This window comes from Pseudoflavonifractor phocaeensis, assembly GCF_016901735.1.
GTDB lineage: Bacteria > Bacillota > Clostridia > Oscillospirales > Oscillospiraceae > Pseudoflavonifractor_A.
In genome coordinates this window covers 1-43,818 of sequence record NZ_JACLZC010000019.1, presented here as the reverse complement: position 1 = coordinate 43,818, position 43,818 = coordinate 1, and the positions used below count along the sequence as shown (strand labels likewise).

Below are 43,818 nucleotides of genomic sequence, written 5' to 3'. Positions count from 1 at the left end.
GGGCCGTTCCTATATGGAAAATCGAAAAACGATCCTGCGGCAATCTGCATTCTTCCCGCAGGATACTTTCATTTTGATAGGAGTCAACAGGCTTTTTCGACAAGCCGAGCCCCGGACCAGCGGTCCGGGGCCAGATGAAAGCTTTCTTTGCCTACTTTCTTTCTCGAAAGAAAGTAGGGCTTTCTGAGAAAGAAAGTAGGGCCCATTCGACGCGGCGCTCCCGGAGGAGCTCCACCCGGATGGTAAGACCGTAGATCTCCACCTCCGGATGGCTGCCGTCCTCGGGCAGAACGGAAAACTGCTCAAACACCAGTCCGCCCAGGGTCTCGGCCTCCTCCTCTTCGGGGAAGGTTACCCCCAGGGCCTCGGCCACCTCGTCCAGCGGCGCGCCGCCGGATACCCGCCAGCGCCCCTCCCCCAGCGGGATGATCTCCGGCCGCTCTTGGGGATCGAACTCGTCGTAAATATTGCCCACGATCTCCTCCAGCAGGTCCTCCAGGGTCAAAAGGCCGGCGGTACCGCCGTATTCGTCCACCACAATGGCCATGTGTACCTTTTTGGCCTGCAGGTCCCGGAAGAGCTTATGGGCCTCCACCGAGCCGGGCACAAAGTACGGCTTGCGCAGCAGGGCTTTCAAGGGCTTGGGGGCGGGGCTGCTCCGGTTGAGGAGATAGGTGCGGGTAGAAAGGATGCCCAGGATATCGTCCACATCCTCGCCGCACACCGGGAAGCGGGACAGGCCGCTGGTCTTGATGGTATCCAGGATGGTCTCGTCGCTGTCCTCCATGGACAGGGTCACCATATCGGTGCGGTGTACCATGACCTCCTCGGCGGTCAGGTCGTTGAAATCAAAGACATTTTCAATGATGGCCTTTTCGTCGCTCTGGATGGCGCCCTGCTCCTCGCCCAGGTCCATCATCATGCGGATGCCCTCCTCGGAGACCTCCTCCTCGTCGCCGTCGGGGTCCAGGCCCAGCAGGCGCAGCATTCCGTTGGTGGAGACAGTAAGCAGCCAGATCACCGGGCGCATCACCACCGACAAAACCCGGATGACCCCGGCGGTAAAGCGGGCCACCGCCTCGGCCTTCTGCATGGCCACCCGTTTGGGCACCAGCTCGCCGAACACCAGGGTAAAAAAGGACAAAATCACGGTGACCACCACCACCGAAAGGGTATTCACCACACCGGCGGCGGCATCGTTCAGGGCCCACAGGTCCACCGCGGCGGCGGTGAGCCGTCCGGCGAAGTTTTCCGCGGCAAAGGCGGAGCCCAGGAACCCGGCCAGGGTAATGCCGATCTGAATGGTGGAGAGGAAGCGGGTGGGGGCTTCCACAATGGCCAGCAGCCGTCCGGCGGTCTTGTCGCCCTCCTCGGCCTGAAGGCGGAGCATCCCCTCGTTGAGGGAGAGCAGCGCAATCTCCGAGGAGGCAAAAAACGCGTTGAGGGCAATCAGGATGGCCTGGAGCAGCAGCTGCGGCCATAACGGTTCGTCCAAGAGAAATTCCTCCTTCTGCAATACGGGAACCAAAGTCGCGTCTCTGAGGACGCCTACAACAGTATATCACACCCTATGTCTGTTTGCACGAAAAAAGCGACTGGTTTCTCTGTACAAAAGGGAGAAAAATGGATGCGGCCCCTGGCTTGGATGTGATATAATGATGTCCGCCAAAAACAGGCCGGCGGTATGAAGGGCCGGCGTAAGGGAGAGACTGAGATATGGATCAACTGCTTTCGCGTGGCAAACGAATGGCGGGACACGGCGTCGTCTTTGTGCGCTGGGTCCTCTTCTCCGCCGTCATCGGCGTGGTGGTGGGGCTGGTGAGCAGCGCCTTTTACCTTTGCTTTGCCTGGGCCACCGGGGTACAGACGAAATGGCCCTGGCTGCTCTATCTCCTGCCGGTGGGTGGCGCGGCCATCGCCCTGCTCTACCGGGTGTGCGGCATGGAAAAGGACCGGGGCACCAACTTTGTGCTGGTGGCCGTGCGGGAGGACGCCCCCCTCCGGCTGCGCACCGCGCCGCTGGTGTTTTTGTCTACCATCCTCACCCACCTGCTGGGCGGCTCCTCCGGTCGGGAAGGGGCCATTCTCCAGATCGGCGGCTCCATCTCCTCCAAAATCGGCCAGTGGACCCATCTGGACGAAAAGGACCGCCGGGTCATCACCATGTGCGGCATGTCCGCCGCCTTTGCCGCCCTCTTCGGCACCCCTCTTGCCGCCGCCATTTTCGCCATGGAGGTGGTGAGCGTGGGCGTGCTCTACTACGCCGCTCTGGTGCCCTGCACCCTCTCCGCCCTCATCGGAGTATGGGTGGCCGGATTGTGCGGCGTGGCGCCCACCGCCTTCCCCCTGTCCGGCGTCCCCGCTCTGGAGCCCCTGCCCATGCTCCAGGTGCTGGGCCTGGGTCTGCTGCTGGCGGTGGTGTCCATCCTCTTCTGCCGCATCATGCACGGGATCTCCCACCTCTACGACCGCTTTTTCACCAGCCACCTGCTGCGCGGTGTGGTGGGTGGTCTGCTGGTGGTGCTTCTCACCCTGCTGGTGGGCTGCCGGGACTACAACGGCGCGGGCAGCGCCGTCATCGCCGCCGCCATCGGCGGTCAGGCCCGGCCGGAGGCCTTTTTGCTGAAAATCATTTTCACCGCCCTCACCCTGGGCGCCGGCTTCAAGGGCGGCGAGATCGTCCCCGCCTTTTTTGCCGGGTCCACCTTCGGCTGCGTGGCCGCGCCGCTGCTGGGCCTGCCCGCCCCCTTCGGCGCGGCGCTGGGCATGGTGGCCGTCTTTTGCGGGGTCACCAACTGCCCCCTCACCTCCCTGCTGCTGGCCTTTGAGGTCTTTGGCGGGGGCGGACTGCCCTTCTTCGCCATCGTGTGCGCCGTGACCTATATGCTCTCCGGCTACGACAGCCTGTACAGCGAGCAGAAAATTCTCTATGGCAAGTACCGGGCGGAGTACATCAACCAAAAAGCCAATCCCCACGGAGAGGACGACAACGTATGACCATCTTTGACATTCTGGGTCCCGTCATGGTGGGGCCCTCCAGCTCCCACACCGCCGGGGCGGTACGCATCGGACTGCTGGCCCGGCGGCTGCTGGGCGGGGACCCCATCGGGGCGGAGCTCATCCTCCACGGCTCCTTCGCCGCCACCGGCCGGGGCCACGGCACCGACCGGGCCCTCATCGCCGGTCTGCTGGGCATGGCCCCCGACGACCCCCGCATCCCTCAAAGCTTCGCCCTGGCCAACGACGCCGGTCTCTCCTTCCACTTCCAGAACGGCGTCCTCAAGGATGCCCACCCCAACTCGGTGCGCATCAAGGCCATGCGGGCCGACGGGGGACGCATCGATCTGACGGCAGCCTCTCTGGGGGGCGGACGGGTGCGGGTCATGGCGCTGGACGGGATGCCCGCCGGGTTTTCGGGGGAAAAGCATACCCTCATCATCCGCCACCGGGATCAGGTGGGGCAGGTGGCCATTGCCACCCGTATTTTATCTGGCGACCGGGTGAACATCGCCTCCATGCAGCTCTACCGCAGCGCCCGGGGCGGAGAGGCCATTATGATCATCGAAAGCGACGAGGCCATCGCCTCCTCCACCCTCCGGGCCATCCGGGGGACGGAGGGGGTGCTCCAGGTGACCTATCTCAACGCCGGCGGGGAGGAGTGATTTTTTATGGGTTTCACATCAGTGGAAGGGCTGCTTCGCCGGGCGGAGGCGGAAGGGCTTCCCCTCTGGCAGGCGGTGCAGCGGGAGGACGTGGAGGACCGGGGGACCGACGCCGCCGACTCCTGGGCGCGGATGGAAAAGCTCTGGCGGGCCATGGGGGAGGCCGCCGCCGACTATGACCCCAACCGCCGCTCGGCCAGCGGACTGGTGGGCGGGGAGGGCGGAAAGCTCGCCGGCCCCGGCCCAGGGCTCTGTTCTCCCTTTTTGCGGGCGGTCATGGCCCAGGCGGTCCAAATGGCGGAGTGCAACGCCTGTATGCGCCGCATCGTGGCCGCCCCCACGGCGGGGGCCTGCGGGGTGCTGCCGGCGGTGCTGCTGCCTCTGGCCAAGCGGGACGGCCTGGCGGACGCCCAAATGATCCAGGCTCTCTACGTGGCCGCCGGTTTCGGACAGGTCATCGCCAGCCGGGCCTCCATCGCCGGGGCCGAGGGGGGCTGTCAGGCCGAGGTGGGCGCCGCCTCCGGCATGGCCGCCGCCGCCCTCGTTTCCCTGCTGGGCGGGACGGGGGAGCAGTGCGCCCACGCCTGCGCCATGGCCCTGGCCAACCTGATGGGCCTGGTCTGCGACCCGGTGGCCGGTCTGGTGGAGGTCCCCTGCGTCAAGCGCAACGTGGTGGGGGCGGTGAACGCCCTGACCTGCGCGGAAATGGCCCTGTCCGGCCTGGTCTCCCAGATCCCCTGCGACCAGGTCATCGACGCCATGGGGGCGGTGGGGGCCGCCCTTCCCCCCTCCCTCCGGGAGACCGGGCTGGGCGGTCTGGCCGCCACGCCCGCCGGGCGGCAGGTGGCCCAGGAAATGCGGAGCAAATGAGGTCCGCTACAACGACTTGCGAAATAGTCCCATTTATGATAGGATAACCTCGACTTTGATGGAAAGAGGTGTTTCCCATGCTGCAATTCAACCACTTTAATTTTAACGTGCTGGACCTTGCGCGCTCTCTGGACTTCTACGCCAAGGCGCTGGACTTGAAGGTGGTCCGGGAAAAGGAGGCCGCCGACGGCTCCTTCCGTCTGGTGTACCTGGGCGACGGGGAGACCGGCTTTCAGCTGGAGCTGACCTGGCTGCGGGACCGGACCGAGCCCTACAACCTGGGGGAGTGCGAATTCCACCTGGCCTTCGTTACCGACGACTACGAGGGCATCCACGCCAGACACGCCCGGATGGGCTGTATCTGCTACGAAAATCCGGCCATGGGTATTTATTTCATCTCCGATCCCGACGGTTACTGGATCGAGATCGTGCCCGCCAAGGATTGACGCATGGCAGCATCTGACAAGGGACGGCTGGTCTATGGGGATGGTCTGCGGGTAGCGGCCACAGCGGCAGTGGTGATCCTCCACCTCTCGGGAGGCTGGATCGAACAGACGGCGGTGGACGGCTGGGCCTGGATGGCCTGTAATATTTATGACGGCTTCGTGCGCTGGTGCGTACCGGTTTTCGTTATGCTCTCCGGTATGTTTCTGCTGGACCCTACACGCAGATTTGCGCCGTCCGATCTGCTTCGCCACGCCCTGCGGGTGGTCATCCCTCTCGCGGTATGGAGCGCCGTTTATGGGGTCTTTGCCCTGCTACTCTCCCATACCCTGTCGCTCCAGACTGTGGTGGACGCCCTGAAAAATGCCCTCTGGGGTCATCTCCACTATCATCTGTGGTTCCTGCCCATGATTCTGGGGCTCTATCTGGTCACCCCTATTCTCCGTGCCTTCGTGAAGGGAACTTCCCGGTCCGATTTTCACTACTTTTTTCTTCTGACCTTTCTGGTCACCTTTCTGCTGCCTACCCTCCTCAAGCTCCGGCCCAGTCAGACGGTATCCACTTGGCTGAATCAGCTGAATCTCTCTCTGGTGCTGGGCTATGTGGGCTACTATGTGGCAGGCTACTATCTGCGCGTCTTTTCCCTGTCCCGTCCGGTCCGTCTGACGCTCTATGTCCTGGGCGCGGCGGGAGGCGTGGTCACGGTATGGGGCACCGCTCTCCTCTCCCGGCAAAGCGGCGTCTCCGACTTTACCCTGTACAGCTACATGGCCCCCAACGTGTTGGTCATGGCGGTCGCTCTCTTTGTACTTTTTCGCACCTTGGTGGGGGAGCGCGTCTCCGCCGGCGGCGGCAGGATGTTGTCCGGCACCTCGGCCATTACCTTCGGCATCTACCTGTCCCACGACCTGTTCATCATGCTGCTGCGCCACTATGGTATTTCCACCCTCTCTCCTCTGCCTCCGGCGGTCTCCATTCCTCTGCTGGCAGCCGGCGTCTTTCTGTGCGCGGCGGCGGTGGCTTGGCTTCTCTCCAAGCTCCCCGTTGTGGGACGCTATCTGATCTAAAGGAGTTCCCCGGATGCTTTTTTCCAGTTCTGTCTTTCTATTTCTCTTTTTACCCCTGGTCCTGGCGGGCTATTACGGCCTGTGTCCCCTCTTCGGACGGCGGCGCAGGGGGGCGCAGAACCTCTTTCTGCTCTTTGCCTCCCTCTTCTTCTACGCCTGGGGAGAACCCTGGTTCGTCATTGCCATGCTGGGCTCCATCGCCGGAAACTACCTCTTCGGCCTGTGGGTGGGGGCGCGAAAAAAAGCCGGCCGGAGTTTGACCCTCCCCGTAGTCTGCGCGGTGGCCGCCAACCTGTCCCTCCTCTTTGTGTTCAAGTACCTCACCTTTGTGCTGACCCAGCTGGGCCATCTGGGCCTTGCCCTCACGGCGCCGGTCATCGAGCTGCCCATCGGCATCTCCTTTTTTACCTTCCAGTCCATGAGCTATGTGCTGGACGTGGCCAGGGGACACGCGGCGGTCCAGCCCTCCCCCTTCAAGGTGGGCCTGTACATCTCCTTCTTCCCCCAGCTCATCGCCGGTCCCATCGTGAAATATGAGACCATCGCCGGTGAGATCGACGGCCGGGTGGAGAACTGGGCGGACTTCTCCGCCGGTGTGAGCCGCTTCCTGGTGGGACTGGCCAAAAAAGTACTTTTGTCCAACCAGTTGGCGGTGGTGGCCGACGCCGCCTTTGATAAAGGCCCCGACTCGGTGCTTTTTGCCTGGGTAGGCTCGGTCTGCTACCTGCTCCAGCTCTACTTCGACTTCGGCGGCTATTCCGACATGGCCATCGGTCTGGGTCGGATGTTCGGCTTTCACTTCCTGGAAAACTTCCGCTATCCCTTCTGTGCCCACAGCGTGTCGGAATACTGGCGGCGGTGGCATATCTCCATGACCACCTGGTTCCGGGATTATGTCTACATTCCGCTGGGCGGCAACCGCCGCGGTGCAGCGGCCACGCTGCGCAATACCTTTGTGGTGTGGCTCCTTACCGGCATCTGGCACGGGGCCAACTGGACGTTCCTGGTATGGGGCCTGATGAACTTCGGCTTCATGCTCTGGGAAAAGCAGTGGGGCCATCCGGAGCAATGGAAGCCCTTCTGGAGCTGGCTCTATACCTTCACCGCCGCGGTGCTGGTCTTTACCGTCTTTCGGGCCGATTCGCTGACCGCCGCCGCGTCCTATTTCCAGGTCCTCTTCCACCTGGGGGATTTTCCCATTTGGTCGGACAATGTGGCCCTTTATCTGCGGGAGTACGGTTTCTTTCTCCTGATGGCCGCGGTGGCCTCCGCCCCCACCGCCACCGCGCTCCGCTCCTGGCTGGACGCCCGGGCGGTCCGTCCCCTGCGGTGGACGTGGAGCGCCGCCGGCGTGGCCGCGCTGCTGGCCTGCTTTGGGGTGGCGGTGTGCTTGATCGTCAAGGGCACCTATAATCCCTTTATCTACTTCAATTTCTGAGGAGGAGCCATGAAACACGCAACACCCCGGGAGACGGTTACCGCCGTGCTCTTTCTCCTCCTCTTGCTGGGAGGCTGCCTTTACGCTCTTTTTCCCTTTCTGACCGGGGAAAGCGACCTGCGGGCCGCTCTGGGACAGCTGCGCCGTGGTGAAACCACGGTGGACGCCTTCCTGGGGGAGGCGGAGGAGGACCTGAACGGCGATCTGGACCGCTCCCACAGCTTCATCCAGCTCTATGGCGGCGTGCAGCGGCTGCTGGGCCGGCGGGTGCTGGGAGACGTGGACCCGGCCAACACGGTGGTGCGGCTGTCCAATGACAGCCTGCAATTTGTGGACATGACCCAAACCGGCCCCAAGGACACCGTGGCGGACAACGCCCAGGCCGCCGTGGCGTTTCGGGACGCCCTGGCGGAGGAGGACATCCCCTTCCTCTATATCATGGCGCCCCAGAAGATCGGCCCGGGCATGGAGGAGACCCTCCTTCCGGAGGGCATCGCCGACTACGGCAACGGCTATGCCGACGACTTTTTGTCCATTCTGCGGGAGGCCGGCGTGGACACGGTGGATCTGCGGGACATTCTGGCCGCGGAAGGAAACTGGAGCGACTGGTTTTTCCGCACCGACCACCACTGGAAGCCGGAAGCCGCCTTTTACTGCTATCAGGCCCTGACCGATACGCTGGAGACCTATGGCATTTTCACCGACCCCATGTATACCGACGAGGCAAACTGGGAAAAAACCATCTATGAGGACTACTTCCTGGGCTCCCAGGGCAAACGGGTGGGCTCCCTCTATGTGGGCGTGGATGATTTTACCGCGTTTACTCCTAAATTTTTTACCGACATGTGCTATGACTGCGATTTTTATAACATCCACCGCAGCGGCGCCATGGAGGAATCGGTGCTCTTTCCCGAGCGCGTGGCCCAGATGGACTACTTCAACGGCAACCCCTACACCTATTACGCCGGGGGAGACTACCCCCTGGCCACGGTGGAAAACCGCCAAAATCCTGACGGAAGCTCCGTTCTCCTCCTCCGGGAATCCTTCTCCTGCGCCATCACACCTTTCCTGGCCCTCTCCTGCGCGACCCTTAACACCATTGATCTGCGCTATTTTACCGGTGATTTGATGGATACCATCGAAGAATTGCAGCCGGATCTGGTCATTATGCTCTACGCCACCACCTCAAGCGCCAACGAAACGCTGTTTCAGCTCTCGTAAGGAAGCAATTAAGCCGAAAACAGTCTCCTTTTGGCAGGTGTGTCTACATCCTGCATCACAGCCCCCGTTTCTTGTTGCTTTTGACGCTTCTCTTGCAAATCAGTTTGGGATATAATGAATGTTGCTGGTAAATGTTATTAAATGGAAACCCGCAACAGGGAGGAATTTTGTATGAACGTGAGAAAAACCAAAATCATCTGCACCCTCGGTCCCTCCGTGGACAACGATGAAATGATCGGCAAGCTGATCGACGGCGGTATGAACGCCGCCCGTTTCAACTTCTCCCACGGCACTCACGAGACCCATCTGGCTCAGCTCAACCGCCTCAAGCGCATCCGCGACGAGCGCAACGCCTGCGTGGCCGCCATCCTGGATACCAAGGGTCCCGAGATCCGCATCAAGACCTTTGAAAACGGCCCCATCATGCTGGAGAAGGGCGCTACCTTTACCCTGCACACTGACGAGGTGGAGGGCACTGCCGAGCAGATTTCCGTCACCTATCCCAACCTCCACAACGAGGTGAGCGTGGGCTGCCGCATCCTCATCGACGACGGTCTCATCGAGATCCTGGTCAAGGAGATCCAGGGCCAGTCCATCATCTGCGAGGTGGAGAACGGCGGCCCCCTGTCCAACAACAAATCCATCAACATCCCCAACGTGAGCATCCAGCTCCCCGCCCTCACCGAGAAGGACCGGAGCGACCTGCAGTTTGCCGCCGAGAACGACTTCGACTATATCGCCGCTTCCTTCATCCGTAAGGCCAGCGACGTGGAGGACATCCGCGCCTGCCTGCATGAGTTCGGCGGCGACCATATCGGCATCATTGCCAAGATCGAGAACCGGGAGGGCGTGGACAACCTGGACGAGATCATCGCCGCCGCCGACGGCATCATGGTGGCCCGCGGCGACCTGGGCGTGGAGATCCCCGCCCACGAGGTGCCCATCCTCCAGAAGCGCATGATCAAGGCCGCCACCGCCAAGGGTATCCCCGTCATCACCGCCACCCAGATGCTGGACTCCATGATCCGCAACCCCCGCGCCACCCGTGCCGAGATCTCCGACGTGGCCAACGCCGTGTTCGACGGCACCTCCTGCGTGATGCTCTCCGGCGAGACCGCCTCCGGCAAGTACCCCGTGGAGGCCCTCCAGACCATGGTCAACACCGTCACCGCCGCCGAGAACTCCATCCGCTACTGGAACCGCTTCCGCACCCGCAAGATCGTCTGCGAGCCCGGCATCACCTACGCCATCACCCACACCGCCTGCATGACCGCCATGGACCTGGAGGCCTCCGCCATCCTGGCCGCCACCAAGTCCGGCTACACCGCCGAGATGATCTCCCGTTTCCGTCCCGCCTGCCCCATCGTGGCCGTGTGCCAGAGCGAGCAGACCCGCCGCCGTCTGGCCATCTCCTGGGGCATTGAGAGCTGCCTGACCGGCCTGGTGGACTCCACCGACCGTCTGTTCTCCATGTCCGTCAACGTGGCCCTGAAGGAGGGCTTCGTCCAGAAGGGCGACACCGTGGTCATCACCGCCGGCGTGCCCATCGGCGAGAGCGGCAGCACCAACCTCATCAAGGCTCAGCAGGTGTAAGCCTGCCCCTTTGCTCCCCTTCGTCTGTGCAGAGGCGGAACGGGAGGACAACCCATACAAAACGCGCTTCGGCTTCGGTCGGAGCGCGTTTTTTTGCCGGTATAAATCTTTGAAAAACCGTCCAAACTACGGGGTAAGCATACATAGGACGGTGAAGTCATATGAAAAAATTCTGGCGTGAAAAAAACAGGCTCCGCCGGCTGGAGGCGGCGCTGCTGGCCGGTCTGGCGGCGGCGGTCCTCTCGGGGGCCGTCCTGAAGGAGGAGCAGACCGATCTGGCCGATAAGCTCATCCGCCTCCATGTGGTGGCCAACTCCGACTCGGAGGCCGACCAGACTCTGAAGCTGGCGGTGCGGGACCGGATTTTGGAGGAGGCGGAGGGGCTGATCCCGCCGGGCAGCAGCCGGGAGGAGGCAATGGCGCTGCTCTCCGGCCATCTGGAGGAGCTGGCCGCGGCGGGCGCGGCGGCGGTGGCGGAGGAGGGCTATGCCTATCCCGTTATCGCCTCCCTGGAGGAGGACGTGTGGTTCCCCACCAAAACCTATACGGATTTTGCCCTGCCGGCGGGAAACTATACGGCGCTGCGGCTGGTCATCGGGACGGGCGGCGGACAAAATTGGTGGTGCGTGGTCTTTCCGCCCCTGTGTCTGGGCTCGGTCACCGAGGCGGTGGCCCAGAGTGCCCCCGAGGAGGCCTTTTCCGCCCGGGAGGTGGCCCTCATCACCGGGGAGGACGAGGGATATATCGTCAAATTCAAGACCATGGAGCTGCTGGCCCAGGCGGAGGAATGGCTTTCCGGCTGGACGCGATAAATATTTTCCGTTTTTGCGCAAACATGGCCCCTTGCCGCCGCCGACCCGCCGCCGGACGGGGGCTGGGCCTCTTTGACAAGGCAGTGCTTCCGCCCTTTGGCAGCACGGATCGCCCCTTCTCCTGGAGATAGTAAGGATGTCCCCATCGGGACGGAAGGGAGAATCCGAACCATGCAGGAGGAAGGAAGAACGAGACCATGGGTGCTGACCGCCCTGCGGATGCTGCTGCTGGCGGCGGTGCTGGGCGTGGTCCTCCAGGGGCCGTGGGCGTCGGCGGCGTCGGCGGTGAAAACGGTGGTGCCGCTGGGAAGAGCGGTGGGCATCAAGCTCTTTTCCGACGGCGTCATGGTGGTGGGACTTTCCGAGGTCTCCACCGCCGCCGGCAGTCAGGCCCCCGCCCGGGACTGCGGCCTTCAGGAGGGCGACATCATCACCCACATCAACAGCACCGAGGTGGACACGGTGGAGGAGGTGCAGAGCATCCTCCAGGACCTGGAGGGGGAGACCATGAGCATCCGGGCGGTCCGGGGGGAGGACCAGGTGCAGATGACCGCCCAGGCGGTGCAGTGCTCCGCCGACGGGGCCTATAAGCTGGGGGCCTGGATTCGGGACTCCATGGCGGGCATCGGCACCCTGACCTTTTATGACCCGGACACCGGCGCTTTCGGGGCGCTGGGCCACGGGGTGAGCGACGTGGACACCGCTCAGCTCATGCCCCTCCAGTCCGGCTCCATCATGTATGCCACCGTCAGCACGGTGCAGAAGGGCGCCGTGGGCGCGCCCGGCCAGCTCCAGGGCGATTTCCAGGTGAACCGGGACCTGGGCGAGCTGTGGTCCAACACCAGCCAGGGCATCTTCGGCAGCCTTACCGACGAGACGCTGACCCAGGGCACGCCGGTGGAGGTGGCCCGGCGGGATCAGGTCCAGGTGGGCAAGGCCCAGATTCTGTCCAACATCGCCGGCGACCGGGTGGAGACTTATGAGGTGGAGATCACCCACGTCTACCCGGAAAAGGAGGGGGATGACCGGGAGATGATGCTTAAGGTCACCGATCCCCGGCTGCTGGAAACCACCGGCGGTATCGTCCAGGGGATGAGCGGCAGCCCCATTCTGCAAAACGGCCGCATCGTGGGGGCCGTTACCCACGTTTTGGTCAATGACCCCACCCAGGGCTACGGCATTCTCATGGAAACCATGCTGGACGCGGCAGAGGGTACGGCAACGTAACCTCTGACCGGCCGGGGAAACGGGCGAAGATATCGGCGGGATATCCTCGCCCGTTGCCTGCCCCCTGCCCCCCGTCCATGGCAGGCGGCCTGTTAAATATTTCTTAAAGGAAAGAAAAAACGGCGCTTATCGCCGCGAATCCTGTTGTTCTCCCCAAAAAAGTCGAATTTGAGGTCGAGTGGTGTCGAACGGAAAATATCCAAAAACTGGTAAAAACTGCTTGCGTTCGCTGTCCCATTATGATACATTATAGTTGACCGGTACACAGCCCTGGCCAGGCGGGAACAAGCGGCGGAATACCGCCGGAAGAAGGAGTCTACATGGAGAACAAACGGATATTGATTGCCGACGCCGGGGAAGAATTTCGCCGGCTGTTGGCCGACGCCATCTCACGGGAACCTGATCTGGAGCTGGTGGGCGAGACGGGCAACGGCGGCGAAGCCGTCTCTCTGGCCCGTGCCCTCCGACCGGACGTGGTGGTGATGGATCTGGTCCTGGCCGATCTGGACGGGGTAACGGTGCTCAAGGAACTGCGGGGACTGGAGACGCGGCCCCGCATTCTGGTACTGTCCAGCTTTGCCCAGGGGAATCTGGCAGTCCTGGCCGCCGGGGCGGGCGCGGACTACTATCTCCTCAAGCCTTGTAAGCCGGAAACGGTGCTGGAGCGGCTGCGGCAGCTCACCGCCGGCAGCGCCCCGGAGGAAACGGCCGTCCAGCCGCCCCGGGTGCAGAGCCTGGAGAGCGTGGTCACCTCCATCATCCATGAGATCGGCGTACCCGCTCACATCAAGGGCTATCAGTATCTCCGGGAAGCCATTCTCATCGCGGTGGCCGACATGGACGTCATCAACGCCGTGACCAAGGTGCTCTATCCCGAGGTGGCCAAGCACTTCGGCACCACCGCCTCTCGGGTGGAGCGGGCCATCCGCCACGCCATCGAGGTGGCCTGGGACCGGGGCGATCTGGAGACGCTGCAAAAATACTTCGGCTACACCGTCTCCAACGCCAAGGGAAAACCCACCAACAGCGAATTTATCGCCATGATCGCCGACCGGCTGCAATTGGAGCAGAAGGAGCGGTGAACCCTTCCTTTGACGGGACGCAGGTTGGGACTGCGCCCCGTCTTTTTTTCTGATTTTCCGGTTACGTTTTGCCTCCGGCCGGTGTTATATAGGTGAACGCGTTCCAAAGAGGAGACAAAGGAGGAATGGCTATGGAGCTTTCCGCACGGGAACAGGAGGCCAAGCGTCTGGTTGACGCCTGGTCGGACCACATCCTGCGCCTGGCCTGGACCTGGCTGCCTACCCCCGCCGACGCCCCAGACGTGGTGCAGAACGTGCTGCTCAAGCGGCTGGAACACGGGGGACGCTTCCCCACGCCGGAGGCGGAACGGGCCTGGATGGTCCGGGTGACCATCAACGAGTGTAAAAATCTGCGCCGCAGCCTGTGGCGGCGGCGGGAGGTGCCCCTGGAAGAAGCCGCCCGGCAGTCCGCGCCGGCCCGGCAGGACACCGACCTTTTGGAAGAGATACGCAAACTGCCCCAAAAGGACCGTGAGGTCCTGGTCCTCTATTATTATGAGGGCTATTCCACCGATGAACTGGCCGCCTTTTGGAAGATGCGCCCCGACGCGGTACGGATGCGTCTCTCCCGGGCCAGAGCAAAATTAAAAGTGCGATTGGAGGGAACGGAATATGAATCCCATTCGTGATGATTTGGAGCGTCTGTCTTTTTCCCAATCTGAAAAGGAGGCCCTGACCGCCGCCCTCACCGCCGCGGGGGCGGAGCGTGTCCGTCCCATGCCCATGGCCTACCGGCGGATCATCGCCCTGGTGGCGGTGGTATCCCTGCTCATCGGCGCGGTGGGGGCGGTGTCGGTGGCGGGGATCTCTCCCGGGTTCCGCGCCTTTTTCGGCATTGAGACGGCGGAACAGGAGGAACGCCTTCAGCCCAAGACCATCCATCAGGTCTATGAGGACCCCAACGGCACCGGCACGGTGCTGACGGTGGAACAGGTGCTCATGGACAGCCGCAATCTCTATGTGACCATGGATCTGGCCGCGCCGGAGGGGACCGTGCTCCCCCAGGTGCCGGAGGCGCTGGAACTGGGGGAAAGCAGCTACTGGGTGTCTACCAGGAGCGAGTCCGCCGGTTCCATGTCCGCCTGGCTCACCCAGGACGCGGAAGGGGCGCAGAACTGGGACGGCGCCGGCAGCATGAGCTACGGCTTTACCGCTCTGCCCGATGAAAACGGCGCGGGCAACCACATCTCTCTGGTCTTTCAGCTGACCCTGTACGGCAGCACCTTTGACGAGACCTGCCAATATCTGCACATCGGCCCCATCTCCCAGCTCAACCGCTACAATCCCGCCGCCGGCTGCTACGACCAGATCGCCCTGGAGGGCTTCCACTTCTCGGTGGTCATCCCGCTGGAGGGCAGCAGAGTGGAGCAGTATGATTTTCAGGGCCGGTCTCTGGTCCAACTGGGGGGCGATACCCTGGCGCTCATGGACAATCTCTCCCTCTCCCCCATCTGCCTGAGCTTTGACCTTCTGTGCGGCAGTGAGGACCAGTATAACGCCCTTTCGGAGGGCCTCTCCAACGGCGGCTGGCCGGTCTATGTGCTGCTGCGGGACGGCACCCGGGTCGATGCGTCCTTCCCCGGCAACTTCAGCTTCTCCCACTACGCCGCGGGGGAGGACACCGGCATCTTTTTTGCCGCCGCCTCCCTCTCCCTTCAGCTGGAGCACCCCATCGACCCGGCGGAGGTGGATGACATCATCTTTGTAGGCGACAACGGCGACGAAACCGGACGATATACCGACACGCCTAAGCGCATCTACTTCTCTTTTGACCCCAACTGGCGCAACGACCACTACTGGAACGAGGTCAACGCCCTCCAGATGGAGCGCAACGCCAACCGGGACGACACCTCCGATCTTCTCATTCAGATGGGATAAGCGCCCCAGCTCAACCCCGGCAAAAGGCCCCGGACCAGAAAATGCTGGTCCGGGGCCCTGCTCTTCGGAAGCAGCACCCACATCTCCCCGCCGTTCCACCTCGTAGGGGCGACCCTGGCGGCCGCCCGCTTCCATGCGGGCACGTTGACATTTCCTGCACCGCATTCCACTTCTTCGACAGTCTGCGGGCGCCATATATGGCGCCCCTACGTCGCTTATTTTATATCCGCCGGGAAAAAGGAAGCCCCCAGACCGCAGTCTGGGGGCAGATTTAAGCTTTCTTTGCCTGCTTTTTTTCTCGAAATTTAAGCTTTCTTTGCCTACTTTCTTTCTCGAAAGAAAGTAGGTCAGTTTTTGAGGCTCTGCATGGGGGCGGGGATGCGGCCGCCGCGGGCGATGAAGTTCGCGCTGGAGAAGGGGTGGACGGGCTGCACCGGCGCGGAGCCCAGCAGTCCGCCGAACTCCACCGTGTCGCCCACCTTGCAGCCGGGGGCGGGGATGATGCGCACGGCGGTGGTCTTGGAGTTGACCATGCCGATGGCGGCCTCGTCGGCGATGATGGCCGAAATGGTTTCCGCCGGGGTATCGCCGGGGACGGCGATCATGTCCAGGCCCACCGAGCAGACGCAGGTCATGGCCTCCAGCTTGTCCAGGGTCAGCGCGCCGGACCGGGCGGCGGCGATCATCCCCTCGTCCTCGCTGACGGGGATGAAGGCGCCGGACAGACCGCCCACATGGGAGGAGGCCATCACGCCGCCCTTTTTCACCGCGTCGTTGAGAAGCGCCAGGGCGGCGGTGGTGCCGTGGGTGCCGCACACCTCCAGGCCCATCTCTTCCAGGATGCGGGCCACGCTGTCACCGATGGCGGGGGTGGGGGCCAGAGACAGGTCCACGATGCCGAAGGGGGTGTCCAGCCGCCGGGAGGCCTCCTGCGCCACCAGCTGTCCCATACGGGTGATGCGGAAGGCGGTCTTTTTGATGGTCTCGGCCACCACGTCGAAGGGCTGACCCTTCACGTCCTTGAGGGCGTGATACACCACGCCGGGGCCGGAGACGCCCACATTGATGACCTTCTCCGGCTCCCCCACGCCGTGGAACGCGCCGGCCATGAAGGGGTTATCCTCCACGGCGTTGGCAAAGACCACCAGCTTGGCGCAGCCAAAGCCCCCCTGGTCTGCGGTGCGCCGGGCCAGGTCCTTAATGGTCCGGCCCATCAGAGCCACCGCGTCCATGTCGATACCCGCCTTGGTGGAGCCCACATTCACCGAAGCACAGACAATATCGGTGGTGGACAGGGCCTCCGGAATGGATTTGATGAGGGTACGGTCGGCCTCGGTCATGCCCTTTTGGACCAAGGCGGAAAAGCCGCCGATGAAGTTGACACCGGTGGCCTTGGCGGCCTTGTCCAGCGCCACGGCGAAGGGGGTATAGTTGTCCGTCCGGGACGCCGCCGCCACCAGGGCGATGGGGGTCACCGAGATCCGCTTATTCACAATGGGGATGCCGAACTCCCGCTCGATGGCCTCGCCGGTGACCACCAGGCGCTCGGCATAGCGGGTAATCTTCTCATAAATGGCGTCGCAGGCCTCCTTGGGGTCGCTGCGGGCGCAGGAGAGCAGGGAAATACCCATGGTGATGGTGCGCACGTCCAGATGCTGCTGGTCGATCATCTGGATGGTCTGCATGATTTCCTGTTGGTTGAGCATGGGGGACCCTCCTTAAATGCGGTGCATGGCGTTGAAAATATCCTCCCGCTGGATGCGGATGGAGAGGGAGCGGTCGTAGCCGGCCTTCTCCAGCAGGACGCCCATCTCGGCAATGGAGGTATCGCAGGCGGACACGTCCACCAGCATAACCATGGTAAAATACTCCTGGAGCACCGTCTGGCTGATATCCAGGACGTTGATCTGATGCTGGGCCAGCAGGGTGCACACGGCTGCGGTAATGCCCACCTGGTCCTTGCCAATCACGGTAACAATGGCTTTCATAAACGGCTACATTCCTTTCTCTTCTCAGAAGCCTCCCCTTTCCGGGTACAAATCTCTGAGATATCCCTTTTTCGGCCGGTTCAGCAGGCATTATTTTACCACACCCCCCACCCATTGTAAATCCACATTCTGACGGCTTTACATTTGCTTTTGCGGTGGATATAATGGAATGATATCAATTTTTATAAATGAGGGAGCACCCAATGAACATCGCCATCTGTACCCTGGGCTGCAAGGTCAACCAGTACGAGACCCAGGCCATGGAGACCGAGCTGGTCCGCCGGGGCCATACCCTGGTCCCCTTCGACGGCCCGGCCGACGCCTATCTCATCAACACCTGCACCGTCACCGCCGTCAGCGACAAAAAGTCCCGGCAACTCATCCGCCGGGCGCAAAAACAGGCCCCCCACGCCCTGGTGGGGGTGTGCGGCTGCTACGCCCAGACCGCGCCGGAGGCCGTGGCCGCGCTGGGTGTGGACCTGGTGGCGGGCACCGGCGGGCGGATGGCCTTTCTGGACGATCTGGAGCGTCTGGCCGAGGACCGGCAGGCCGCCCGATTTGCCGGGGAGCCGGTGGTCCATGTGGACAACGCCCTGCGCCGCCGCGCCTTTGAGCAGCTGCCCGCCGGCGGGCTGGAGGGCCGTACCCGCGCCATGCTGAAGGTGGAGGACGGCTGCGTCAACTTCTGCACCTATTGCATCATCCCCTACGCCCGGGGTCCCATCCGCTCCCTGCCCCTGGAAGAGGCCAAGGTACAGGCCGCCCGTCTGGCGGCGGAGGGGTACAAAGAGATTGTCCTCACCGGCATTGAGATCTCCTCCTGGGGGATGGACTTTCGGGACGGCTCCGGGCTTGCCGACCTGGTGGAGGGGGTCTGTCAGGCCGCGCCGGGCCTGCGGGTCCGGCTGGGCTCTCTGGAGCCCCGCACCGTTACCGAGGATTTCTGCCGCCGCCTGGCCCGGCTCCCCAACCTCTGTCCCCATTTCCACCTGTCCATGCAGTCGGGCTGTGACGCGGTTTTGAAGCGTATGAACCGGAAATATGATACGCAGCGTTATTATGAGTCAGTTCGACTCCTGCGGGTATCCTTCGACCGGCCCGGTATCACCACCGACCTGATCGTGGGCTTTCCCGGCGAGACCGAGGCAGAGTTCACCGAAACCCTGGCCTTTGTGGAAAAGTGCGCCTTTACCGCCATGCACATCTTCCCCTACTCCCGCCGGACCGGCACCCCCGCCGCCGCCATGGACGGCCAGACGCCCAACGCCGTCAAGGAGGACCGGGCCCACCGGGCCGGCGCTCTGGCCAAAAAGCTGGAGGAGGCCTATCTGGACGGCTGGGTGGGGCACACCCTCCCCGTGCTCTTTGAGGAGGAGAAGGACGGCCTGTGGCGGGGCCACGCCCCCAACTATGTGGAGGTGTACGCCCCGGGCGAGGCATTACACAACGTAGAAAAAACGGTGAAAATCACGGAACGGCAGGGAAGCCGTCTCATTGCCGCTCCGGCCAGCCCATCCGGCGACAGATCCAATTGATCCACCCCACCAGCCGCTCTCTGGGAAAGAGGGCGTTGATGGCCAGCGACATCACCACCCCCACGCCGGTATCCAGCATCCGGTTGAGGGAATAGCTGATGTAGTTGTCCGGCCCGATGCTGAAAAGGAGGAGGCAGAGCACCACCCCGCCGGGCTGGACCGCTCCCACCCAGAAAATCTGGGCCAGGACAATGAGGATTACAATGCCCACAAAGAGGAGGGGCACCAGCAGGATCCGGTTTTCTCCCGTGGGGTAAAAAATAAGGTAGAAGCGGTAGAGGACCATCCCCAAAAAGCCGCCGATGACGGTGCCGAAAAGCCGGTTGCCGCCGTGGAGCTTGGAGTGCTCCAGGTTGGCTCCCATGCCGAAGATGGCGCCGATGCAGGCAAAGGCGGGGTTGCGGTTAAAAAAATAGTAGATGAGGGCGCAGAGAGACGCGGAAAGAGCCGTTTTCAGATTACGCAGACCGATATGGGGCAGTTTCATGACCAGCCGCCTCCTGTTTTGTTGATACCTTCCATGATACACAAAATTTGTTCCGGTGCAAAGGGGTTTTTCTCTTTTTCCCGGTGAAAGGAACCGAATGTTATGAGCTATGCAGACACCCTTTTCCTGGCCAACTGCCGGGAGATCCTGTCCCGGGGGGTGTGGGACACCGACTATCCCGTCCGTCCCCGCTGGGAGGACGGAACCCCCGCCCACACCGTCAAGGTGTTCGGCCTGGTGAACCGCTACGATCTGTCCCAAGAATTTCCTATTCTCACGGTGCGCCGGCAGTATCTGAAAACCGCCGTGGACGAGCTTTTGTGGATCTGGCAGAAAAAGTCCAACAACGTCCGCGACCTCCGCTCCCACATCTGGGATTCCTGGGCCGATGAGCGCGGCTCCATCGGCAAGGCCTACGGCTATCAGCTGGGCGTAAAACACACCTATCCCGAGGGCGAGATGGACCAGGTGGACCGGGTGCTCTACGATTTGAAGCACAACCCCACCTCCCGGCGCATCCTCACCAGCCTCTACAACCACCACGACCTCCACGAGATGGGGCTCTATCCCTGCGCCTGGTCGGTGACCTTCAACGTCTCGGGCAAAAAGCTCAACGCCGTTTTGAATCAGCGCTCCCAGGACATGCTCACCGCCAACGGCTGGAACGTGATGCAGTACGCCGTTCTGGCCCATATGCTGGCCCAGGTCTCCGGCCTGGAACCGGGCGAGCTGGTCCACGTCATCGCCGACGCCCACATCTATGACCGCCACGTCCCCATTGTGGAGGAGCTCCTCTCCCGCGCCCCTTACGACGCCCCCGCCTTTAAGCTGGACCCGTCGGTCACGGATTTTTATGCCTTTACCCCCGACTCGGTCTCCCTGGAGGGCTATCAGGCCCACAGCCTGGACGTAAAAATTCCGGTGGCGGTGTAAGCGCAAGGAGGGATTGGGATGAACGCCATTGTAGCGGCGGACCAAAACTGGGCCATCGGAAGGGGCGGCGACCAGCTGGTCTACCTGAAAGAGGACCTCAAGCGCTTCCGCGCCCTGACCACCGGCCATGCCGTCATTCTGGGCCGCAAGACCCTGGCCACCTTTCCCGGCGGGCGGCCGCTGAAGCACCGGGAAAACCTCATTCTCTCCCGGGACCCGGACTTTCACCCCGAGGGCTGCCGGGTGTTCGGGGACATCCCCAGTCTGCTGGCCGCCGCGCCGGCGGACGCCTTTGTCATCGGCGGCGGCAGCGTGTACAAAGCCCTGCTGGATGCCTGCGACACCGTCTATGTCACCCGCATCGACGCGGCCTTCCCGGCGGACACCTGGTTCCCCGACCTGGACCGGGACCCGGACTGGGCAATCACGGACATCTCCCAGCCCCTGGAGCAGGACGGCCTCGTCTATCGCTATGTGACCTACCGCAGAAAGGAGAGCGACCATGTACCCGGATGACATCGCCGCCTACGCGCCCCAAAACGCCCAGGAAACGGCGGACCAGCGCATGATGCTGGACTATATTCGCCTCTTTCCCCACAATATTCTGACCCGGGACAACGAAATCGCCCACTTTACCGCCTCCGGGTTCATCGTCAACGCCGACGGCTCCAAGGTGCTCATGGCCCGCCACAACCTCTACCGCGTCTGGGCCTGGACCGGCGGCCATGCCGACGGCGAGTCCGATTTTCTCTCGGTTGCCCTGCGGGAGGCCCGGGAGGAGACCGGCATCGTCCACATCCGCCCCCTCTCCCCCGCCATCGCCTCCCTGGACATTCTCCCGGTGTGGGGCCATGTGAAGCACGGCAGATATGTGCCCGCCCACCAGCATCTCAATGTGACCTATCTCCTCCAGGCCGACGAGACCGACCCGCTCTCCATCCGCCCGGCGGAAAACAGCGGCGTGGGCTGGCTTCCCGTGGAGGGGCTCACCCGGTATACCAACGAGTGGCAGATGGACGGGGTGTATGAAAAGCTGCTGGCCCGGGCGAGGGCCATTCTGGACCGCTGATTTTTTTCGCTTGCACTAGGAAAATCCGCCAGCTTGGTGTATACTATAAGTACACTCTGTATAAGGAGGCATTTTTTACTATGATACAGCTCGATCTCAACAACGCCGCCAGCTTCCTGTCCCAGGACTGGCTCACCTCCCGTCAGGACCGCCTGGAAAAGGCCCGCGTCATGCTCGAAGAGGGCAACGGCCCCGGCGGCGACTTCACCGGCTGGGTCCACCTGCCCCGTGACTACGATAAGGTGGAGTTTGCCCGCATCCAGAAGGCCGCCGACAAGATCTGCACCGACTCTCAGGCCCTGGTGGTCGTGGGCATCGGCGGCTCTTATCTGGGCGCCCGCGCTGTTGTGGAGCTGCTCCGCTCTCCCAACTACAATTTGAAGAAGAAGGATACCCCCGACATCTACTTCGTGGGCAACGGCCTCTCCACCGACGCCCTCATCGAGACCATCGAGCTGGTGAAGGACCGGGATTTCTCCGTCAACGTCATCTCCAAGTCCGGCACCACCACCGAGCCCGCCGTGGCCTTCCGCATCTTCAAGAGCCTGCTGGAGGAGAAGTACGGCAAGGAGGAAGCCCGCCGCCGCATCTACGCCACCACCGACGCCCACAAGGGCGCCCTGAAGGGCCTGGCCGACAAGGAGGGCTATGAGGAATTCGTGGTGCCCGACGCCATCGGCGGCCGGTTCTCCGTCCTCACCGCCGTGGGCCTGCTGCCCATCGCCGTGGCCGGCATTGACCTCAACGCCCTGATGGGGGGCGCCGCCGAGGCCATGGAGGCCCTGGCTGTCCCCGGCCTGGACAACCCCGCCTGGCAGTATGCCGCCGCCCGTCACGCCCTCTATGAGTCCGGCAAGTCCACCGAGCTGCTGGTGGGCTATGAGCCCTCCTTCCGCTTCTTTGCCGAGTGGTGGAAGCAGCTCTACGGCGAGAGCGAGGGCAAGGAGGGCAAGGGCCTCTTCCCCGCCAGCGTGGAGTTTACCGCCGACCTGCACTCCATGGGTCAGTACATCCAGCAGGGCCAGCGCATCATGTTTGAGAGCGTGGTCAGCTTCCAGAACTCCCTGGGCTCCTACACCATCCCCAATGACCCCGAGAACGTGGACGGCCTGAACTTCCTGTCCGGCAAGCCCCTGTCCTTCGTGGCCGAGCAGGCCATGCGCGGCACCATCCTGGCCCACATGGACGGCGGCGTGCCCAACATCATCATCAAGGCCGACCGCCGGGACGAGCGCACCGTGGGTCAGCTCATCTACTTCTTCGAGTACGCCTGCGGCCTGTCCGGCTACCTGCTGGAGGTCAATCCCTTCGATCAGCCCGGCGTGGAGGCTTACAAGAAGAACATGTACGCCCTGCTGGGCAAGCCCGGCTTTGAGGAGCAGAAGGCCGCTCTGGAGGCCCGCCTCAACGGTTAATTCCATTGATTTGTGAATTTTCCGTGGTTATGCACAAATTCATTGCAATCCGTTTTCATCTATGCTAACATAATACAAAGGCCGGGGCACAAGCCCCCCAGCCACATGGTAAGGAGTGATAATTATGGTGAGAGTGATCATGGGTGTCAAGGGCACCGGCAAGACCAAGCAGATGATCGAGCTCATTAACTCCGCTGTGCACAGCGAGAACGGAAATGTTGTCTGCATCGAGCGCGGCGGCAAGCTGACTTATGACATTCATTCGAAGATTCGCCTCATCGAGGCCAGCCAGTACGATATGACCGATCTGACCTTTATGAAGGGCTTCATCAGCGGTCTGTATGCCGGTAACTACGACATCACCCACGTCTTTATCGACAGTCTGCCCAAGATCGTCGGCGTGGATGCCAATGACCACTCTGTGGAAGAATTCCTGGATTGGCTCAACAACTTCTCCGAGAAGAACAGCATCAAGTTTACCGTCACCATCAGCGCCGACAAGGAGCTGGCCGGCGAGGGTGTGCGCAAGTATTTCTAAGCCGTTCCGGCAGCGCGCAACATACGGCACAAACGCAAGCGGTGGATCTCCCCCACGGGAGATCCACCGCTTTGTCATGAACGCCGGAACGCGAACCAAACAAAAGGAGCCCATCCCATCGGATGAGCTCCCTCTGGTTTTGCTGGTCGGACTGGATCAAGGCAGGCGTTACTCGTCCCAGTCGGCGTAGTCGTCGAACTCGGAGCGGCAGATGCAGGGGGCCTTCTCCCCCAGGCGGTCCTTGGCATTGCTGAGGAACTCCGTGATCTTATCCCAAAACGCGATGACGCAGCAGACGCCGGCAGCCACCGTCAGAGACAGGGCCACGACCTTCAGCACGAAGCGGGCAATTTTCATACCGTGTCGCCTCCTCACTCATTATGATAGGTCTAGTTTACACGTTTTGGCGGCAAATTACAATTACAAAATTACAAACTTTTTTCAGTGGCTGTTTCACCCCCCGCTTTCCAGACTGTACCTTCTGTTTTTCCCTTGTAATTTGGGTAAAAATAGAATACAATATAGGAATCAATGCAAATTCTTTTTTCCGGGGCTTGCCGCGGCATTCAGTCCCCGGCGTGAAAGGAAGTGTCTCATGATATGAAACTGCAAAGCGACAAGGGTGAGATCCGCATCAGCAGCGAGGTCTTTACCAATATTACCGGCGCAGCCGCCATCAACTGCTACGGCGTCAAGGGCATGGCCATCCGCTCCAAAACCGACGGTCTGGTCCATCTGCTCCGCCGCGAATCCATGTCCAAGGGCGTGAAGGTGACCTATAACGAGGACTCCACCGTCTCCATCGAACTCCACATCATCGTGGACAACGGGGTCAACCTGATGGCGGTGAGCCGCTCCATTATGAACGAAGTGCGCTATAACGTCAGCCGCATTACCGGCGTGGAGGTCAAAAACGTGGACGTCTACGTGGACTCCATGGTCATTGGCTGAGAGCCCATCCCACCGAAAAGAAAGGAACATGGATATGCTTGACACCATCGATGGAGCGCTGCTGGCCAGAATGCTCATCCACGCCTCAGCCTCAATAAACGCCCAAAAACAGCAGATCAACGAGCTCAACGTATTCCCCGTACCGGACGGAGACACCGGCACCAATATGGGCCTGACCATCTCCACCGCCGCCGCCGAGCTGCGCAAAAAGTCCTGGTCCAGCGTCAGCGACGTGGCCGCCGCCAACGCCTCCGCCCTGCTGCGTGGGGCCCGGGGCAACTCCGGCGTCATTCTCTCCCTTCTCTTCCGGGGCTTTTCCAAGGCCGTGAAGGAAAAGGACGCCATCGACGGCCGGGATCTGGCCATCGCCCTGGACTACGGCGTGGCCGCCGCCTACAAGGCCGTTATGCGCCCCGCCGAGGGCACCATTCTGACCGTCTCCCGCCTGGCCGCCGCCCAGGCCGCCGCCGCTGCCCGGGAGGATAACCACCCCCAGGCCGTGCTGGAGGCCGCCATCAAGGAGGGACACATCGCCCTGGCCAACACCGTGGAGCAAAACCCGGTGCTGAAGAAGGCCGGCGTGGTGGATGCCGGGGGCAAGGGCTTTTTGGTCATTTTGCAGGGAATGCTGGACGAGCTGACCGGCGTACCCATGCCCGACGCCGAGGGCGAGGGCGAGGAGGATCACGGCGCCGATTTCGCCACCCTCACCGACGAGGACATCACCTTTACCTTTGACACGGTGTTCATCGTCCGCAAGACGGTGGATAAGCCGCTGGACGGTCTGCGCACCTACCTCAACAGCATCGGCGACAGCCTGGTCATCGGCGAGGACGACGACGCCTTTAAGGTCCACGTCCATACCGACATTCCCGGCGCCGCCCTTACCGAGGCTCAGAAATACGGCACCCTGGAGCTGGCCAAGATTGAGAACATGCGCACCCAGTATGAGGACATGGCCGCCGGCCGCAAGCCCCAGAGCACCGACGACCTGGACATGAAGGACGCCGCCATGGAGGCCCCGCAGGCCCCCGCCGTGGCCGAGCCGGAGAAGAAATACGGCGTGGTGGCCGTGTGCGCCGGCGAGGGCCTGGCCAGTGTGTTCCGCGATTTGGGCGCCGACGGCGTCATCTCCGGCGGCCAGACCATGAACCCCTCCACCGATGATATTTTGAAGGAAATCAACCGCACTCCCGCTGAGATCGTCTTTGTGCTGCCCAACAACGGCAACATTATTATGGCCGCGCAGCAGTGCGTACCCCTGGCCGAGGGCAAGCAGGTGGTGGTGCTGCCCACCAAGACGGTGCCCCAGGGCATCGCCGCCCTGCTGGTGCTGGAGCCGGAAGGCGAGCTGGAGGACAACCAGCAGGCCATGACCGAGGCCCTGGGCCGGGTGTCCACCAGCGAGATCACCTACGCCGCCCGGGACTCCGACTTTGACGGCTTCGCCATCTCCCAGGGGGACTATCTGGCCCTGGCCGAGCACAAGCTCTTTGGCACCGACCAGAATCTGGACGCCCTGCTGGACCGTCTGGCCCACGCCGAGCCCCAGCAAAACGCCGAGTTTATCAGCATCTTCTACGGCGAGGACGTCTCCGAGGAGGATGCCGGCAAGGCCCTGGAGATCTTCCAGGCCGCCTGTCCCAATGCGGAGATCAACCTGCTCAGCGGCGGACAACCGGTCTATTACTACCTCATTTCCGCGGAATAAGGTTTTTTAACGGGAGACCGGTGGGATTTTTTCCACCGGCCTCCCCCTTTTTCCCCACAATTTTTGCTTGCATTGGCGGTTTGGATGTGCTATACTAGCAAAGTCAACCAGATGCAGATGTAGTTCAATGGTAGAATGTCAGCTTCCCAAGCTGAACACGCGGGTTCGATTCCCGTCATCTGCTCCAAAGAGAGAGACACGCCGACGGCGTGTCTCTTTTTGCTTTTGATGCTTCCGCTCAGGGCCGTATCCATGGGGTACGGTCCTTTTTTGTTCCGCCGGCATAGAATGGCCCGTAACCCCTTGTGCGGAAAGGAGCGCTTTTTGTGGTTCTCTCCCTGCTGCGGCAGGCGGCCGGCGCGGTCAGACGCCGGTTTTGCCTGCCCTGGTCCGCCGTCCATCCGGTGGACAGAAGTCTTATCCTCTTTATGGTCCTCCTGCTGGGCCAGTCGGCCTATACCCTCTTCCATCCCGGCGCGGGAGGGCAGATCGCGCGGGACATCGACATCATCATCCGCACCTCCTCCGCCGCCATTTTCGGCTACTTCCTCAGCGCCAGCTTTGTCACCGGCCGGACCGGCGGCGTCTCACCCGCCGGCGGGGCGGCGCATAAGATAACCACGGCGGACAGCGGAGCCGCTCCCTCCCTCAGGGGTCAGATCGGCTTTCTTCCCCCGTCCGATCTGGCGTCCGGCCAGGCCGCCCCTTCCGGCGGACAGACAGAGCGCGCCTTCTGCCTCCAGGTGGCCGCCGCCACCGTCATCGGGCTTTTTTGCCTCATAACCCTGATGGTGCTGCGCAACACCGCCGGACCGGACGCCCCCGACTCCGCCGCCGCGGTCCAGTTCCGCGACTTTGTCTCGGGCTGCGTGGGGTTTTTAATCGGCTCGCCCACCCACCAGCTCCAAACCGATCCATGATTGTTTAGGAGGTCTTTTCCATGGCAGACGTCAAGCAGGATCTGCTCAGCCTGCAATACAGCCAGAATTTTGAAATCCAGGGGATGCAGGAGGCCAACATCGACCTTCAGCTCCCCCCCTGCTTCGGCCACCTCCGCCACCCTCTACGGCGTGGTGACCGACGGCGCCCTTCCCGTGGCCGACGCCACCGTCAAGCTCTTTGACAGCACCGGCCTGCCCTACCAGCACACCATGACCGACGCCGCCGGCGCCTACACCCTCTCCGGCATCCCGGCGGGCACCTACAGCCTGGCCGCCGTCAAGGACGGCTATCTGCTCAGCGACGCCGCCGGCGTCACCCTGTCCCAAGGGGCCTCCACCGAGCTCAACCTGACGCTGTCCGCCGACCCCACTCTGGCTCTGGGCGCCATTGCCGGCGGCTCCATCGCCAACGTATCCATGTCCATGGTGGTGGACGGCCGGACCTACAACGGCACGGTCAGCGGCATCATTCAGAATAACGCCGGTCAGGCGGTGGCGGGCTGCTTTGTGGGTCTGTACGCGGTCACCACCGATCTGGGGGTCACCACTGAAACGTTGGTGTCTGTCACCAAGACCAATACGGAGGGAAAGTATCTCTTCGGCGGCGTCACCGCCGGCGCGTATGTGGTCAAGGCCAAGCTGGAGCAGTAAGCGGAGGCTGGCTGCTGCGCAGCCGGTCCTTTTGTCTGGCGGAAAACGGCGAGGCTCACATCGTTCTTTGTGATTTCTCCCGGTATGCCCTGTGCACCGTCCGGCTGCTGGTGGAGGACGGACAGCCCGGAGACCGGCTGTGCCTCCGGTCCTGCGGAAGCGGCTCTTGCTCCTCCCATACCCTGTGGACGGAGCCAAGCGCGGTTTTTGGCTTTTTGCCGCCGGGGGGCTATGTGCTCACCCTGAACCGGATCGCCCGCCGGCTGTGCCTGGTGCTGGAGCTGCCGCCGGGGGGCAACGTGATCCTCCGCTGCCATCTGGCGGAGGGATGGTGCCGCTGGCGGCGGGACCCCTGCCGCTCTTTTTTGAACGCCACATGAAAAACGCCCGCCCGTTCCGGTTTTCTTCGGAGCGGGCGGGCAAATGGTTTTATTTTTCCTCATACGTATCCAACAAGGCGTAGAGCCGGACCAGGCTCTCCTCCTCGCTGCACACGGCGGGGTGCTCAAAGAGGGAGGCGAAATAGTCGTAGACGGCCCCGGAAATGATGGGCTCCTGGATGTCGATGGAGGACACCGAGGTCTCCGACCGGGGGGTGACGAAGAGGGTGTGGGTGCTGTTTTGCTGGACGGTACACTCCAGCGTGGGGGAAAAGGGCAGCTGATCCGGGTCGTAAAGGGCCATGTGATACTGCGGGATGGTGCGCACCGCGTCCAGGAAGGCGTGGAGCAGGTAGCACCGCTCCTCCCGGGTCAGCGGCTCATAGAGGCCCGGCGGCAGGTCCATCAGACGGCCGGTGTCCAGAAAGCGGCGCACGCCGGCCATGGTGGTCAGATGACGGGTGGTGGCCTTGCTGCACAGGGACCGGGAAAGGGAGACCTGCTCCATGATCCGGCGGAGGAACATCTCCCGCTGGGGCAGGGAGTGAATCAGCGCCCGGCGGCAGATATCCTCGGTGAGGAAGGGGACGTAGCAGATATCGGGGGTAAGGATGACGCTGTCTTCCTCCTCGTGCATATTGTCATTGAAAAGGGTCTGGATCTCGTCCAGATAGGCGGGCAGTCCGTTGACCGAGTGCATCAGAGGCGGACAGCCCTCCAGACAGGCGGCAAAGCGGCGCTCCAGGGCGGCATAGGAGGGGCTGTCCGCCGGGAAGCACAAGGCGCTTCCGCAATCGGCGGTGAGAAGCACGCCATAGGCCGAGGTGAGGAAGAGCACCGGGAACAGGGCCATCTTGCCGGCGATGGACCGGGCCGCGCCGTAGTAATAATGGGCCGAATAGTTGGGCAGGCTGAGAAGCAGCGGCAGCAGCGCCCCAAACAGGGTGATATTATGGCTCTCATCCTCCGGCCGGTTGGGGAAACAGACCAGCTGTGTGACCTGCATCTCGGGATTGTGGGCCGCCTGCACCTGGAGCAGCTCCAGCAAAAAGGAGTCGGTGGGCTGGGCCACGATGCGCAGCCGTCCGCCGCTCCGGGAGCACTCCTGATCCAGGAGGGCCTTGATGAGCGTATGGACCTGTGCGCGCCCGGTGCACACCTCCGGCACGTGCTCCATGCACACGCTGCTGTGGAGGGTCAGCGTGGGGGCCGGCTGCTGGCCGGCGGAGACCAGCATCTGACATACCGCCATCCGCCGCCGGTACGTCCCCTCTCCCACCCGGGCGATCTCGTAGGCCTCCCGCAGGGCGTCCGCCTCATGCTTGGAGAGGGCCAGGGTCCGGATGAGCAGATTGACCATGTGCATGGAAGAGGGATTGCGCTTGCCGGCGGTGATACGGTATAAAAAGGAGTACTCGATTTCAGTCTGAATGGAGAGCTGACGGATGGTCATGCCTCGCCGCATAATATACTGCATGAGCTGTTCCGAAAATACTGACATAATTCCCTCCCTGGCCGTATGACCTCCATGGACGGAGCGTCCTGGGACGGCCCGTCCTTGATTTGAGTATACCAAAGAGAACGGTATCTGAAAAGGATTATCACGTGTTTTCCCAAAGGCTCAGGGAATAAAAAAGAGACGGTCTCCTTCTCAAGAGCCGTCTCATGAAGCAGCGGGTGAAGGATTCGAACCCTCACATACAGAGTCAGAGTCTGCTGTGCTACCCTTACACAAACCCGCTATTTCTTGTTGCACTCGCAAGTGCAGGATTTATTATAGCACGCTTTCGAAAAATGTCAAGGCTTTTCTTTCCCATTTTTCAAAAAAACTTTTCCTCCCTTTCCACCGGCAAAAAATCCATCGAATTCCGTCCCACGAATAAAAATATCGCCGCTTCCGCCGCCGTATGTTTGACCGCCGCCCGGAGATACTGAATCCAGACCGTTTTCTTTTGGGAGGCGCTTTCCATGCTGGGTAAAGTGGAGATCTGCGGGGTAAATACGTCCAAGCTCAAGGTGCTGAAAAACGAGGAGACCATGGAACTGCTCAAAAAGGCCAAGCAAGGCGACATGGCCGCCCGGGAAGCCCTGATCGCCGGGAATCTGCGTCTGGTGCTGTCGGTGCTCCAGCGGTTTTCCGGCCGGGGAGAGCATGTGGACGACCTCTTTCAGGTGGGCTGCATCGGCCTCATTAAGGCCATCGACCACTTTAATACCGACCTGGACGTACGGTTTTCCACCTACGGCGTGCCCATGATCGTGGGAGAGATCCGCCGCTATCTGCGGGACAACAGCGCTGTACGGGTGTCCCGCTCCATGCGGGATACGGCCTATAAAGTCCTCCAGGCCAAGGAGCGTTACCTGTCCCAGCACCAGAAGGAGCCCACCATCGAGGAACTGGCCCGGCTGGTGGACATCCGCCGGGAGGAGGTGGTCCTGGCCCTGGACGCCATCGTGGACCCGGTGTCCCTCTATGAACCGGTGTACTCCGACGGCGGCGACCCCATCTGCGTCATGGATCAGGTGAAGGACAACAAAAACACCGACGAGCAGTGGCTGGAGCATATCGCCCTCAAGGAGGCCATCTCCCACCTGACCGAGCGGGAACGGCGCATCCTGCGCTTACGCTTTTTTGAAGGACGCACCCAGATGGAGGTCTCCTCCGAGGTGGGGCTCTCCCAGGCTCAGGTCTCCCGCCTGGAGAAAAACGCCATCCGTCAAATCCGCAAGGACATTGGCGCCCCCTCCTGACGCCGTCCGCCGCCCGCCGACAACGGGCGGCTTTTTTGCCTTTCCCTGCCAATACGGGCATTTTGCCCCCTGTTTTTCCGTCCCGCCGTCGGAAAACTGTCGCTTTTTTGCCCGTTCCGCCCTTGCCCTTCCGGAAGCGGTGTGGTAGGATATTTCGGTACGAAAGGGAAACCGGCTCGTTCAGTTCCGGCTCTCCCACTGATTTCAGCGCAAAACGGGAGGTTTTTATGATTCCATTCCACGAACCCCGACTTTCTGACAAGGCCTGGGCCGATCCCATCCTCACCCACGCCGGCCAGCGGGGCAGCGAGTATAATTTTACCAGTCTTTTTGTGTGGCGGCGGGCCTTCCGCCACTGCATCGCCCAAAAGGGCGACATGATCTTCAACCACGTGTGTACCGGCGAGGGCTGCGCCTACCTGTGCCCCGCGGGGGAGGGGGACCTGCGGGAGGCGGTGGAGTTCCTGCGGAGAGACGCGGTGGAGCGGGGCGAGCTGCCCCTCCGCCTGCTGTGCGTCTCCCCCAGCCAGATTGCCCGGCTGGAGCGGGCCTTTCCCGGCAAATTCCAGTTTACCCCCCAGCGGGACGGCTGGGACTATATCTACGACATCCACAAGCTGGCCGATCTGCCGGGCAAAAAGCTCCACGCCAAGCGCAACCATATCCGCCGCTTTGAGGACGCCCACCCGGACTGGACCTTCGAGCCTCTGAGCCGAGCCAATCTGGACGAGTGCCTGGCGGTGGACCGGGACTGGTACCTCCAGAGCCGGGAACGGGAGGGGATTCAGGAGGACTGGGACCTGCGGGCCGAGACTCTGGCTCTCCGGGACGCCGTGGACCACTTCGAGGCCCTGGGGCTGGAGGGCGGCCTCATCCGCACCGAGGGCCAGGTGGTGGCCTTCACCATGGGCGACCGGCTGAGCATCGACGGCTTCGACGTCCACTTTGAAAAGGCCTATGCCCAGATCCAGGGCTCCTACGCCATCATCAACCGGGAATTCGCCCGCTATATCCGGGGCCGTCATCCCGATGTCCGCTGGTTCAACCGGGAGGAGGACATGGGCATCGAGGGGCTGCGCAAGGCCAAACTCTCCTATTACCCCGACGCCATGATGGAAAAGCACGTGGCGCTGTGGGTGGGCTGAAGTTTAGTAAAAGAAATCATTCAGAAAAGGGAAGAGACATTTTCAGCCTCTTTTTTCAGATGTGCAAAACGAAAAATTTGCTTTTCTCAAAAATGGCCCCAAACCGGCGCAAACCAAAATGGAACCCCAAAAAGTGACCAAAATTCTGGGATTAAGCGGAAAGCCAGACATCGGAAAGGCAGGAAATCCATCGGAGCTTGTCAATTGTCCCTTGACTGCGGACACGATTTACGCTAAAATAATTGGTATTATGTTTGGCGCGTTGTGGGCGTGCAAAAAGAGTTTTAGGAAGTGAAGAAATGGCAAAGTACGTAATCAAACGGGTCATTATGGCCCTCATTACCATCTTGGTCGTGGCTTGCGTTACGTTCCTGCTGATGATGTCGGTGCCGGGCAGTCCGTTTAACGACGAAAAGATCACCGCGCAGCAGATGGCGCAGATGGACGCAAAATACGGCCTGGACAAGCCTCTCCTTGTCCAGATGGCCAACTACATGAAGGGCGCCCTCCACGGCGACCTGGGCGTCTCCCTGAAAATGCAGAAGGACCGCCCGGTGCTGGAGATCATTGCGGAAAAATTCCCCCTGTCGGCCAAGATCGGCGTGATCGCCCTCATCTGGGCCGTGGTGGTAGGCGTGCCCCTGGGCTGTCTGGCCGCCTATAACCGCGGGAAATGGATTGACAGCCTCCTGCGGATCATCTCCACCCTGGGCATCTCCATGCCTGGCTTCGTGGTGGCCACTTTCCTGCTGATTTTGTTCTGTAACGAGGATGCCCCCTTCAGTTTCCTGGGCATCAAGACCATCTTTGACGAGAGCCAGGGCGTCCGCGCCTATTTTATGCCCTGCTTCGCTCTGGGCCTCTACCCCATGTGCTATATCGCCCGCCTGTCCCGCTCCTCCATGCTGGACGCCCTGGGCCAGGATTACATCAAGACCGCCCGGGCCAAGGGTCTGGCCACTCCCAAGATCATCTTCAAGCACGCCCTGCGCAACGGCGTGATCCCCGTCATCACCTATCTGGGCCCCCTCACCGCCTTTACCCTGTGCGGCGGCTTCGTGGTAGAGACCGTCTTTACCATCCCCGGCCTGGGCCGCTACTTTGTCCAGTCGGTCCAAAACCGCGACTACTTCCTCATCATGGGTACCACCATCTTCCTGGCCACCCTGGTCATCGTGATGAACCTGGTGGTGGATATTCTTTATAAGGTGGTAGACCCCCGCATCGATTTGGCGAAAGGAGATTAAAACATGGCGAAAAAGACCAAAAAGCCCGTGTTCGGTTCCCTTCAGCCCGATGTGGACGGAATGCTGGATTGGAACAGCCTGACTCCGGCGGACTTTGCCCCTGCCGGCCAGGAGGAAAAGGACGACTTTATTCAGGAGCGCAAGAGCGTCTCCTACTGGGCCGACGCCTGGCGGCGGCTGCGCAAGAACACCGTGGCCATGGTGGCCCTGGGCGTCATCATCCTGCTGGTGCTCTACGCCTTTGTGGGCCCCATGCTGGTGCCCTACGGCTACGACGAGTTCAACGCCGGCGCGGAAAACCTCTATCCCTGGCACTACTCCCTGGAGGATCAGGCCACCTACGCCGAGGCCACCGCGGCCGTGGACCCGGAGGAGGCCATCGCCCAGGCCAAGGCGGAGGCGGAGGCCAACGGCGAGGCGTTTACCGCCGTGGACGAGGCCATCCTCCGCGCTCAGATCAAGACCGGCTCCGGCGCCGCCCAGTATGAGGGCATGAAGGAGTCGGAGATCTATGAGGCCTTGGGCCTCAAGGCCAAGCCTTTTGGCTACTCCACCGCCGAGCTCCAGCGCATCGAAAACGGCGAGAGCGTGTTCCCCCACATCTTCGGTACCGACCGCTACGGCCGTGACATCATGGTCCGCACCATGTACGCCACCCGGGTGTCCATGGTCATCGGCCTGGCAGCCGCCCTCATCGTGCTGCTCATCGGCGCCATCTACGGCTCCATCTCCGGCTACTGCGGCGGCATGGTGGACACCGTCATGCAGCGCATCGTGGATGTGATCTACTCCCTGCCGGACGTGCTCATCATCCTGCTCATCGCCACCGCCATGAGTCCCCATATCACCCAATTCATCACCGACAACCCCAATAACGGCTTTGCCTCCTTCCTGCGCACCGTGGGCCCCAACCTGATCGGTATGTTTATCGCCTTCGCCATGCTCTACTGGGTCAGCATGAGCCGCATCATCCGCGGCCAGATCCTCACCCTCAAGAAGCAGGAGTACGTCACCGCCGCCCGGGCCCTGGGCGCTTCCAGCGGCCGCATCATCAAGCGGCACCTGCTGCCCAACTGCATCGGCCAGATCGTGGTTACCACCTGCCTCCAGATCCCCTCCGCCATCTTTACCGAGTCCTTCATGTCCTTCCTGGGCGTGGGCGTGCTGGCCCCCCTGACCAGCCTGGGCTCCATGTGCGCCGATGCCCTCAACGGCATCAGCTCCTATCCCTACCGGCTCATCATCCCCGCCATTATCATCAGCGTGATGATTCTGGCTTTTAACCTGTTCGGCGACGGCCTGCGGGATGCCCTTGACCCCCGCCTGAAGAAATAAGAGAGGAGGATGACGTATGAACGAGAATAAAACCGAAGCCCAGAGCGGTAAGCTCCTGGAAGTCAAGGACCTGCGCGTCTCCTTCTTCACCCCTGCCGGTGAGGTAAAGGCGGTCAGCGGCATCAGCTATGACCTGAACTACGACGAGGTCATGGGCATTGTGGGCGAGTCCGGCTCGGGCAAGAGCCAGGAGGCCTACTCCATCATGGGACTTTTGCAGTCCCCCGGCAAGGTCATCGGCGGCTCCATCACCTTTGAGGGCCGGGACGTGCTGGCCTTTGACAAAAAGGAGATGACCGCCTTCCGGGGCAGCGAGGTGGCCATGATCTTCCAAAACCCCATGACCTGCCTCAACCCGGTGTACACCGTGGGCAATCAGCTCATTGAGGCCCTCCGCGCCCACGACAAGAAGATTACCAAGCAGGAGGCCGCCAAGCGGGCCATGGAAATGCTGGAGCTGGTGGGTATCAACAACGTGCAGAAGCGCATGAAGCAGTACCCCCACGAGTTCTCCGGCGGTATGCGTCAGCGCGTGATGATCGCCATGGGCCTCATCTGCCACCCCAAGCTGCTCATCGCCGACGAGCCCACCACCGCTCTGGACGTGACCATCCAGGCCCAGATTCTGGAACTGATGAAGGACCTGCAAAAAAAGACCCACATGGGTATCATCTTCATCACCCACAACCTGGGCGTTGTGGCGGAGATCTGCGACAAGGTGTCGGTCATGTACGCCGGCAAGATCGTGGAGCAGGGCCCGGTGGACGACATCTTCTACCGCCCCGGCCACCCCTACACCATGGGCCTGCTGCGCTCCATGCCCCGGGTGGACGCCGAGAGCTACGAGCGGCTCATTCCCATCGAGGGCACCCCGGTGGATATGCTCAACCCGCCGGAGGGCTGCCCCTTCGCGCCCCGGTGCGAGCACTGCATGAAGATCTGCCTCCAGAAAATGCCCCCCTATGTGGAGCTGGGCGACAACCACCGGGCCGCCTGCTGGCTGCGGGTGCAGGAACGGCTGAACGAAAAGCAGGGAGAGGAGGCCGTCCAGAATGGCTGAAGATAAGATCCTGTTGGAAGTCAAAAACCTAAAAAAATACTTCCCCGTCAAGGGAGTCAAGGGCCCCGGCGTCCAGGCGGTGGAGAACGTCTCCCTCTTCATCCGCAAGGGCGAGACCCTGGGCCTGGTGGGCGAGTCGGGCTGCGGCAAGACCACCCTGGGCCGTACCATTCTCCAGCTCCATGAACCTACCTCCGGCGAGATCATCTACGACGGCAAGCCCATCTTCCAGGGGCAGGACCCCTGGACCCGGGACGGGGAGGGCAAGCTGGTCCACCGCAAGGTGCCCAAGGCCAAGAGCGCCAACATGCTCCCCTACCGCCGCAAGATGCAGATCATCTTCCAGGACCCCTCCGCCTCTCTGGACCCCCGCATGACGGTGGGCGAAATCATCGGCGAGGCGCTGGACATCCACAAGCTCTATTCCTCCAAGGCCGAGCGCTCCGACCGGATCAAGGAACTGCTGCGCATGGTGGGGCTCAACACCGAGCACGCCAACCGCTACCCCCACGAGTTCTCCGGCGGCCAGCAGCAGCGGGTGGGCATCGCCCGCGCCCTGGCGGTGAAGCCGGAATTCATTGTCTGTGACGAGCCCATCTCCGCTTTGGACGTGTCCATCCAGTCCCAGGTGGTCAATATGCTGGAGGACATGCAGGAGGAGCTGGGTCTCACCTACCTGTTCATCGCCCATGACCTCTCGGTGGTGCGCCACATCTCCAACCGCATCGGCGTGATGTATCTGGGCTCCCTGGTGGAGCTGGCTGAGAGCTATGAGCTCAACAAGCACCCCCTCCATCCCTACACCCAGACCCTCCTGTCCGCCGTGCCGGTGCCCGACCCCGAGGTCAGCCGTTCCCGGCAGCGCATCGTGCTGGAGGGCGACATTCCCTCCCCCATGAATCCCCCCTCCGGCTGCCGCTTCCACACCCGTTGCCCCTACGCCACCAAGGCGTGCAGCGAGTCCGTGCCGGAATTCCGGGAGGTAGAGCCCGGCCATTACGCCGCCTGCCACCTGCTGAACAAGTAAATTCCCTGTTTCTGGATTTTTATGCGATATTATTTCATATTCTGTTCATTGTTTTGAAACATTTTCTTTACAATATCAGGGTGAAGTGTTATAATGCTAAAATACAGGGGAATTTGTTTTCCACTGTGGTATTTGTGTGTCATCGCGGTTTCTCTCCGCGTTTTTGATGCAAAGATTGAAATTGGAGGTACTAGCAATGAAGAAGAGCAGACTGCTTGCTCTGGGTCTCTCCGCTGCCCTGGCCGTTTCCCTCCTGGCCGGCTGCAGCAACACCACCGAGCAGAGTTCCGGCTTCAACCTGAACCTGTGCTTCGCGTCCGAGCCCGAGACCATGGACCCCACCCTCAACCGCACCGTTGACGGCAACGTCATGATGAACCACCTCTTCGAGGGCCTGTACAAGTATGTGGACAGCGATCCCTCCGGCGACGGCCGCAACGGCGCCACCGCCGTCCTGGTCCCCGGCCAGGCCGCTGAGGAGCCCGCCGTCACCGAAAACGCCGACGGTACTTACACCTACACCTTCACGCTGCGCGACGACATCTATTGGTCCGACGGCGAGCCTGTCACCGCCAATGACTTCGTCTACTCCTGGCAGCGTCTGGTGGACCCCGAGACCGCCTCTCCCTACAACACCATCATTGCCATGGTGGTGAACGCCAACGAGATCATCAACGGCGAGAAGGACAAGTCCGAGCTGGGCGTCAAGGCCGTGGACGACAAGACCTTCGAGGTGCAGCTGACCTATAACTGCTCCTACTTCCTGGATATCTGCGCCTTCCCCAACACCATGCCCCTCCGTGAGGACGTGGTGGAGGGCAACTCCACCTGGTCTCAGGACCCCTCTACCTATGTGTGCAACGGCCCCTACAAGATGGCCAGCTGGACCCATGACGCTGAGATCGTCATGGCCCAGAACGAAAAGTACTACAACGTGGAAGAGCTGGGTCCCGACACCCTGACCTTCAAGCTGATGGACGACGCCAACGCCCAGCTGACCGCTTTCAACAACGGCGACCTGGACTACATGCAGAATCCTCCCCCCGATGAGACCGCCTCTCTGCTGGTGGCGGGCACCCTCCTCCCCGGCGACTATCTGGGCACCTACTATGTGTGCTTCAACAACCAGAAGGCCCCCTTCGACGATGTGAACGTCCGCAGAGCCTTCTCCCTGGCCATCGACCGCAACTACATCGTGCAGCAGGTGACCCAGTCCGGCGAGGTTCCCGCCGGCGGTTGGGTGCCCTCCAACGTGGTGGACGCGCAGGGCACCGACGGCGACGATTTCCGCACCGTGGGCGGCGATTACATCGACGTGAACGACTACGAGGCCAACTGCGAGCTGGCCCGTCAGCTGCTGGCCGAGGCCGGCTACCCCAACGGCGAGGGCTTCCCCGAGGTCACCTACCTCTACAACACCGATGAGCGCCACGGCGCCATCGCCGAGGCCCTCCAGTCCATGTGGAAGGAAGTGCTGGGCGTTCAGGTGCGTCTGGACAACCAGGACTGGAACGTGTTCCTGGAGACCCGTTCCAAGGGCGAGTACTCCATGTGCCGCAACGGCTGGATTGCCGACTACAACGATCCCGTGTCCTTCCTGGATATGTTTATGACCGACAACGGCAACAACGACGCCCACTACTCCAACAGCGAGTATGACGCCATCATGACCGAGGTCCTGTCCGACTCCGACGCCGAGGGCCGCATGGCGCTCATGCATCAGGCCGAGGACCTGCTGATGGAGCAGGACTGCGCCATCGCGCCTCTCTACTACTACTCCAATCCCTACATGATCTCGGACAACGTCCATGGCATGTACTACTCTCCTCTGGGCGCGTTCATCTTCTCCTACTGCACCCAGCCGTAAGCCAGACTGAATATGGATGAAAGAGGAGGCAGGGCACCCGCTCTGCCTCCTCTTTTTTCCACCTGTGATAGGATGTATTTACAGTTTTCCGTCCTTTCTCCCCCAAGTTTTTTCGCAATTTGATATTTATAAATATTCAGGAAAGCCTTGCATTTATCTGAATAACGTGTATAATAAGATTCACCCGGCGGCGACGGCTTTTTCGCCGCCCGGACTTCGATTTGATCTGAGGAGAGATTGCAATGAAAAAGCTCTTTGCCCTGGGCATGGCTGCGGCCCTGTCCCTGTCCCTGCTGGCCGGCTGCTCTACCGGCACCGCTACCGTTCCCTCCGACACCCCCTCTGACACCAACGAGGAGACCGACGTGATCACCAGCACCGCCCCCAACGGCGGCGACGAGACCGACGGCGCCCTCCAGCTGGTGGAGGACGGCAAGCTCATCATGGCCACCAACGCCCAGTTCCCCCCCTATGAAATGGTGGCCGACGGCGAAGGCGCCTATGACGGCTTCGAGGGCATCGACGTGGAGATCGCCAAGGCCATCGCCGACAAGCTGGGCCTGGAGCTGGTCATCGACGACATGGAGTTTGACTCCGCTCTGATGGCCGTGCAGAACAACGCCGCCGACGTGGTGCTGGCCGGCCTGAGCTACAGCGAGGACCGGGACGAGGTGATGGACTTCACCGAGAAGTACGCCACCGGCGTGCAGGTGGTCATCGTCAAGGAGGGCTCCGAGGTCAACATGGACAACCTGGGCGACTACCTGATCGGCACCCAGCGCGGCACCACCGGCTACATCTACGCCTCCGACACCCCCGAGAACGGCGGCTACGGTGAGGACCACGTCATCGCCTACGACAACGGCGCCACCGCCGTGCAGGCCCTGATGAACGGCCAGGTGGACGCGGTCATCATTGACCAGGCCCCCGCCGAGGAGTTCGTCGCCGCCAACACCGGCCTGACCATCCTGCCCGGCAACTGGGTGGAAGAGGACTACTGCATCGCCGTGGACGAGGGCAATACCTCCCTGCTGAACGCCGTGCAGGGCGCGCTGAGCGAGCTGCAGGCCGACGGCACCGTGGACACCATCATCGCCAAGTACATCAAGGCTGAGTAATCCACCAGCCTGCTTTCCGCAAAAGGGGCGGCGTCTGCCGTCCCTTTTGTGGTATTTCATCCCCAAACAGAAAGGAGCGCCCATATGGATCCGACAGCGCTGTATGAGTCCTTCAAGGCCCTGGAAAATCCCAACGTCTGGCAGGATACCTACATCAAGTTCTACAACGCCTGGTTTTATGAGGACCGGTGGATCACCTACTTCCAGGGTCTCGGCACCACCATCCAGGTCACCATTATGGCCCTTATTCTGGGCGTGGTGCTGGGCGTGCTGGTGGCCGTCATCCGCACCGCCCACGACCAGCAGCGCCCCGGCAAACGCAATCCCCTGCTGGGTCTCATCAACGCGGTCTGCAAGATCTACGTCACCGTCATCCGCGGCACCCCCATGATGGTCCAGCTGATGATTATGGGCTTTGTGGTCTTTGCCAGCAGCCGCAATAAGACCCTGGTGGGCGCCCTGTCCCTGGGCATCAACTCGGGGGCTTACGTGGCCGAGATCATCCGCGGCGGCCTCATGTCCCTGGACCCCGGCCAGATGGAGGCCGGCCGGTCCCTGGGCCTCAACTATCTGGACACCATGCGCTTTATCGTGGTGCCCCAGGCGTTCAAGGCCATTCTCCCCTCTCTGGGCAACGAATTCATCGTGCTGCTGAAGGATACCTCCCTCATCTCGGTGGTGGGCGGCAAGGAAATCGTCTATTTCGCCCAGGCCATCATTACCAAGACCTATGAACCCATGTATCCTTACATCATTACCGCCATTATGTACCTCATTATGGTGCTCATCTTCAGCTGGCTCCAGGGCAAGCTGGAAAGGAGGCTGCGTCAAAGTGATCGACGTTAAACAGTTGTCCAAGTCCTTCGGGGACCATCTGGTACTGGACAAGATCGACCAGCACATCTATCCCGGCGAAAAGGTCGTGGTGATCGGCCCCTCCGGCTCGGGTAAGTCCACCTTCCTGCGCTGCCTCAACCTGCTGGAGACCCCCACCGGCGGCTCCATCACCTTCGACGGGGTGGAGCTCACCGACCCCAAGGTGGACATCGACGCCGTCCGCCGTCAGATGGGCATGGTGTTCCAGCACTTCAACCTCTTCCCCAACATGACCATCCGGAAAAACATCACCCTCGCCCCGGTGCGCACCAAGCTCATGAGCCAGGCCGAGGCGGATGATACCGCCACCGCCCTTTTGAAGCGGGTGGGTCTGGAGGAGAAGGCCGACGCCTACCCCAACCAGCTCTCCGGCGGCCAGAAACAGCGCATCGCCATTGTGCGGGCCCTGGCCATGCGGCCCAAGGTGATGCTCTTTGACGAGCCCACCTCCGCCCTGGACCCGGAAATGGTGGGCGAGGTGCTGGACGTGATGAAGGAGCTGGCCGAGGAGGGCATGACCATGGTGGTGGTGACCCACGAGATGGGCTTTGCCCGGGAGGTGGGCACCCGGGTGCTCTTCATGGACGGCGGCCACATTCTGGAGGAGAACGAGCCCAAGGAGTTCTTCGCCCATCCCAGAGAACAGCGTACCATTGATTTTCTGTCCAAAGTGCTGTAAAGAAAGGAGTTTTCCCCATGAAAGACGCCAATTGTGGATACTGTATGGGCGGCGACCTGCTGGATGCCTTCGGCATTCCGGTGTGTCATCTGTCGGTGAGCGACCTGATCCTCTTTAAGGAGCAGAGCCACCCTGGCCGGTGCATCGTGGCCTACAAGGACCATGTGAGCGAGCTGGTGGACCTGAGCGATGCCGACCGGGACGCCTTCTTTGCCGACGTGGCCAAGGCCGCCAAGGCCATCCACGCCGTGTTCCACCCCAATAAGGTGAACTACGGCGCGTACGGCGACACCGGCTGTCACCTCCATGTGCATCTGGTGCCCAAGTACAAGGACGAGTTTGAGTGGGGCGGCGTATTTGCCATGAACCCCGGTCAGACCTACCTGAGCGACGAGGCGTATCAGGACATGATCGCCAAGCTGAAGGCGGCGCTTTAAGAAACGCAGCAGGAAAACGCCCTCTGTTCCGTTGGGAGCAGAGGGCGTTTTCTTTATGCTTTGAGGAGCTGTTCCATCTCGTCCAGCAGGACGCCAAACTGGTCCAGGGCCTCCTGGACGGGGGCGGGGGTGGTCATGTCCACCCCGGCGTCCTTCAAAAGGTCGATGGGGTCCTTGCTGCAACCGCCGGACAGGAAGGACAGATAGGCGTCCACCGCCTCCTTGCCGCCGGTGCGGATGCGTTTGGCCAGGGCCATGGCGGCGGCGTAGCCGGTGGCGTACTGGAACACATAGTAATCATAATAGAAATGGGGAATGCGGGACCACTCCAGGGCGATCTCCGGGTCGGACACCATTTCGGGGCCGAAATAGGTCTGATTCAGGGCCAGATAGTCCCGGCTCAAAAGGTCGGCGGTGAGGGTCTCGCCGGCGGCGCACCGCCGTCCCATGGACCGCTCAAACTCGGCGAACATGGTCTGGCGGTAGATGGTGCCTCTAAACTGCTCCAAAAAGTGGTTGATGAGCCAGGCCCGCTCCCTGGGGTCGTCTGTGCGCTCCAGCAGGTAGTCCATCAGCAGGGCCTCGTTGCAGGTGGAGGCCACCTCCGCCACGAAGATCACATACTCCCGATAGACCGGCGGCTGATCCTGATTGGAGCGGTAGGAGTGGACGGCGTGGCCCAGCTCGTGGGCCAGGGTGAACATGCTGTCCAGGTCGTCCTTGTAGTTGAGCAAAATATAGGGGTGGACCAAAGCCCCGGCCATATAGCCGCCGGAGCGCTTGCCCACGTTTTCATAGACGTCGATCCAGCGGCCCTCCATGGCCTCCCGGAGGACCGCCCGGTAGTCCTCTCCCAGAGGGGCCAGGGCGGCATAAACCGTCTCTTTGGCCTCCTCGTAGGGGATCTCTTTATGGAATCCTTCCACCATGGGGGTGTAGACGTCGTACATATGCAGTTCATCCACCCCCAGAATGTTCTTGCGGAGGGAGACGTAACGGTACATCTTGTCCAGGTTGGCGTGGACGGTGTCGATGAGGTTATGGTAGACCGATTCTGGCACATGGGTGGCGTCCAGGGAGGCGGCCAGGGCGCTGGGATAGCGCCGGGCGTTGGCGAAGAACTGGAGGCTCTTGACCTGGGCGGAGAGGGTGGCGGCCAGGGTGTTTTTCATGCCGCCGTAAGCGGCATACATGGACTGGAAGGCGGACTTGCGCAGGGTCCGGTCCTCCGACTCCATGAGGCGGGTATAGGAGCCGTTGGACATGGGGTGATGTTCGCCACGGCTGTCCACCGCGTCGGGGAAGGTGAGGTCGGCGTCGGCCAGCTTGCCGAAAATATCGTCCGGGGCCTGGGCCAGCTCGCCGGCGGCGGCCAGAAGGGCCTCCTCGGCGTCGGAGAGGGTGTGGGGACGGCGGCGCTGGACGTTGTCAAAGTAGCGCTGATAGAGGCGCAGCTCCGGTTTTTGGGCGCAGAAGTCCGCCCAGGTCTCGGGGGAGAGCTTCAAGAGTTCCGGCGTCTCAAAGGCCAGGGCGGCGGACAGCTCCACATAGAGGGACATGATCTTGCCCACCCGGTCCTGAAAATCCGGGTCCCGGGTGTCCTGATCGCTGCCCCGCTGGGCATAGTTGAGCAAATTGGAAAAGCGGGTCCCCGCCGCCTGCTCCTCCTCCAAAAAGGCGTAGAGGGTATCCGCGCACTCCCCCAGCCGGCCGGCATAGGCGGCCAGCTGGGGGATCTGGGCTTTCAAGTCGTCAAAATCCCGCTGCCAGGCGTCGGGGGTCTCGTAGAGGTCGGAGAGCTTCCAGGTGTACTGCTGGGGCACCTGGTCTCTCTGGGGAATGGGTCTGGATGGCATGGTCGGTTCCTCCTGTTGGTTTTTTGGTTAGTATAGCACAGATCAGGGGTTTCATCCACCGTCCAGCTCCATCACGTCCATGCTGTGGCGCATATGGATGGCCATGGCGTATTCCGCCCCCTTGGCGTCCCGCTTGCGGAAAAAGTCCAGTAAAAGGGCGTGGTCCCGGCTGGTATCCTGGGCCAGCTCCTCCCGGTGGCCGCCGGAGGTGATGGCCGCCTCCACCGCCTGGTCGATGAGGGGCAGAAGCCGGACCAAAAATTCGTTGTGGGTGGCCCGGACGATGGCGGCATGAAAGGCCCGGTCGGCGGCGGTGCGGTCCTGTCCCGCCCGGATGCAGGCCTCCACCTGGGCGCCCTGCTGCAAAATGAGCGTTAATTCCTCCTCGGTGGCCCGGCGGCAGGCCAGGGCGGCGGCGTGGGGCTCAAACATGGCCCGCAGCTCGAAGAGGTCCCGCAGCTGCCCCTTGACCCGCTCCAGGGCGGAAAAGCCAAAATCCCCCCCCGCCCCCACGGCCACAAAGGTGC

44 protein-coding genes and 2 tRNA genes are annotated in these 43,818 nt (G+C 61.8%); 37 read left to right on the top strand and 9 right to left on the bottom strand.

What is annotated here, in order from left to right:
- Positions 1-151 precede the first annotated feature (151 nt).
- The gene (locus H7U37_RS06080; RefSeq protein WP_243413556.1) at positions 152-1,495 is read right to left on the bottom strand and encodes a hemolysin family protein; all 1,344 of its coding nucleotides are present in this window, start codon (positions 1,493-1,495) and stop codon (positions 152-154) included.
- Positions 1,496-1,716: 221 nt separating this feature from the next.
- Between H7U37_RS06080 and H7U37_RS06075 the strand changes: the two genes are divergently transcribed.
- From H7U37_RS06075 to H7U37_RS06015, 13 genes are all read left to right on the top strand, one after another.
- Entirely contained in the window at positions 1,717-2,997 is a 1,281-nt protein-coding gene (locus tag H7U37_RS06075; RefSeq protein WP_204874435.1) for a chloride channel protein, read from the top strand.
- Positions 2,994-3,662 (top strand): L-serine ammonia-lyase, iron-sulfur-dependent subunit beta, encoded by a 669-nt coding sequence (gene sdaAB, locus H7U37_RS06070; RefSeq protein WP_204874434.1) that lies wholly within the window; start codon positions 2,994-2,996, stop codon positions 3,660-3,662. Before H7U37_RS06075 ends, sdaAB begins: the two co-directional genes overlap by 4 nt.
- A gap of 6 nt (positions 3,663-3,668) precedes the next feature.
- Positions 3,669-4,532 (top strand): L-serine ammonia-lyase, iron-sulfur-dependent, subunit alpha, encoded by an 864-nt coding sequence (gene sdaAA, locus H7U37_RS06065; protein WP_204874433.1) that lies wholly within the window; start codon positions 3,669-3,671, stop codon positions 4,530-4,532.
- Positions 4,533-4,609: 77 nt separating this feature from the next.
- Positions 4,610-4,978, top strand: a complete 369-nt coding sequence (locus H7U37_RS06060; RefSeq protein WP_204874431.1) for a VOC family protein — start codon at positions 4,610-4,612, stop codon at positions 4,976-4,978.
- A gap of 3 nt (positions 4,979-4,981) precedes the next feature.
- Positions 4,982-6,043, top strand: a complete 1,062-nt coding sequence (locus H7U37_RS06055; RefSeq protein WP_204874429.1) for an acyltransferase — start codon at positions 4,982-4,984, stop codon at positions 6,041-6,043.
- A 13-nt stretch (positions 6,044-6,056) separates the two neighbouring features.
- Complete coding sequence (locus H7U37_RS06050) at positions 6,057-7,481, top strand: MBOAT family O-acyltransferase (protein WP_204874427.1); 1,425 nt, start codon at positions 6,057-6,059, stop codon at positions 7,479-7,481.
- A gap of 9 nt (positions 7,482-7,490) precedes the next feature.
- Positions 7,491-8,702, top strand: coding sequence for a DHHW family protein (locus H7U37_RS06045; RefSeq protein WP_204874425.1), 1,212 nt, complete (start codon positions 7,491-7,493; stop codon positions 8,700-8,702).
- A gap of 171 nt (positions 8,703-8,873) precedes the next feature.
- Positions 8,874-10,295, top strand: coding sequence for a pyruvate kinase (pyk, locus tag H7U37_RS06040; protein ID WP_204874423.1), 1,422 nt, complete (start codon positions 8,874-8,876; stop codon positions 10,293-10,295).
- Positions 10,296-10,456: 161 nt separating this feature from the next.
- On the top strand, positions 10,457-11,107 hold the full coding sequence (locus tag H7U37_RS06035) for a stage II sporulation protein R (RefSeq protein ID WP_204874420.1): 651 nt from the start codon (positions 10,457-10,459) through the stop codon (positions 11,105-11,107).
- A 171-nt stretch (positions 11,108-11,278) separates the two neighbouring features.
- Positions 11,279-12,334, top strand: coding sequence for a SpoIVB peptidase (spoIVB, locus tag H7U37_RS06030; protein WP_204874417.1), 1,056 nt, complete (start codon positions 11,279-11,281; stop codon positions 12,332-12,334).
- A gap of 320 nt (positions 12,335-12,654) precedes the next feature.
- Complete coding sequence (spo0A, locus tag H7U37_RS06025; protein ID WP_204874415.1) at positions 12,655-13,416, top strand: sporulation transcription factor Spo0A; 762 nt, start codon at positions 12,655-12,657, stop codon at positions 13,414-13,416.
- A gap of 131 nt (positions 13,417-13,547) precedes the next feature.
- The gene (locus H7U37_RS06020) at positions 13,548-14,045 is read left to right on the top strand and encodes an RNA polymerase sigma factor (RefSeq protein ID WP_204874413.1); all 498 of its coding nucleotides are present in this window, start codon (positions 13,548-13,550) and stop codon (positions 14,043-14,045) included.
- The gene (locus tag H7U37_RS06015) at positions 14,029-15,294 is read left to right on the top strand and encodes a DUF4179 domain-containing protein (RefSeq protein WP_204874411.1); all 1,266 of its coding nucleotides are present in this window, start codon (positions 14,029-14,031) and stop codon (positions 15,292-15,294) included. Before H7U37_RS06020 ends, H7U37_RS06015 begins: the two co-directional genes overlap by 17 nt.
- 347 nt (positions 15,295-15,641) lie before the next feature.
- On the opposite strand, the gene H7U37_RS06010 is transcribed toward H7U37_RS06015, so the two are convergent.
- Together H7U37_RS06010 and H7U37_RS06005 are read right to left on the bottom strand one after the other, a co-directional pair.
- Positions 15,642-17,000: a PFL family protein gene (locus H7U37_RS06010; protein ID WP_204874409.1), complete on the bottom strand. Its 1,359-nt coding sequence runs from the start codon at positions 16,998-17,000 to the stop codon at positions 15,642-15,644.
- Positions 17,001-17,012: 12 nt separating this feature from the next.
- Positions 17,013-17,282, bottom strand: a complete 270-nt coding sequence (locus H7U37_RS06005) for an ACT domain-containing protein (protein ID WP_204874407.1) — start codon at positions 17,280-17,282, stop codon at positions 17,013-17,015.
- A gap of 203 nt (positions 17,283-17,485) precedes the next feature.
- Between H7U37_RS06005 and mtaB the strand changes: the two genes are divergently transcribed.
- The gene (gene mtaB, locus H7U37_RS06000; protein ID WP_204874405.1) at positions 17,486-18,817 is read left to right on the top strand and encodes a tRNA (N(6)-L-threonylcarbamoyladenosine(37)-C(2))-methylthiotransferase MtaB; all 1,332 of its coding nucleotides are present in this window, start codon (positions 17,486-17,488) and stop codon (positions 18,815-18,817) included.
- On the opposite strand, the gene H7U37_RS05995 is transcribed toward mtaB, so the two are convergent.
- On the bottom strand, positions 18,774-19,304 hold the full coding sequence (locus tag H7U37_RS05995) for an FUSC family protein (protein WP_204874403.1): 531 nt from the start codon (positions 19,302-19,304) through the stop codon (positions 18,774-18,776). The two genes, mtaB and H7U37_RS05995, sit on opposite strands and share 44 nt — an antisense overlap.
- Positions 19,305-19,406: 102 nt before the next feature.
- Between H7U37_RS05995 and thyA the strand changes: the two genes are divergently transcribed.
- From thyA to H7U37_RS05970, 5 genes are all read left to right on the top strand, one after another.
- The gene (gene thyA / locus H7U37_RS05990; protein WP_204874402.1) at positions 19,407-20,237 is read left to right on the top strand and encodes a thymidylate synthase; all 831 of its coding nucleotides are present in this window, start codon (positions 19,407-19,409) and stop codon (positions 20,235-20,237) included.
- Between the two features lie 18 nt (positions 20,238-20,255).
- Positions 20,256-20,753 (top strand): dihydrofolate reductase, encoded by a 498-nt coding sequence (locus H7U37_RS05985; protein ID WP_204874400.1) that lies wholly within the window; start codon positions 20,256-20,258, stop codon positions 20,751-20,753.
- The gene (locus H7U37_RS05980; RefSeq protein ID WP_204874399.1) at positions 20,740-21,306 is read left to right on the top strand and encodes an NUDIX hydrolase; all 567 of its coding nucleotides are present in this window, start codon (positions 20,740-20,742) and stop codon (positions 21,304-21,306) included. Before H7U37_RS05985 ends, H7U37_RS05980 begins: the two co-directional genes overlap by 14 nt.
- 80 nt (positions 21,307-21,386) lie before the next feature.
- Entirely contained in the window at positions 21,387-22,721 is a 1,335-nt protein-coding gene (locus H7U37_RS05975) for a glucose-6-phosphate isomerase (protein ID WP_204874398.1), read from the top strand.
- 124 nt (positions 22,722-22,845) lie between these two features.
- Positions 22,846-23,259, top strand: coding sequence for a hypothetical protein (locus H7U37_RS05970; protein WP_204874397.1), 414 nt, complete (start codon positions 22,846-22,848; stop codon positions 23,257-23,259).
- Positions 23,260-23,427: 168 nt separating this feature from the next.
- Here the strand turns inward: H7U37_RS05970 and H7U37_RS05965 are convergent, their stop codons facing one another.
- Positions 23,428-23,616, bottom strand: a complete 189-nt coding sequence (locus tag H7U37_RS05965; protein ID WP_204874396.1) for a hypothetical protein — start codon at positions 23,614-23,616, stop codon at positions 23,428-23,430.
- A gap of 243 nt (positions 23,617-23,859) precedes the next feature.
- Here H7U37_RS05965 and H7U37_RS05960 point away from each other — a divergent pair, with 243 nt between their 5' ends.
- From H7U37_RS05960 to H7U37_RS05935, 6 genes are all read left to right on the top strand, one after another.
- A complete protein-coding gene (locus H7U37_RS05960; protein ID WP_204874395.1) occupies positions 23,860-24,210 on the top strand; it encodes an Asp23/Gls24 family envelope stress response protein in 351 nt (116 codons plus the stop codon).
- 34 nt (positions 24,211-24,244) lie between these two features.
- A complete protein-coding gene (locus H7U37_RS05955) occupies positions 24,245-25,921 on the top strand; it encodes a DAK2 domain-containing protein (RefSeq protein ID WP_204874437.1) in 1,677 nt (558 codons plus the stop codon).
- 113 nt (positions 25,922-26,034) lie between these two features.
- Positions 26,035-26,108: transfer RNA gene (locus H7U37_RS05950), tRNA-Gly, on the top strand.
- Positions 26,109-26,247: 139 nt separating this feature from the next.
- Positions 26,248-26,841 (top strand): hypothetical protein, encoded by a 594-nt coding sequence (locus H7U37_RS05945; RefSeq protein WP_338049790.1) that lies wholly within the window; start codon positions 26,248-26,250, stop codon positions 26,839-26,841.
- A gap of 69 nt (positions 26,842-26,910) precedes the next feature.
- Positions 26,911-27,513 carry a carboxypeptidase-like regulatory domain-containing protein gene (locus H7U37_RS05940; RefSeq protein ID WP_204874394.1) on the top strand — a complete coding sequence of 201 codons (603 nt, stop codon included), beginning with the start codon at positions 26,911-26,913 and terminating at the stop codon, positions 27,511-27,513.
- A gap of 110 nt (positions 27,514-27,623) precedes the next feature.
- Complete coding sequence (locus H7U37_RS05935; RefSeq protein ID WP_204874393.1) at positions 27,624-27,893, top strand: hypothetical protein; 270 nt, start codon at positions 27,624-27,626, stop codon at positions 27,891-27,893.
- A 49-nt stretch (positions 27,894-27,942) separates the two neighbouring features.
- Here the strand turns inward: H7U37_RS05935 and H7U37_RS05930 are convergent, their stop codons facing one another.
- Positions 27,943-29,394 (bottom strand): hypothetical protein, encoded by a 1,452-nt coding sequence (locus H7U37_RS05930; protein ID WP_204874392.1) that lies wholly within the window; start codon positions 29,392-29,394, stop codon positions 27,943-27,945.
- Positions 29,395-29,564: 170 nt separating this feature from the next.
- A tRNA-Gln gene (locus H7U37_RS05925) sits at positions 29,565-29,635 on the bottom strand.
- 226 nt (positions 29,636-29,861) lie between these two features.
- Between H7U37_RS05925 and sigG the strand changes: the two genes are divergently transcribed.
- The 12 genes from sigG to H7U37_RS05865 all read left to right on the top strand — a co-directional run bounded on the left by sigG (position 29,862) and on the right by H7U37_RS05865 (position 41,435).
- Positions 29,862-30,644: an RNA polymerase sporulation sigma factor SigG gene (gene sigG / locus H7U37_RS05920; protein ID WP_204874390.1), complete on the top strand. Its 783-nt coding sequence runs from the start codon at positions 29,862-29,864 to the stop codon at positions 30,642-30,644.
- Positions 30,645-30,871: 227 nt separating this feature from the next.
- A complete protein-coding gene (locus H7U37_RS05915) occupies positions 30,872-31,789 on the top strand; it encodes a DUF2156 domain-containing protein (RefSeq protein WP_204874388.1) in 918 nt (305 codons plus the stop codon).
- Positions 31,790-31,850: 61 nt separating this feature from the next.
- Positions 31,851-32,084, top strand: a complete 234-nt coding sequence (locus H7U37_RS05910) for a hypothetical protein (RefSeq protein WP_204874386.1) — start codon at positions 31,851-31,853, stop codon at positions 32,082-32,084.
- A 4-nt stretch (positions 32,085-32,088) separates the two neighbouring features.
- Positions 32,089-33,036: an ABC transporter permease gene (locus H7U37_RS05905; protein ID WP_204874384.1), complete on the top strand. Its 948-nt coding sequence runs from the start codon at positions 32,089-32,091 to the stop codon at positions 33,034-33,036.
- Between the two features lie 3 nt (positions 33,037-33,039).
- Entirely contained in the window at positions 33,040-34,371 is a 1,332-nt protein-coding gene (locus H7U37_RS05900; protein WP_204874383.1) for an ABC transporter permease, read from the top strand.
- 16 nt (positions 34,372-34,387) lie between these two features.
- On the top strand, positions 34,388-35,431 hold the full coding sequence (locus tag H7U37_RS05895; protein ID WP_204874382.1) for an ABC transporter ATP-binding protein: 1,044 nt from the start codon (positions 34,388-34,390) through the stop codon (positions 35,429-35,431).
- Positions 35,424-36,458: an ABC transporter ATP-binding protein gene (locus H7U37_RS05890; RefSeq protein ID WP_204874380.1), complete on the top strand. Its 1,035-nt coding sequence runs from the start codon at positions 35,424-35,426 to the stop codon at positions 36,456-36,458. The genes H7U37_RS05895 and H7U37_RS05890 overlap by 8 nt, the downstream gene beginning before the upstream one ends.
- A 196-nt stretch (positions 36,459-36,654) precedes the next feature.
- A complete protein-coding gene (locus H7U37_RS05885; protein ID WP_204874379.1) occupies positions 36,655-38,325 on the top strand; it encodes a peptide ABC transporter substrate-binding protein in 1,671 nt (556 codons plus the stop codon).
- Between the two features lie 242 nt (positions 38,326-38,567).
- The gene (locus H7U37_RS05880) at positions 38,568-39,443 is read left to right on the top strand and encodes an ABC transporter substrate-binding protein (RefSeq protein WP_204874378.1); all 876 of its coding nucleotides are present in this window, start codon (positions 38,568-38,570) and stop codon (positions 39,441-39,443) included.
- A gap of 84 nt (positions 39,444-39,527) precedes the next feature.
- Complete coding sequence (locus H7U37_RS05875) at positions 39,528-40,289, top strand: amino acid ABC transporter permease (protein ID WP_204874377.1); 762 nt, start codon at positions 39,528-39,530, stop codon at positions 40,287-40,289.
- The gene (locus H7U37_RS05870) at positions 40,276-40,998 is read left to right on the top strand and encodes an ATP-binding cassette domain-containing protein (RefSeq protein ID WP_204874376.1); all 723 of its coding nucleotides are present in this window, start codon (positions 40,276-40,278) and stop codon (positions 40,996-40,998) included. The genes H7U37_RS05875 and H7U37_RS05870 overlap by 14 nt, the downstream gene beginning before the upstream one ends.
- Positions 40,999-41,015: 17 nt before the next feature.
- The gene (locus H7U37_RS05865) at positions 41,016-41,435 is read left to right on the top strand and encodes an HIT family protein (RefSeq protein WP_204874375.1); all 420 of its coding nucleotides are present in this window, start codon (positions 41,016-41,018) and stop codon (positions 41,433-41,435) included.
- Between the two features lie 53 nt (positions 41,436-41,488).
- Here H7U37_RS05865 and pepF read toward each other — a convergent pair whose 3' ends face one another.
- Both pepF and H7U37_RS05855 read right to left on the bottom strand, forming a co-directional pair.
- Positions 41,489-43,291: an oligoendopeptidase F gene (gene pepF, locus H7U37_RS05860; RefSeq protein ID WP_204874374.1), complete on the bottom strand. Its 1,803-nt coding sequence runs from the start codon at positions 43,289-43,291 to the stop codon at positions 41,489-41,491.
- A gap of 51 nt (positions 43,292-43,342) precedes the next feature.
- The coding region (locus H7U37_RS05855; RefSeq protein ID WP_204874373.1) for a FadR/GntR family transcriptional regulator at positions 43,343-43,818 on the bottom strand (476 nt) is incomplete at its 5' end.

What these genes read in the sequence shown, in the direction of transcription:
- H7U37_RS06075 (WP_204874435.1), top strand. Translation starts at nt 1,717, where the DNA reads ATGGATCAACTGCTTTCGCGTGGCAAACGAATGGCGGGACACGGCGTC.
- sdaAB (WP_204874434.1), top strand. Translation starts at nt 2,994, where the DNA reads ATGACCATCTTTGACATTCTGGGTCCCGTCATGGTGGGGCCCTCCAGC.
- sdaAA (WP_204874433.1), top strand. Translation starts at nt 3,669, where the DNA reads ATGGGTTTCACATCAGTGGAAGGGCTGCTTCGCCGGGCGGAGGCGGAA.
- H7U37_RS06060 (WP_204874431.1), top strand. Translation starts at nt 4,610, where the DNA reads ATGCTGCAATTCAACCACTTTAATTTTAACGTGCTGGACCTTGCGCGC.
- H7U37_RS06055 (WP_204874429.1), top strand. Translation starts at nt 4,982, where the DNA reads ATGGCAGCATCTGACAAGGGACGGCTGGTCTATGGGGATGGTCTGCGG.
- H7U37_RS06050 (WP_204874427.1), top strand. Translation starts at nt 6,057, where the DNA reads ATGCTTTTTTCCAGTTCTGTCTTTCTATTTCTCTTTTTACCCCTGGTC.
- H7U37_RS06045 (WP_204874425.1), top strand. Translation starts at nt 7,491, where the DNA reads ATGAAACACGCAACACCCCGGGAGACGGTTACCGCCGTGCTCTTTCTC.
- pyk (WP_204874423.1), top strand. Translation starts at nt 8,874, where the DNA reads ATGAACGTGAGAAAAACCAAAATCATCTGCACCCTCGGTCCCTCCGTG.
- H7U37_RS06035 (WP_204874420.1), top strand. Translation starts at nt 10,457, where the DNA reads ATGAAAAAATTCTGGCGTGAAAAAAACAGGCTCCGCCGGCTGGAGGCG.
- spoIVB (WP_204874417.1), top strand. Translation starts at nt 11,279, where the DNA reads ATGCAGGAGGAAGGAAGAACGAGACCATGGGTGCTGACCGCCCTGCGG.
- spo0A (WP_204874415.1), top strand. Translation starts at nt 12,655, where the DNA reads ATGGAGAACAAACGGATATTGATTGCCGACGCCGGGGAAGAATTTCGC.
- H7U37_RS06020 (WP_204874413.1), top strand. Translation starts at nt 13,548, where the DNA reads ATGGAGCTTTCCGCACGGGAACAGGAGGCCAAGCGTCTGGTTGACGCC.
- H7U37_RS06015 (WP_204874411.1), top strand. Translation starts at nt 14,029, where the DNA reads ATGAATCCCATTCGTGATGATTTGGAGCGTCTGTCTTTTTCCCAATCT.
- H7U37_RS06010 (WP_204874409.1), bottom strand. Translation starts at nt 17,000, where the DNA reads ATGCTCAACCAACAGGAAATCATGCAGACCATCCAGATGATCGACCAG.
- H7U37_RS06005 (WP_204874407.1), bottom strand. Translation starts at nt 17,282, where the DNA reads ATGAAAGCCATTGTTACCGTGATTGGCAAGGACCAGGTGGGCATTACC.
- mtaB (WP_204874405.1), top strand. Translation starts at nt 17,486, where the DNA reads ATGAACATCGCCATCTGTACCCTGGGCTGCAAGGTCAACCAGTACGAG.
- H7U37_RS05995 (WP_204874403.1), bottom strand. Translation starts at nt 19,304, where the DNA reads ATGAAACTGCCCCATATCGGTCTGCGTAATCTGAAAACGGCTCTTTCC.
- thyA (WP_204874402.1), top strand. Translation starts at nt 19,407, where the DNA reads ATGAGCTATGCAGACACCCTTTTCCTGGCCAACTGCCGGGAGATCCTG.
- H7U37_RS05985 (WP_204874400.1), top strand. Translation starts at nt 20,256, where the DNA reads ATGAACGCCATTGTAGCGGCGGACCAAAACTGGGCCATCGGAAGGGGC.
- H7U37_RS05980 (WP_204874399.1), top strand. Translation starts at nt 20,740, where the DNA reads ATGTACCCGGATGACATCGCCGCCTACGCGCCCCAAAACGCCCAGGAA.
- H7U37_RS05975 (WP_204874398.1), top strand. Translation starts at nt 21,387, where the DNA reads ATGATACAGCTCGATCTCAACAACGCCGCCAGCTTCCTGTCCCAGGAC.
- H7U37_RS05970 (WP_204874397.1), top strand. Translation starts at nt 22,846, where the DNA reads ATGGTGAGAGTGATCATGGGTGTCAAGGGCACCGGCAAGACCAAGCAG.
- H7U37_RS05965 (WP_204874396.1), bottom strand. Translation starts at nt 23,616, where the DNA reads ATGAAAATTGCCCGCTTCGTGCTGAAGGTCGTGGCCCTGTCTCTGACG.
- H7U37_RS05960 (WP_204874395.1), top strand. Translation starts at nt 23,860, where the DNA reads ATGAAACTGCAAAGCGACAAGGGTGAGATCCGCATCAGCAGCGAGGTC.
- H7U37_RS05955 (WP_204874437.1), top strand. Translation starts at nt 24,245, where the DNA reads ATGCTTGACACCATCGATGGAGCGCTGCTGGCCAGAATGCTCATCCAC.
- H7U37_RS05930 (WP_204874392.1), bottom strand. Translation starts at nt 29,394, where the DNA reads ATGTCAGTATTTTCGGAACAGCTCATGCAGTATATTATGCGGCGAGGC.
- sigG (WP_204874390.1), top strand. Translation starts at nt 29,862, where the DNA reads ATGCTGGGTAAAGTGGAGATCTGCGGGGTAAATACGTCCAAGCTCAAG.
- H7U37_RS05915 (WP_204874388.1), top strand. Translation starts at nt 30,872, where the DNA reads ATGATTCCATTCCACGAACCCCGACTTTCTGACAAGGCCTGGGCCGAT.
- H7U37_RS05905 (WP_204874384.1), top strand. Translation starts at nt 32,089, where the DNA reads ATGGCAAAGTACGTAATCAAACGGGTCATTATGGCCCTCATTACCATC.
- H7U37_RS05900 (WP_204874383.1), top strand. Translation starts at nt 33,040, where the DNA reads ATGGCGAAAAAGACCAAAAAGCCCGTGTTCGGTTCCCTTCAGCCCGAT.
- H7U37_RS05895 (WP_204874382.1), top strand. Translation starts at nt 34,388, where the DNA reads ATGAACGAGAATAAAACCGAAGCCCAGAGCGGTAAGCTCCTGGAAGTC.
- H7U37_RS05890 (WP_204874380.1), top strand. Translation starts at nt 35,424, where the DNA reads ATGGCTGAAGATAAGATCCTGTTGGAAGTCAAAAACCTAAAAAAATAC.
- H7U37_RS05885 (WP_204874379.1), top strand. Translation starts at nt 36,655, where the DNA reads ATGAAGAAGAGCAGACTGCTTGCTCTGGGTCTCTCCGCTGCCCTGGCC.
- H7U37_RS05880 (WP_204874378.1), top strand. Translation starts at nt 38,568, where the DNA reads ATGAAAAAGCTCTTTGCCCTGGGCATGGCTGCGGCCCTGTCCCTGTCC.
- H7U37_RS05875 (WP_204874377.1), top strand. Translation starts at nt 39,528, where the DNA reads ATGGATCCGACAGCGCTGTATGAGTCCTTCAAGGCCCTGGAAAATCCC.
- H7U37_RS05865 (WP_204874375.1), top strand. Translation starts at nt 41,016, where the DNA reads ATGAAAGACGCCAATTGTGGATACTGTATGGGCGGCGACCTGCTGGAT.
- pepF (WP_204874374.1), bottom strand. Translation starts at nt 43,291, where the DNA reads ATGCCATCCAGACCCATTCCCCAGAGAGACCAGGTGCCCCAGCAGTAC.